At 37.9% G+C, this 57,671-nt stretch carries 43 protein-coding genes (1 of these 43 running past the window's edge); 5 read left to right on the top strand and 38 right to left on the bottom strand.

Annotated elements, in window-relative coordinates; all coding sequences use genetic code 11:
• A protein-coding gene (locus tag VEIT17_RS00215; RefSeq protein WP_178884072.1) for an ESPR-type extended signal peptide-containing protein crosses the window boundary here: on the bottom strand, positions 1 to 1,412 show its beginning. The gene continues 7,495 nt to the left of window position 1, outside the view; the window shows 1,412 of its 8,907 coding nt (coding positions 1–1,412); its start codon is at positions 1,410 to 1,412; its stop codon lies off the left edge, out of view.
• Positions 1,413 to 2,041: 629 nt separating this feature from the next.
• Between VEIT17_RS00215 and VEIT17_RS00210 the strand changes: the two genes are divergently transcribed.
• Positions 2,042 to 3,607, top strand: a complete 1,566-nt coding sequence (locus VEIT17_RS00210; RefSeq protein WP_178884070.1) for a methyltransferase regulatory domain-containing protein — start codon at positions 2,042 to 2,044, stop codon at positions 3,605 to 3,607.
• Between the two features lie 181 nt (positions 3,608 to 3,788).
• Here VEIT17_RS00210 and VEIT17_RS00205 read toward each other — a convergent pair whose 3' ends face one another.
• From VEIT17_RS00205 to VEIT17_RS00080, 26 genes are all read right to left on the bottom strand, one after another.
• Positions 3,789 to 6,497 carry an S-layer homology domain-containing protein gene (locus tag VEIT17_RS00205; protein WP_178885968.1) on the bottom strand — a complete coding sequence of 903 codons (2,709 nt, stop codon included), beginning with the start codon at positions 6,495 to 6,497 and terminating at the stop codon, positions 3,789 to 3,791.
• A 589-nt stretch (positions 6,498 to 7,086) separates the two neighbouring features.
• Positions 7,087 to 8,127 (bottom strand): inverse autotransporter beta domain-containing protein, encoded by a 1,041-nt coding sequence (locus tag VEIT17_RS00200; RefSeq protein WP_178884068.1) that lies wholly within the window; start codon positions 8,125 to 8,127, stop codon positions 7,087 to 7,089.
• 171 nt (positions 8,128 to 8,298) lie between these two features.
• Positions 8,299 to 9,678 carry a YadA-like family protein gene (locus tag VEIT17_RS00195; RefSeq protein ID WP_178884066.1) on the bottom strand — a complete coding sequence of 460 codons (1,380 nt, stop codon included), beginning with the start codon at positions 9,676 to 9,678 and terminating at the stop codon, positions 8,299 to 8,301.
• Positions 9,679 to 9,943: 265 nt separating this feature from the next.
• Positions 9,944 to 10,513 (bottom strand): hypothetical protein, encoded by a 570-nt coding sequence (locus VEIT17_RS00190; protein ID WP_178884065.1) that lies wholly within the window; start codon positions 10,511 to 10,513, stop codon positions 9,944 to 9,946.
• Positions 10,514 to 10,872: 359 nt separating this feature from the next.
• Complete coding sequence (locus VEIT17_RS00185; protein WP_178884064.1) at positions 10,873 to 13,281, bottom strand: autotransporter outer membrane beta-barrel domain-containing protein; 2,409 nt, start codon at positions 13,279 to 13,281, stop codon at positions 10,873 to 10,875.
• An 814-nt stretch (positions 13,282 to 14,095) separates the two neighbouring features.
• Complete coding sequence (locus tag VEIT17_RS00180; protein ID WP_178884063.1) at positions 14,096 to 16,321, bottom strand: autotransporter domain-containing protein; 2,226 nt, start codon at positions 16,319 to 16,321, stop codon at positions 14,096 to 14,098.
• A 595-nt stretch (positions 16,322 to 16,916) separates the two neighbouring features.
• Positions 16,917 to 17,243, bottom strand: coding sequence for a Tat pathway signal protein (locus tag VEIT17_RS00175; RefSeq protein ID WP_178884061.1), 327 nt, complete (start codon positions 17,241 to 17,243; stop codon positions 16,917 to 16,919).
• Positions 17,244 to 17,570: 327 nt separating this feature from the next.
• A complete protein-coding gene (locus VEIT17_RS00170) occupies positions 17,571 to 17,981 on the bottom strand; it encodes a hypothetical protein (protein ID WP_178884060.1) in 411 nt (136 codons plus the stop codon).
• A 311-nt stretch (positions 17,982 to 18,292) separates the two neighbouring features.
• Complete coding sequence (locus VEIT17_RS00165; RefSeq protein ID WP_242013300.1) at positions 18,293 to 19,543, bottom strand: O-antigen polymerase; 1,251 nt, start codon at positions 19,541 to 19,543, stop codon at positions 18,293 to 18,295.
• 49 nt (positions 19,544 to 19,592) lie between these two features.
• Positions 19,593 to 20,255, bottom strand: coding sequence for a hypothetical protein (locus VEIT17_RS00160; RefSeq protein WP_178884056.1), 663 nt, complete (start codon positions 20,253 to 20,255; stop codon positions 19,593 to 19,595).
• Positions 20,256 to 20,277: 22 nt separating this feature from the next.
• Positions 20,278 to 21,522: a flippase gene (locus VEIT17_RS00155; protein WP_178884054.1), complete on the bottom strand. Its 1,245-nt coding sequence runs from the start codon at positions 21,520 to 21,522 to the stop codon at positions 20,278 to 20,280.
• On the bottom strand, positions 21,519 to 23,432 hold the full coding sequence (locus VEIT17_RS00150; RefSeq protein ID WP_178884051.1) for a hypothetical protein: 1,914 nt from the start codon (positions 23,430 to 23,432) through the stop codon (positions 21,519 to 21,521). Before VEIT17_RS00150 ends, VEIT17_RS00155 begins: the two co-directional genes overlap by 4 nt.
• A 15-nt stretch (positions 23,433 to 23,447) precedes the next feature.
• Positions 23,448 to 24,593, bottom strand: coding sequence for a glycosyltransferase (locus VEIT17_RS00145; RefSeq protein ID WP_178884049.1), 1,146 nt, complete (start codon positions 24,591 to 24,593; stop codon positions 23,448 to 23,450).
• Between the two features lie 14 nt (positions 24,594 to 24,607).
• Positions 24,608 to 25,672 (bottom strand): glycosyltransferase family 2 protein, encoded by a 1,065-nt coding sequence (locus tag VEIT17_RS00140; RefSeq protein ID WP_178884048.1) that lies wholly within the window; start codon positions 25,670 to 25,672, stop codon positions 24,608 to 24,610.
• Positions 25,673 to 25,680: 8 nt separating this feature from the next.
• Positions 25,681 to 26,451 (bottom strand): DUF4422 domain-containing protein, encoded by a 771-nt coding sequence (locus tag VEIT17_RS00135; protein ID WP_178884046.1) that lies wholly within the window; start codon positions 26,449 to 26,451, stop codon positions 25,681 to 25,683.
• A gap of 61 nt (positions 26,452 to 26,512) precedes the next feature.
• Positions 26,513 to 27,616, bottom strand: coding sequence for a UDP-galactopyranose mutase (gene glf, locus VEIT17_RS00130; protein ID WP_178884045.1), 1,104 nt, complete (start codon positions 27,614 to 27,616; stop codon positions 26,513 to 26,515).
• 10 nt (positions 27,617 to 27,626) lie between these two features.
• Positions 27,627 to 28,574: an acyltransferase family protein gene (locus VEIT17_RS00125; protein ID WP_242013266.1), complete on the bottom strand. Its 948-nt coding sequence runs from the start codon at positions 28,572 to 28,574 to the stop codon at positions 27,627 to 27,629.
• Between the two features lie 32 nt (positions 28,575 to 28,606).
• Positions 28,607 to 30,043, bottom strand: a complete 1,437-nt coding sequence (gene wbaP / locus VEIT17_RS00120) for an undecaprenyl-phosphate galactose phosphotransferase WbaP (RefSeq protein ID WP_178884040.1) — start codon at positions 30,041 to 30,043, stop codon at positions 28,607 to 28,609.
• Between the two features lie 231 nt (positions 30,044 to 30,274).
• Complete coding sequence (locus VEIT17_RS00115) at positions 30,275 to 31,405, bottom strand: O-antigen ligase family protein (RefSeq protein WP_242013265.1); 1,131 nt, start codon at positions 31,403 to 31,405, stop codon at positions 30,275 to 30,277.
• A gap of 149 nt (positions 31,406 to 31,554) precedes the next feature.
• Positions 31,555 to 32,499: a VirK/YbjX family protein gene (locus tag VEIT17_RS00110; RefSeq protein ID WP_178884034.1), complete on the bottom strand. Its 945-nt coding sequence runs from the start codon at positions 32,497 to 32,499 to the stop codon at positions 31,555 to 31,557.
• Between the two features lie 40 nt (positions 32,500 to 32,539).
• A complete protein-coding gene (locus tag VEIT17_RS00105; RefSeq protein ID WP_119209013.1) occupies positions 32,540 to 33,625 on the bottom strand; it encodes a glycosyltransferase family 4 protein in 1,086 nt (361 codons plus the stop codon).
• A 53-nt stretch (positions 33,626 to 33,678) separates the two neighbouring features.
• Positions 33,679 to 34,434 (bottom strand): glycosyltransferase family 2 protein, encoded by a 756-nt coding sequence (locus tag VEIT17_RS00100; protein ID WP_178885967.1) that lies wholly within the window; start codon positions 34,432 to 34,434, stop codon positions 33,679 to 33,681.
• Between the two features lie 66 nt (positions 34,435 to 34,500).
• Positions 34,501 to 35,283, bottom strand: coding sequence for a glycosyltransferase family 25 protein (locus VEIT17_RS00095; RefSeq protein WP_178884032.1), 783 nt, complete (start codon positions 35,281 to 35,283; stop codon positions 34,501 to 34,503).
• Positions 35,284 to 35,319: 36 nt separating this feature from the next.
• On the bottom strand, positions 35,320 to 37,299 hold the full coding sequence (locus VEIT17_RS00090; protein WP_178884029.1) for an LTA synthase family protein: 1,980 nt from the start codon (positions 37,297 to 37,299) through the stop codon (positions 35,320 to 35,322).
• Between the two features lie 210 nt (positions 37,300 to 37,509).
• Positions 37,510 to 38,700, bottom strand: coding sequence for a transcriptional regulator (locus VEIT17_RS00085; protein ID WP_178884027.1), 1,191 nt, complete (start codon positions 38,698 to 38,700; stop codon positions 37,510 to 37,512).
• A 151-nt stretch (positions 38,701 to 38,851) separates the two neighbouring features.
• Entirely contained in the window at positions 38,852 to 39,451 is a 600-nt protein-coding gene (locus tag VEIT17_RS00080; RefSeq protein ID WP_178884025.1) for a class I SAM-dependent methyltransferase, read from the bottom strand.
• Between the two features lie 287 nt (positions 39,452 to 39,738).
• On the opposite strand from VEIT17_RS00080, the gene VEIT17_RS00075 reads away from it, so the two are divergent.
• The 3 genes from VEIT17_RS00075 (at position 39,739) to VEIT17_RS00065 (ending at position 45,512) form a co-directional block, all read left to right on the top strand.
• Positions 39,739 to 41,103, top strand: coding sequence for a hemolysin family protein (locus VEIT17_RS00075; RefSeq protein WP_119209019.1), 1,365 nt, complete (start codon positions 39,739 to 39,741; stop codon positions 41,101 to 41,103).
• 285 nt (positions 41,104 to 41,388) lie between these two features.
• Entirely contained in the window at positions 41,389 to 42,453 is a 1,065-nt protein-coding gene (locus VEIT17_RS00070) for an efflux RND transporter periplasmic adaptor subunit (RefSeq protein ID WP_119209020.1), read from the top strand.
• A complete protein-coding gene (locus tag VEIT17_RS00065) occupies positions 42,450 to 45,512 on the top strand; it encodes an efflux RND transporter permease subunit (RefSeq protein ID WP_178884023.1) in 3,063 nt (1,020 codons plus the stop codon). The genes VEIT17_RS00070 and VEIT17_RS00065 overlap by 4 nt, the downstream gene beginning before the upstream one ends.
• Positions 45,513 to 45,955: 443 nt before the next feature.
• Here VEIT17_RS00065 and VEIT17_RS00060 read toward each other — a convergent pair whose 3' ends face one another.
• Together VEIT17_RS00060 and VEIT17_RS00055 are read right to left on the bottom strand one after the other, a co-directional pair.
• Positions 45,956 to 46,267 (bottom strand): transposase, encoded by a 312-nt coding sequence (locus VEIT17_RS00060; protein WP_242013299.1) that lies wholly within the window; start codon positions 46,265 to 46,267, stop codon positions 45,956 to 45,958.
• A gap of 169 nt (positions 46,268 to 46,436) precedes the next feature.
• A complete protein-coding gene (locus tag VEIT17_RS00055; RefSeq protein WP_178884021.1) occupies positions 46,437 to 47,246 on the bottom strand; it encodes an amidohydrolase family protein in 810 nt (269 codons plus the stop codon).
• Positions 47,247 to 47,383: 137 nt separating this feature from the next.
• Between VEIT17_RS00055 and VEIT17_RS00050 the strand changes: the two genes are divergently transcribed.
• Positions 47,384 to 47,716, top strand: coding sequence for a winged helix-turn-helix transcriptional regulator (locus tag VEIT17_RS00050; RefSeq protein ID WP_242013264.1), 333 nt, complete (start codon positions 47,384 to 47,386; stop codon positions 47,714 to 47,716).
• A gap of 377 nt (positions 47,717 to 48,093) precedes the next feature.
• On the opposite strand, the gene VEIT17_RS00045 is transcribed toward VEIT17_RS00050, so the two are convergent.
• The 9 genes from VEIT17_RS00045 to dnaA form a co-directional block, all read right to left on the bottom strand.
• On the bottom strand, positions 48,094 to 48,411 hold the full coding sequence (locus VEIT17_RS00045) for a YbjQ family protein (protein WP_178884019.1): 318 nt from the start codon (positions 48,409 to 48,411) through the stop codon (positions 48,094 to 48,096).
• 125 nt (positions 48,412 to 48,536) lie between these two features.
• Positions 48,537 to 50,018: an amino acid permease gene (locus tag VEIT17_RS00040; protein WP_178884017.1), complete on the bottom strand. Its 1,482-nt coding sequence runs from the start codon at positions 50,016 to 50,018 to the stop codon at positions 48,537 to 48,539.
• 10 nt (positions 50,019 to 50,028) lie between these two features.
• Entirely contained in the window at positions 50,029 to 51,930 is a 1,902-nt protein-coding gene (gyrB, locus tag VEIT17_RS00035) for a DNA topoisomerase (ATP-hydrolyzing) subunit B (protein WP_178884015.1), read from the bottom strand.
• Between the two features lie 75 nt (positions 51,931 to 52,005).
• Complete coding sequence (locus VEIT17_RS00030; RefSeq protein ID WP_178884013.1) at positions 52,006 to 52,254, bottom strand: DUF370 domain-containing protein; 249 nt, start codon at positions 52,252 to 52,254, stop codon at positions 52,006 to 52,008.
• Between the two features lie 13 nt (positions 52,255 to 52,267).
• Positions 52,268 to 53,170 carry a DciA family protein gene (locus VEIT17_RS00025; protein ID WP_178884011.1) on the bottom strand — a complete coding sequence of 301 codons (903 nt, stop codon included), beginning with the start codon at positions 53,168 to 53,170 and terminating at the stop codon, positions 52,268 to 52,270.
• On the bottom strand, positions 53,157 to 54,257 hold the full coding sequence (gene recF / locus VEIT17_RS00020) for a DNA replication/repair protein RecF (RefSeq protein WP_119209023.1): 1,101 nt from the start codon (positions 54,255 to 54,257) through the stop codon (positions 53,157 to 53,159). The genes VEIT17_RS00025 and recF overlap by 14 nt, the downstream gene beginning before the upstream one ends.
• A 3-nt stretch (positions 54,258 to 54,260) precedes the next feature.
• Positions 54,261 to 54,494, bottom strand: coding sequence for an RNA-binding S4 domain-containing protein (locus tag VEIT17_RS00015; RefSeq protein WP_119206598.1), 234 nt, complete (start codon positions 54,492 to 54,494; stop codon positions 54,261 to 54,263).
• A gap of 160 nt (positions 54,495 to 54,654) precedes the next feature.
• Entirely contained in the window at positions 54,655 to 55,767 is a 1,113-nt protein-coding gene (dnaN, locus tag VEIT17_RS00010) for a DNA polymerase III subunit beta (RefSeq protein ID WP_004698016.1), read from the bottom strand.
• A 326-nt stretch (positions 55,768 to 56,093) separates the two neighbouring features.
• Positions 56,094 to 57,671, bottom strand: coding sequence for a chromosomal replication initiator protein DnaA (gene dnaA / locus VEIT17_RS00005; protein WP_178884009.1), 1,578 nt, complete (start codon positions 57,669 to 57,671; stop codon positions 56,094 to 56,096).

Here is a 57,671-nt window from a genome sequence, read left to right as displayed (position 1 = left end):
TGAGCTACGTTAACAGCATCGCTGTCAGCAGTACCTGCTGCAAGACCTGTAATTTGACGAGTTGCATTAGCACCGTCACCTACGGAAACAGCTGCCAATGTAGAAGTTTGTGCCGTACCAGCAAGACCAGCATATTTATTTGTACGAGTTTCTGCAGGGTTAAAGCCTTTAACACCTTTATCTACAGTTGCTTTAGACTGAGAACCAAGAGCAACGCCATCAGCAACAGATGCCTTTGCCTCTTTACCTAATGCTGTAGCAGATGCAGCAGATGCTTCAGAAGCTTGACCTAATGCACTTGCACCATTAGCTGTAGCAGAAGATTTGCCACCTACTGCAGTAGAAGCAGTGCCAGAGGAGTTAGCTTGCATACCAATTGCAACAGCTGCAAATCCACTGGCTGTTGTTTTATATGTATTACCACCACTTGGAGCACCATTAGTACCGATAGCAATAGCAGCATTAGCAGTAGCTTCTGTACGATTACCAATAGCTACTGATAAATCATTTTCAGCTTTTGCTTCACGACCAATAGCGATTGTATCTTCACGAGCTGCTCTGTTATCACGACCAATAGCAATTTGAGTAGAACCTGCATTACGGCCACCATTTGCAGTAGCGTCAGCAAGGTTATTTTGACCAATAGCAATACCACCACCAGTATTGGCATTATTAGAAGTACCAATTGTGATAGTGTCTTCTACCTTAGAGGTATTGCCATAACCAATAGCTGTAGCATTTTGACCAGATGCAGTGTTACGAGCACCAAAAGCTTGAGAGTTTTTAGCAGTTGCTTTAGAGCCTGCACCAACCGCTGTAGATTCAGTACCGGTTGCATTAGCAAGTGCACCAACACCAACTGCCATATGAGCATTAGCTTTTGAATAAGAACCCACTGCAAGAGCATATGCATCTTGACCACTAGTTAATGCTTCAGAATATGTACCAATAGCGATATTATCTGTATTACTAGCTTTTGCTACATTACCTACAGCAATAGTATTTCTACCAGTTGCCTGAGATCCTACGCCAATTGCAGATGCAGCAGGACCAGTTGCTATGTTTTGGTTACCAAGAGCCATAGATGAATCTTGATTCGCCACATTGTTAGCACCATAAATAATATGACCGTTACCGCTACCACCAGTTGTATTATTTTGGTAACCAACAACAACAGAGTTTGGAGATGTTCTATTAGAACCATTATAAGCATTAGGAGTGATATTAACAGCACTACCACCATAATTACCATCTGCTTGTACAGGTGTACCTGCTGTAGCAGCCACCATAGCTAAACCAGCTAATACGCTAGCAAGAGCTTTTTTCTTACCACCATTGTTTTTTGCAACTTCGGAAACTACTACGTAGCACTCTTTAGTTTTGCTCCAAACAACTTTAAAGATTTTATTCATATTACTATGAACCCCTTTCTTAACTAGACACAATTACAATCCTTATAATTAAATCAATAAAATACAAAAGAACAAAAAGCCTAAATTTCCCATACCTTTACGCCTTTCTGAGTATCTTTCATATTTCTTTCATTTTGTGTCATGAACAGAATATCATATATCGAAAATGTTGTAAATAGTTTTCTTCATGTTTTTATCATAAACAGCAAGGTTTGTTGTCAGAACCTTTATTTTGTTAAACAAAATTTAATATATGAGTGTTTTTTTACTCATTTTTTCGGTGTTTTATACGTATTTTATAAAATATAATCTATTTTTCTCTATACAGTACTAGTTTTTTCGATAACAATATTAATGCAAGTTATAAATAAACGTTTAATTGATTTAATCTCATTGATTTTTCTCGATTTTGGCATCTATTTATATATTATCTATAAAATATGGATCATAGAAAAATATGAATATAATAATCCAACAATCTTTTAAAGGCACTTTCACATTTTTTTCATATACGAACTTATAAATGAAATAACTATGAATTTTTTGACCGATTTTGATAAAAATTATGATATACTAAATCATTATGAGGAGCATTTTCCGAAGATTAGTTATAGAGGGGATATATTCTAATGAGTAAACAACACATTACTAGTGTAGATCAATCTAAAATTAACGACCTAAAGGAATCTTACGACGATTTTCTATACGTATCAAAACCATTTTCCAATACATGTATTACATCTTTAATGGCAAAAGCTCTTATTTATGGCTTAGACCCAGTACCAGTTGAAGACGCGCGCGTATTAGAGTTGGGCTCTTCTTGCGGTGGAAATATCATACCCCAAGCCCTATATAATCCAACAGCAACTTTCACTGGCATCGACCTATCCCCTACTCAGGTAAAGCATGGGAATGAATTAATTGAATCCATGGGGCTTAAAAATATTACCTTATTAGAAAAAAATATTATGGATATTGATGAGACATTCGGTACCTTCGATTACATTATCGTTCATGGTATTTGGTCTTGGGTGCCTGATGTGGTAAAAGATAAAATCCTTAATATTTGCAGTCACAACCTATCTGATCGTGGTATTGCCTATGTTTCATATAATACGTATCCAGGTTGGAAACGGTTAGAGCAATTGCGGGATATTATGTTATATTCTGAAAAACATGCACCTAACGACTCATTACAAGAGCGTACGGTCTACACAAAAAATGTATTAAAACTCATTGCAGAAACAATGAAGCTAGATGAACGTTCCCAACAAATTTCTGATTATAAGATCAAAAACATAAATCGTGTAATCCAATCTAACGATTACTACGTTGGTCATGAATACTTAGAAGCTATTAATGATCCTGTATATGTGTCTGAATTTATTGAGCGTGCTCAACAACAAGGTTGCGCTTATATCGGCGACGAAACTTTAAATCGTTCTTTTATCACTTGGCTCAATAGTGATGTAGAAAAAAATATTAGAACATTAGCTAGAGATAGCTACATTGATAAGGAGCAGTACTACGATTATGTGTATGATACTCAGTTCCGCATGGCCCTATTAACAAAGTGTAGCAACGAAGATAAAATTTCCCATGACGAAAGGGTTGAGAAGAAAGTACTAGATACACTATACTTCAACAATGCATTAGATGAAGAGCCTGGTGTTCCTCCAGAGTGGACCAACGTTATGCACATTAGCATTCAAGAATTAATGGATACAAAACGACCATTCAATGTAGCAGATATAATGAAACATATTGAAGAACACCATCCTGATTCTGAAATCGATACTGATGCTATGTATAGACGTTTATTCCATCTTGCTATCGTTGGTCATGTCAACACGTATGCTAAAAAGTATGATCAATTACCGTTTGTGGAAAATGAAACCTATATTCCAGAGCATTTCATAAACTATGTATCCACCCTGGTTGAAAAAGGTGGCTATCAATACATGTGCCTTGGCAATATGTATAATCAAATAGACTATTCTGTTGATGAAGGTTTATCGTACGTCATGAAATTGATGGCAAAACCAATTTCTCGTCAAGAATTGATTGATACTATGAACGAAAACATGACCGTTGAAAGAACAAAAGATGATGGCACTAAACACATTGTGTCCTCTGAGCAATATTTAAACGAGTCCATCGCGCACATCCAATCGCTAGGTTATTTTGCCAAATAAATCGCAAATTATATAATCACAAACAATATCGAAAATTACATAATATGGAACTACAAAAGGAGTAACTGATCATATCAGTTACTCCTTTTTATATTCACTACTATGCAACCTCGGGGTGGAGTTGAGGTATGCATAGTAGCTACTTATTAAGTTGTGTGAACACTATAAACTAATAGTATCCTTATTTTTTATTAACACGAACGCGTTCGATTGTTGCTTCACCTTTAGCATTTTTAGCTACAGTATCAACACGGAACAAAGCCATTTCAGGGCTAAATTCTGTTACTAGGCGATCATTAACTGTTACGCCGTCTTGAATGGCACGGTATACGATTTGAGCAAATTCATAACGTGTTAACATACGGTCACCACCGAATGTGCCATCTGGATAGCCTTCTACAAGACCACGGCGGGATAAATCGCTTACAGCTTCATATGCCCAGTGATTTGTAGGGATATCTGGGAACAATGTTGTGTGATCGGCTTTCATCTTAGTACCAGCAACGCCGTTCAACAATGCAGTCAATTTTTGAATTTGAGCATTTTGTTCAGCTACAGTTTTCTTAAGGGCTAATACTTCTTTGCCAATCGCTACACGAGATCGAGATACACCGCTATGAGCCCCTACTTTCACAGATAAACCAGCATTGAATACTGTTTCATCACTGCCTACAGTAGAACCTACGCTAAGTTGTACGTCTTCGTTAGGACGGTAGAAAGCGCCGATAGCTGCCGCATCACCACTGCGGTAATGACCATAACCTGCAGCGAAGTCCCATTTAGCATCTGGGTCGAAATCAAGTGGATGCAATGCTGCTAACGCTGCTGCACCTGCTACAGATTTATTGACGCGTTTATCCATCTTGGATAAGTCACCTTTGATATTTTTGATATCATTTGTATTTTTAGTGATATTTGTTGTGTTATTTGTAATTTGGTCTGCAATATCGTCTGCAAGAGATACCTTGTAGTCGTGAGTATTACCATTTACAGTTGGTGTTACCTTAATATGGTCACCAGCTGTTACAGTTGTAACACTAGTAGATGCTGCAATTTGATCTTGTACGCGTTTAAGTTGAGATACATTAACCGCATCAGTATCTGCTACACCGGCTTTTACATTGTTAATGATTTGATCGCCAGCGCTGATACCAGTTGTAGTGTAGTAAACTGTTTTGTCCCCTTCACTTGCGTACATACCGTATTTATCGAATTTTGCTTGTTCTAAGGTATCTGTATTTTCGATTTGAACACCCTTAGGTGTAATACCGATATTTTCGCTACCGTTAAAGAAGCGAGCACTGTCTTTATCGATACGAGCACGAACGTCGTCAGTTGCTTTGCCGAAGTTAGCAGAGTTCATTTCTACTAAGTCTTTGTTTACAGATACTTTGTATTCTGCACCGCCATTAGCATTTGTACCAGATGTTACAGTCGTATTAGCACCAGCTACTACAGTAGTATGTTTTTTAGCATCTGCTTCAACAGTAGAGATTTTAGTTTCTACCTTTTTAAGTTGCGCTACATTTACTGCATCAGTATCATTTGTACCAGCTGCAACAGATGTAATTTGACGTGTTACATCATTAGCTACATCACCAACGGATACAGCTGCTGCAGTCGCTTTCCATGTGGAACTTGTATCAGTAGATGCTGCTTTGGTACTAATATCATAACCAGCTGCACCTTTATCTACTGTCGCATTAGATTTATAACCAAGAGCTACACCGCCTTCAACAGAAGCTTTTGCATCATAACCAATAGTTGTTGTATTGGCAACAGAGCGTGTTTCGCCAGAAGAAAGTCCGCCTATAGCAATTGTATTATCAGCAGTAATGGTATGATCGTTACCCATTACAATATTATTAGATGCATTAGTAATTGTATTATTGTACCCAGTTACGTAATTCAATTTTGCAACATTACCAGCAGTGCCTGTAACAGTATTATTAACACCTGTCATTGATGTCAATTGTGTGTAATCAGCTTTATTGCCGCCACCAATAGCTAAGGTAGATCCACCAGATTTATTATCTTTTACTAAATTACGCACATCTTCTGATAATTTAGTTACAGAGGATGGACCTCCAAAAAGACCTGGTGTTATTGCACCCGCATCTATATCAGTAATAGAGTTAGTAATTTCGTTACCTGCACCGAAAATTAAAGAACCATTAGAATTATTGGTTCTATTAGCAGTACCAACAACAGTGTTGCTTAATCCAGAATAGTTATTAGCAGCTGTAGCGGACTCAATAGAGTTTAAAGAGCCATTAATAGTAGCTCCAAAATTTCTAGTTGCATTAGCAATATTATTGCCATCATAATTGCTGGAAATAACATTTAAAGCACCTGTAGTAGTTGCAACAGTACCATTGGTAAAGCTATTTGAGCCTAATGTTGTTGAATATAAGCCTAGTCCAGCTTTACGCTTTTCTGCGTAAGTGTCAGTATTGACAGTAATATCACCGATTTTCCCACGATAGTTATGAGACCCAATCATGGTACCACCAGTACGAACATACGTATTATCACCTATTGCTACACCAGTAACAACTTTATCTGGCTGTTGTGGAAGACTTCCCATACCAAAAGTATTAAAAGTTGTTTGATTAAACGCAAATAACTTTTCTTGTCGACCAATCGTATTTTCTACATATGCATTCTTACCAATAGCTACTGAGCCAGATTGATCATAATAACTATGGGTTGTTGCATTTTCACCGATAACTACATCACCATTAACTTTAGCATAGCCAGACCCGCCAGCATAATTGGTGTGTGCACCTTTACCGATAGCAACTACTCCATCTCTTTGAGCATTAGAGCCTGTGCCAATAGCTACGCCACTACCTGCCCCAGCTACATTATCTGCAGCGCTAGCTACCATACACAAGCTAGACAATAGCACACCGTTAATCAACACGGTTAATAAACGTTTCCGTTTGTTCATAGTTTAGAACCTCCATTTACAAACTACAAAACCAATTATTCTCTCTTTGCATTAAAATTCACTTTTTATTCATGAGTTTTATATGAATATTGTAGCACGTATACGAATTTTGTAAACAGTAATTTATATATCTATTAAGAGAATATAAAAAAGGATAGTTAATCGAGGAGGATTAACTACCCTTTTTTGGTAAGAGGAAGGCGAACCTCTTACCGGTGCCGTATGATATAGGTTTGTTATTAAAAGAGAGAGATTTTGAAGTAAACACAACACAAAGATTATTAAATAGTTGGAGAGTAACTAAGATGAACGGGCGATCACACGGCATCAATAATAAGATAATGGCTTTTATAAAAAGCCATTATCTTAAAGAACAATTGATATGAACACTAACGTTTCCCTTACCTAGAGTATATCACTTATATAGGAACAATAGTAGATTATTTTTCATTTAATTTTCATTAAAATAAAATGAATGCAGGAAATGGCATGACCATTCAATTTGTCTATTCAGTTATCAAAATTATTATTCAACAAAAACCGTATTAGTTCGTCTTACGAGGTTGAGCATTTTATCGCGAACCGTTGCAGATTGTTCTAAACGATGCTTGCCACCATACCAAGCCATCGGAGCTCCCGCTAAACGGAACGTAATTTTACCATATGCACCGCCAGAGCTATGTTCCGGTTTATTATACCCCATATCTATAGATACACGCGGCGTCAGTTGCATCTCAGAGCCTATGCGCAAACCATTCTTATCAGCTTGTCGATCCTGGTTCCAGTGATAGCCTTCAACATAGACTCTAGCCCAGCGCGCATTTTTAAAGGTTTTACCATATTCTAAGGTATAACCATTAGATACTCGCTCTAAGGTATGCAGGTTCGCATCCAAAACACGCTCATCAGAAGCAGAACCATACCAGTTAAAACGAAACTCGCTTTCACCAGACATATATTCAAGACCAGCACTGAGTCGATCGTGACGATTTAAGAAGCGATGGTCATAGAATAGATGAGCTCCATAGAGACGACGGTCGTCCTTGGAAATACGACGGTACCCAATGCCTACGTTAAGGGTAGTACCCGTATCAGAGGCGCGAGAAATGCGCTGCTGCGTAAACCACACATCACGAGAGGTATTATCGTAATGACCTAGAGGCTGAATAGTCTCCGCAGAATACAACGGCTTCCACCCTTCTTGGAACTGAAAACTCAGTGTAGTGCGTCGCATCCACGGCTTACCTTTCGCACCATACATAGCATTAGATACATTGGACATAGCCACCGCATTAATGGCGCGGTTCACTGCATCCACATTGCTATACTGCACGGTCTTAGTATCTTGCCGATCCATGATGAGCGGCCCACCTTGGCCAATCACATGGTCCGGTGTGGCAGCAGGCGTAATGTGAAAGCCCTCTGATGCGGCCTTCATGCGCTCTGTTTGAGCATCAGTTTCTGCAGACACTACGCCCTTATCATTATGTAATTGTTGTTTTTCTGCCTCAGCTGTACCCACGCAACACAATAGGGCGCTCAAGGCGATACACACAATACGTTTCATTACTCTCTACATTTAAAATTCATGAACAATAAATGAAATATATATTAGTGTATCGAATAATGTATATGTATGTCAAGATAAGTACTCACTAGAAACGTATTATTTTACTATTATATGTATATAAAAAAGAGGTAATAACCATGTTATTACCTCTTTCATATCTTTTAAACCCTATTTTTCATTAAGTTTTTGCACAAGCATATCTACTGTTTCTTGTAGTTTTTTGTTTTGTGCTTCTAATGTATCTACCCGTTGTTCCAATGCGTTATAGGATGCAGGGGAAATCTTAGGCAATGTTTTATTTTCACCAAATTTATAGGATACGCCTACATTAGTCATCAAATCACCACTTACAGTTGTACCTGCTGTAAGAAGTAGGTTTTCTTTCGGATAGTAACCTACGCCAAGAGCCAATGCATTTTCGCCCTTGTAGTGACCATAGCCACCCATAACTTGAACCTTGTGGTCAGGATCAAATTGTAGTGGATGTAATGCAGCTAGTGCTGCGGCGCGAGCATCACCGCGGTTGGATTCTTTTTCCACGTGGCGTACATCGCGATGCAATACATCAATTTGTTGGTTTGTACCATATAACTGGGAGCCGTTAACCGCATCTGTAGAATCCGCCGTAATACGACCTGCTGCAACATGAGTGATAGTGCGTTCTTGACCTGTCGCACCAACAGATACAGTAGACACAGGAGCAGTACCAGCGAATCTTTCAGTAACACCATTATTGTAGGTATAACTAGGAGTGCTCACTACATCACTACTTTCAGCAGTAGAATTATTACCTAATACAACGGCATTATCTAGCGATGTTTTCACATTATTACCCACTACGAATGTATTATTCGCACTGACTTGGTTATTATTACCCACACTGTATGAGTTATCCCCCTTAACAGTATCTACATTATATGTACCTACACCAAAGGCGCCAGATTGGTTGCCTTCAATCTTGTTATATGCACCAATAGCGGAGTTCTTATCGCCTTTAAAGATAACACCATGACCCATGCCATAGTTAAAATTACCATTTACTGTAGAGTTAGAACCGATTAATACAGTGTTATTCCCCTTACTACCGCCAGCTTGAGAAGCGCCGAGCCATACGTTTTTATTACCTTCAGAGCCAGCTCCTGCAAAATAACCTACCGCAATTGTATCCGAAATAGTTGATTTAAAGCCTGCCGCAAAGTTACCTAAGAAGTTATAGTCACCTTTACCTTCTAAGAAGGTTTTAGCACCTAATGCTACATTGCCACCGCCTTGAGAACCATTCAAAGCAATACGACCGATGGCAATATTATTACCCTTTGCATTTGGATCCCCTGCATGGGAATAGGGATCGCTATTAGCCGCCCCAGTTTGACCACCAAGATGTACATTATCTGAGTTAGTGAAAGATGACCAACCTTGTAAACCAATGTTATAAGTGGCACCCCCAGTGGAAACAACAGGAATATCTGCAGCTTGAACCAAGCTTGCCGAAGATATAGTCAAAACTCCGAGTACTGCTAATAATTGTAGTTTCTTTGCGTGATTCATAATCATACGCCTCCCTTGTTACACTACAAAACACTTCTCCTTCATACTTTCCTCATAATTCTACAAGTAGATTATACTGCTATCGAAAAAATATGTAAATAATATAAATAATAATTCATAAAGAATAGATCAGATCAGATAATATAATTAATTAATAAACAAACCCCCGTAGAATTTGTTCCTACGAGGGCATTTGTTTTGAAAACAAAAGAGGCAACGGCCTATGCCGTTACCTCTTTCATAGATATATAGTTATATATACCGATTAGCGGATGCGTTTAACGCGGTTGTTACCATCGCGCATAGCTTGTTTCAAGCTGTAGATTACCATTTCGTTCATGTAGAAACGCAATTCATCATTATTCATATTTTCAGTATTCTTTTCAAGAATAGCTAAGATTTGGCGTTCATATTCAGCTTGGTTCATTTCAGATACTGTAGTGTTATTCGTGAAGAATTCTTTGTAATCTAAGTACAAGCGATCTAATGCTACACGAGCATAGCTATCTTTTTTATAGCGATGGCTTGTAATGTACCAGCTACGACGAACGTTCATGTAGTACAACACGTTATTAGTATAGCGTTGTTGACCAGACATTACACGGTTGTCGTCTTTGATTAACGCATTATTCATACCCAATTGGAATGCTGCAAATTCAGATACTACAGCTTTTACCTCTTCACTAGGAACAGCAAGAGAGATGTCTTGTTGTTCTGCAGTCAAAGGAGCCGCAGGTTGTTCAGGCATCATCAAAGGATCTTGTGCCGCATGTACTTGGCCAGCAACACATACAGAAGCAATTGCCATAACTGGTAATAATTTAATTAGTTTCATAAGTCTCCTCTCTCGAAGTGCCCTCCCCAGAGCTACTTCATTTATCATGTAATAGATATTATCTCTTGAGGAACTTTTATCCCCATAGAGACCCCCATACTAAGCATGGTAAATTTATTAATACAGTGTGCTTCAATCAATAATGATTCTAGTAGCTTACATTTTCATTAGTATACACGATATATCGTATTTCGTCTATATAGTTTTTCATTAAGGTTAGAAGAAAAATGCATAGGTGGCTATATAGTTAGTTCTATACTCCATACAATAAAAGCCTCCTAATAATAAAGTCATGACTCTATTATTAGGAGGCTATATATGTTAGCTATTGTACAAAAGATTATTTAATAAATCTACACTTAGAACTTATGTGTGAAACCTGCGTTTACGCCCCAGTCTGCTTGGTAGTCACCAGACAAACCTGTGGCAACGTCAGCAAATACGCTATTGTTGCTATTAAAGCCATAACGGCCGCCGAAAGCAAGTTCAGTCCAAGTACCTTTAAGGTCTTGCTCTGTTAATTTCATAACACTACCGCTAGCGAATGCAGTTTTTACATTGCCTGTGAAAGCATGACCTGCTGCAAAACGTGTATAAAGGTTACCATTGCCAAATTGTTTACCCAATTCAAGGCCGATTTTACCAGAAGTGCTGTTTACACTAGATTGGTTAACAGATACATTACCTACATTGAAGTTACGGCCACCGAAGTGTGTAAAGTTCAATTGTGCTTGTGGTTCTACATAGAAACCATTAGCATATTTCAATGTTTTACCATAACGAACACCGATGCTATACGCATTGGATTTTGTATCGCCAGACATAGCTTCACCGATTTCATTTCGAGCTGTGAAGTCATTAGATACGCGACCAACTTGAGTTTCTACATGTACATATTGATCTTTGCCAAGGTCTTTCAAACCATACGCACCTACGGAGAAGGATTTCACCTTGCCGGAACCATCGAATACATAGTCTTCAGAACCGCGAAGGTAAGATACTTGACCACCTACAGTCCAACCACGGCTGATTTTAGCATCATAACCGCCTTGAATGCGTGTATAATCTATAGCTGTGTCGATACCACTGCCAGAGTAGCTGTATTTACCGCCACCGATGCGAGCCCAAATACCAGTTGGTTCACCTTGTTGCAATACACGAGGACGATACATATCGTCAGCTAATGTACGCCATGCGTTGATATTACCTACTACAGCAGAACGAATACCACGCATATGAGGTGTATCATAAGCACCACGAATAACAGGATTAGGATTTACTGGTTTAGGCGCTGGTGTTACAGGTGTAACTGGTTTTGGATTCGGAGTTACAGGTGTAACTGGTTTTGGATCCGGAGTTACTGGCGTAACTGGTTTTGGATCTGGAGTCACTGGTGTAACTGGTTTAGGATCTGGAGTCACAGGCGTAACTGGTTTAGGGTCTGGAGTTACAGGCGTAACTGGTTTAGGGTCCGGAGTTACTGGTGTAACTGGTTTTGGATCCGGAGTTACAGGCGTAACTGGTTTTGGATCTGGAGTTACTGGTGTAACTGGTTTTGGATCTGGAGTTACTGGCGTAACTGGTTTAGGATCTGGAGTCGGTGTAGGTTTTGGTTCTGGCACTACATAGGAGCCTTGACCATTACCATCTTTCCATGTAATATCCCCTTCTTTTTGGTCTGTAGTCAACGCTTTTTTGTAACTAGACACGATACCTTTAGAAGCGATGGATACAGTACCAGAAAGGTTTCTTTCACCTTTTACATAGTTTTCATAATAGAACTTGTGGGCTAAGTTATCTAAAATCTTGTTTACATTGCTTTCAGAAGAAGTATCGAAATGATCACCTGTTACATAGCCATGTACGCCAGAGCCAGTCGCAGCGGATTTCACGATGAAGTTACCACCCTCGATATCAGCCGGATCAAGACCATTTTTCTTGGAGCCTTGTTTAGCGAAGTTCAAGCCCGTGCTATCACTCATGTCATAAATAACATTGATATGGCCGTCCAATTTATTTACATGAATGTCGCTGCGAGAATCTTGCGCAATACGGCTGAAACCTTCACGCGTACGAGTGCCTGTGAGGTTATTAATACTACTGCGTTCCGTTTTACCATCAATTTTGAAAGATTCCAAGCCACCCATGTAATCATGGCTCCACATGCCACCATCAAAGGTCATGTTGATTTCGCCGCCCTTATCCTCTAAGGTATTCACAGCTTTGCCAGAAAATTGGTTAGGGCTATTATGCGCACGGCCTAGGCCGATATTGATCACAGATGGTTGCTGTTCTTGATACGGAGGCATCATTTTATCAGATACCAGCACATCACCTTGCATATTAAACACTTTGTGTTTTACAGTACCCGCATCATCAATGCCGAGATTAATTTTACTATTATATGCAAACGCTACTGGATATGGAGACTTCCATGGTGCAGTAGTCACGTCCATAATCCCGCCATCTACTTGGATGGAACTGTTATTTAGCATGCCTGTAATGAAAGCTGGTTGACGATAGCGTTTAGGCAATTGAGATGCATCAGGAGTGTCCAAAGAGCCAATTGTAACTTGACCACCATCAGATGCGACTACACCATTCGCAGTCGTATCACCTGTACTTTCAAATTTACTATCAGCAGTAGTTGCAAAAATACGTCCATCAGAATTAATACCTGCTGCAGCCCATGTAACAGGCATAGCCATCGTAGATGACAATAAGGTCATCATAACAGCAGACAATAAAATCTTATTACTACCTTTCATCCTCTTATACCTCAATCAATATTTCACTTACAATACAATCACATTTGTGAAAGCTCCTTCATACTTGAATATATATCTATGAGTTGATTTATTAGCCTTTATATACGGTAAAAGACAGATATACACTCTCATAATAAAGAAACTTTTTTCTAACACTTTTAAAATATATTTAAAATATTACATCATTTTTAGTGAATTGTAAATGAATTTCTCTATTTTTATTTAAAGTTATTTAAGATATTAATATTTGAGTTATAAAACTAGAATATAAAAAGGCAGTGATCTAGTCACTGCCTATACTAATTCAAATTTATTGAAATCAATAGTATTGTTCATCGTAATTTGACGATATATATGATTATATCTATAATATAAACAGATAGCCAAACGAGTAGAACCGTCGGGCTCATCTCAAAAGGATTAAAAACATGATGAAATGGCCTTTCAGTTATCGAGTTATTGGTAACGAAGGGCTATTTGTCTTTTCCAAGACAAATAAGCGCCACAAGTGCACCAAAGGCAATGACAACCGTCATTACCTCTAGAATTATCATGATTAACTCATAATCACTCATAGACAACCCTCCCTTCATTAAACGAAGAGAGGCCCAACCTCGCCTGACTATCTTAAGTCCATTATATGGCGAACATATAAGCGAATCAATAAGAATCTATGTATAGAAATATACGAAATATATTATAAATGCCCCACGTATTAGATTGTTAAATCCAATACATGGGGCATTTTATTTAGTGAGTGCTATATTTTTATATAGTACTTATCACCATATACATTTATATAGTAACTATTATATTAGAATTTATGTGTAAATCCTGCATTTACAGACCAACCAGCTTTATAGTCGCCAGATAGACCTGTACTAATATCACCAAAGATACTGTTGTTTGCATTGAAGCCATAGCGGCCACCAAATGCGAGATCTGTCCAAGTACCTTTAATGTCTTCGGATGTGTATTTAGTCGTAACACCACTTGTGTAACTAGTTTTTACTGTGCCAGAGAAGGCATGGTTTACACCAACGCGAGTATAGATATTACCTGCACCGAAGTTTTTACCGATTTCAAGGCCAATACCACCTGCAGTACTGCTCACACCAGATTGATCTACATGCATGCTGCCAGCATTGAAGCTGTCACCACCGAAGTGAGTGTAGCTCAATTGTGCTTGCGGTTCAATGTATGTACCATTTGAAAGCTTCACAGTTTTACCATAGCGTGCACCGATAGAGTATGCATTAGCTTTAGTCTCGCCAGAAAGGCTTTCACCAATTTCATTGCGAACAGTGAAGTCGTTAGAAGCACGGCCTACTTGAGACTCAATGTGGATGTATTGGTTGTTACCAAGATCTTTCAAGCCATACGCACCAACCGCAAAGGCTTTTTCTTTGCCAGTACCGTTGAATACGTAATCATCGTTACCACGAAGGTAAGAAACTTGGCCACCAACAGTCCAACCGCTGCTAGTTTTAGCATCGTAACCACCTTGAATGCGTGTATATGTAGTATCTGTGTCGATACCTGTTGCATTGAAGCTGTATTTACCGCCCCCAACGCGAGCCCAGATACCTGTTGGTTCGCCTTGTTGCAATACGCGTGGACGATACATATTATCTGTCAATGTTCTCCAACCGTTGATATTACTCATGATGGCAGAACGAGCGCCGCGCATATGAGGTGTATCAAAATCACCCATGATAACATGAATGTGAGAATTACGGTCTGGTACTGGAGCTGGTTTCACTTCTGGTTTAGGAGTCGGTTTTACCTCTGGTTTAGGAATCGGTTTAACTTCCGGCTTAGGCGCTGGAGCCGGTTCTGGTTTTACTTCTGGTTTTGGTGCCGGAGCTGGCTCTGGTTTTACCTCTGGTTTCGGAGCCGGTTTATTTTCACCATATACGTATTTACCTTGACCATCTTTATCTGCTTGCCAAGTAATGTCACCTTCTTTAGCATGACCAGAAGTGATGACTGTAAAACGACCAGATTCAGAACCATCAGATGCAATAGCTACTGTGCCTTGAAGGTTTCTTTCACCATTTACATAGTTATGATAATACATCTTATGTGCCAAATTATCTAAGATCTTATTTACATTCTCTTCGGAAGACATGTCTAGACCTTTTTGAGTCGTATATACATGAGCAGCCGCACCAGGAGCCGCACTTGTAATGTGAATATCCCCACCCCAGAAAGAATCTGGAGTCACACCATTATAGGTTTTAGTTGGTGGTTGATAGCTTGGATCCTCAGTATCGCCACCTTCATCATTAGGGTCATAAATAAAGTTTACATGACCTTCCAGCTTATCTACATAGAGTTTATTATGCTCACTTTGGGTTACCATGTTCGCATAGTTACGGTTATTAGAACCTACAAGTCGATGTACATGGCTAGGTTGCGTACCACCATCTAATTTACCTTCATGCAAGCCACCTTGATAGAAAAGCTCCCAAGAACCATAGTCACCAAGGAATACATTGATATGACTTGGATGCTTTGCATCTTTATCTGCTAAATTAAAGGCTAAACCGTCCCAAAGAGATTCTTTACCAATGATTCCAATATTAATCTCGGACGCATGATTTGGGTCGCTTTTAACGATAACATCACCAACTAAAGATAAGTCGTTACCGATAAAATTACCTTTGTTACCGTCTACGCCAATATTAACAGTACCACCTTGAGCTACTGCAATAGGGGTGCTCACATTATGAACATCATAAACGCCTTCCTTAAGAGTAACAGTACTGCCACCTTTACTGCTAATAAAAGGCTTATCATTATAGCCAACATTAGCCACTGCTTTATCAATGCTGACTGTACTACCAGTATCTGCCTCAATCGTAGATACGTAGTTTGTCATTTCACCAGCCGTAAACTTCCCACCATTATTTGCAGTAATATATGCACCAGTAGGTGAAGTAACTAATGTACTCCCTGCCATTGCATACTGACCTACAGAGCTAGCAATCGTCAGAGCAATTGCTAAGGATAATTTCGCTTTACACATGCGTTTCATAAAAACCCTCTCTCATTTATACACTATAAACTATTATTAAATAATTTAATTATATTTAATATTTGTATTATTGTAAATATGAGGGAATTTTGCCACATAAAACGGCGCATCAATATAAAAAAGCAGTAACTATAGTTACTGCTAAGGTATACGTATATATATTTTTGTATATTTCTATTTATAGATTCTTATTGATTCGCTTATATGTTCGCAATATAATTATCTTAAGATAGTCAAGCGAGGTTGGGCCTCTCTTCGTTAATGAAGGGAGGGTTGTCTATGAGTGATTATGAGTTAATCATGCTAATCCTAGAGGTAATGACTGTAGTCATTGCTTTTGGTGCACTCGTGGCGCTTATTTGTCTTGGAAAAGACAAATAGCCCTTCGTTATCCCCTGAATAATTAGGTAACTGAAAGGCCATTTCATCAATTAATCATAGTTTTGAGATGAGCCCGACGGATCTACTCGCTTGGCTATCTGTTTATATTATAGGGTTTATATCATATATCGTCAAATACAGATAAACAATACTAATATGTTGTATTATAAACCAAGAGGCAGAGACTGAGTCACTGCCTCTTATCTTATTATCTTTATCTACGTGCTACGCGCATAGCCGCCATCATGCCTGGGGATTTCCAAACGGATTGGCCGTTGTCTGAAACGAGTTTATTGTTATAGTAGAATACATCTGCATTGTAATAGTTATTATCGCTAGATGTTACCTTATAGCTAAGGCCAGATGTCGTATATACCGTGAAATTAAGTACATCCCCTACTCTCTTCACAGAGTCTTGGTCTACATACCAGCTATTACCGTTATAAGTGGTAGCATACACATCTGTACGAGCTTCTACATCATGTGTATTAATGCCGATCAACACGAGCAGAGCTGCTAACATATATAAGAATTTACGCATTAGAATTACCTCCGTTTTATCGTTGGAATACTTGTTTATTATACCAAAAAAACGGTGAAATTCACATTAAAATGGCACCTTCTGCGCCACCCATGATTGACTACTTTCAATGTACGACGTAATACGTTTCATAACGGATTTTTCTATGAAAGCTAATCGCACAGTTTAATAGAGTACCCATATAGCTTGATGTACGACCCCATTAAATAAAATACAAGATATATATTAGAATGTTGTAACATAATTTACGCATAAAAAATAAAACTCACCATATAGAACTAAGTCCATAGCTCTATATGATGAGTTAAATAATATAAATATCAAATTTTAATGTTCTAACCAACCATGAAATTTATGTATAGTTCCATCATTAGAACTCAAGTCTTCAAGATATACATAAGAATTTTCCATATCCACCTTAATGGCTAATGATTTCTTTTTAGACTTAGCCATATTAATAGTAAGGCCTAATATATTTACAACTTGGAAAAAGTGCTCTGTAGAAGTAAGTTCTTCTAAATTCTTTTTAGCATCTGCAACAATACGTAATTTATAGAACTTAGAACTGCTATACAATTTAAAAGTAAAGATAGCTTGTTGAGATGCTGCATCAAAATCAACTTTATACTTTTCAATAGCACCTTCTAATATCATTTGATCTGTATTAACTGTAGTATCTACCACTAGATTCATAATTAAATCCATTGGATTATTCATCAACATAAATGTAGTACCCATATTTTCTCCCTCAATATTTATCGAATGCCAATAATATTAACCCCAAACGTTAATATTAAACATTTAATATATTTAATATTTTCAATATAAGTAGTATACATGATATTTATAAAATATCTATGGGAATTTATTAAAACTTCCATTAATTCTTCATCTTTATTTATACGATGAATTGTAAAATATATTGCGATAAATAAAAGATTTCTTATGTATATAAACGACTACTTTTCAAAAAAAAAGATTCCACCTATAAAAAAGGCTAATACTTCAAACGATAACATTTGAAGTATTAGTCTTTTTAATTGATTAGTTTATGCTTTATATTTATATAATAATTTAATGAGAATAAACTGTAACACAACAATATAAATGATTTGTGTACCAAAAAAATCCATGAAAATTCGGTCATCTACATAAAATAGATATAAAGGATATACAAAGGTAGCATATGCTAATATCATTGGAATGCTGTTGCGTTGTCTACAGGCGTAATACAGAATTGTATATACCATAAGGATGAGCAACGCGAAAAGATACATCCCCACTAAAGAGAAATCATGGTAATACCGCATCAGCGATGTATATACGTTCGTATCAATATTATAGAAATAGGTAAAGAATAAGAAAATACTTGGCTTAGGTAGATTAAAACCGAGTGTATTCAAATTACTGTAAGGACCTATAAATATAGTTTGACCAATCAAGGTAGAGTCCGCCAATTGATACTGTAAAAATACATCAAAGGCAGATAAAGAAATCCCTGCATAATGTGCTAGAATCTCAAGAGCTGATGAACTAGAACTAATACCTTTCCCAAATAAAGTACCTACAATTATAAATAGTAAGAAAAAAGATAAAAAGGATACCCCAGCTGTTGTGAGCAATTTCTTTGCATACTCAAAACCTTTATATTTGCGGTACAAGGCATGACCGATGATCGTAAAGATGAATATAACTAAGGTAATGATTAGAATGCGCCCCGTTGTTAAATACACAAAGGGGAAGAAAAATAGTAGAGGTATTAAATAACATAGATTACTCCAGCGCCACGCCTTAAAGACTGAGCGCTGAATAAAGGCAAATATTGATAAATATGTTATTTGTTGCACTAAGATTTGATAATACGCCATCCAGCGAGATAGCTTTATAGTTGAGCTTTCAGCCATAATATAAGGACGGATAGAACTAGCAATACCTAAAATGCCATTCTTGTTCCCTGCCTTTTCCGCTAAGGTATACATCTCATGACCTGCTAAGCCTACAATAACAGCTAGTAATATCCATAAAATACCTTGGCGATACATCGGAATATACACATCACTCATATTCTTAGTAGATATGCTAGCTTTTACTATAGTCCTATCATTCAAACAATGGGCCACGTAAAGTGAACCCAAGGTCATCACGATTTGTGCACTGATGAGGATTAACACGGTGCTGCCATGCATGGGCAGTTGCCACTGTTTTACCATAATGGTGCACAGAATGCTAGCAATCGTTAAGGACGACTGTGTTGCGATAACTGGCGATAGTAAATCAAAATCTAGTGCATATAGTGTCACTAACAACAGCAAGACTGATGAGAGGGACAGCGATATGAACCAAAATTGGCTATCTACCATGACGATACTTCCTTACAGCTGTTACAGAAACAAACAAAATCATAACCATACTACCCAAAACAAAGCCTATAATACCGTACTTCACAGGCAAGAAGCCTTCATTTTGGAACTGTGCATCACCTTCTGTAATTTGCATATCCACAAGGCGTACAGAGTAGTTAGGATCGATGGCTTGTACTTTGCCATTGGCATAGGTAATGTATTGATTAATAAACACATCTAAATGAGCTTTTGTATAGTCTGGATCTTGTACATCATTAGGATTAAACATGATATACAATTCATAGATTTTAGGATCCTCTGTATTTACAAAAATATGTTGTTGATACCATTTAAATTGGTTCACTCCATCCATCGTATTCCAATTGGCGTTCAACTTAGACCAATCTAAAACATGAGATGACTGTTTTACAAAGCCCATGATAAAACCTTGTGATTGAAGCATTCCTCTTAAATGAAGATCATCCTTCACAATAGTATCTGGGGTCTTATTATCTACTGTAAAGATAACAGATGCATTGATGGGACCATGCACCATGATTGGTTTTACTAGTACCGTACGAGACACGATGATAACGATAGCACAAAGGATACCTACGAGGACTATTTGCCACCATTTTCGTTTAAGGTCGTTTAAAATATATGTATTCATATGCTTTCACTTCTTTATTTAATTATAAAAATCTAAAATCGCTAGCATTTACGAATTTAATACATCTGTAGAGTACATAGATTTCTGTTAAAAGCATAGTCAATGCTGCGCCATCGGCCCCCATATAATAGAGTAAAGGGAACACGATACATAAATCTAAAATAGCAGAGTGAACTAAAATCGTAACAAATTCCTTTTGATGACCAAAGGATATCATACCGAATAGGCCATAAATATTACTAGTAATAACCACTAACGGTAAGAATGCTAATATTTGTAGCACCGATACGGACTCTTCATAGCTTGGTCCAAGAATGTAGTAAACCAACCATTTAGCAGTTATAAAGATACCAATGCAGAGCAAGGATGTACCAGAACAAAGAATGACGGTCGCTTTACGCAACACTGATTGAGCCCTTTCCTTGGATTCCTTGGCAATTTTATTAACAAATGGATATAAGGCGTCAACTACAGGGCTTAGACCACCTCTGAAAGCATCGATGATACGATTTGCCGCTGTATAGATGCCCACGACGTAGTCGGACGTTACTAAACCGAGGAATACGATGGTAGAGCTAGTATAAAGATTAATAGCCACCATAGAGCCAAAGTATGGAACACTATCCTTAATGGCATCCTTAATATGACACCATTTAATGCGCATCAAAATATCTGGGTATTCCTTATAAATGATGATCCACGAGAATACTGCTGCAATTACATTTGTAATAGACTGAAAAAATGCAGCCCACACGATATCATCTAAGGTATTTACAAAGATAAAAATCCCCGCTACCGATACGATACGACCTAAGATACTAACAAAGGTGATGTAGCGCATCTTCTGTATTCCTTGGAAGAACCAAATTGGAAACAGAGCCGTACCAATAACATTTAAATACACCGCCCCATAAAGGAGTGCATTATAATTGAACCAGTTAGACAAGATAAACATCAATATCCCAAATACAGCGGTTATAACGGCGAGAATAAAGAGCTTAGCCCCCATGATGGAAGTGAAATAAAAGCCCCTCTTTGGCCCACAATCATGGCGCGCAATACTTTTAGGTCCACTGAGGTCAAAGCCAAAGTTAGAAAATAATAAAAAGTACTGTACTACGCCTGTTGCAAAGGCGAGCTGACCAAAACCATCAACGTGAAGAACCCGTACTAAATAAGGGAAGGTAATAAAGCTCAGAATATATTGGAGACCTTTTACAGTTAGCAAAGAACCAATATTTTCCAATAATGACCAGTTTACTTTCATCGCTTCACCAACTTATCTTTCAAAGATAATCGCAGTTGATTACTATGATTTAACATACCTAATAATAGATGAGAATTACCTAGAGCATGTAAGAAACCTGCAGGCCAGATGCTATCCTTAAAGTCCGTAACCAATTGTTTTGGATTACTTAAATAAGCAGCCAAGGATTTATTCTTAACCATCGGCTCAAAGGAATCTATATACACTGGATACGGTCCCCAGTACGCTACATCTTCATCATCTGGATGCAAGACAAATTGAATGAAGTTCGTCATCACTAGACCCGCATCAATAGAGCCATATTGCTTCATATCTAGCGGATAAGAATGATAGAAGTCCATAGCCCCTTGATGTAGCTCAGCCAAGCGATTCTTATATTCTTCAGGTATGGAGCTATATTCGTAGTCCTCTAGTAGAGGTATTGCTTCACATTTCTCATTGTACTCATAGCCTAAGGTCGTACCATGAGGAGCCGTAAAGAATACCTCTAAGAACATATATCCTAAGCGCAACGCTGTTTGCAATTCGTAGTTTTGAGAAACATTAATGTACGAATCCGTTGGCTCAAGACTATTTTGTAGGTAGAGCGGAATCCAATCAATATTATAGTTCTTGATTGTACTATATTGCTGAAGCGCCGATACAATGGTACCAGCACCAAGATCTACAATACCAATTCTGCCGTAATCCTTATACTGTTTGAGATAATCCGACAATAACTGTCCTTGTTCTTGTGAATTATAATATACCTTCGCTCGCACTTGACTATAGAGGGCTTGAATTCGCTCATCTTGAGGCAATTCATCGCGCGTAAAAGTAGAGCTTTCACTTAAACCAACGGAACGAACAACCTCCGCATCATAAGGAATGCCCAATCGATTAAATAAAGTATTCAGCTTTATATTTGATTGCCAAGATTTATATAACCGCAAAATGTCCTCTAAGGACTGACGATACTGAATCATAGGAATAACTACAGATCGACGAGACAAATAAGAGTAGAAACTAGTAAGTTCCCCCTCTTGGTCACTAATCTCTTGCAATACATAGCCGTCACGGGCTAAGAATAAAATAGCATCAAGATTATAGTTATCCTTATGTACCTTAATCCATTCCATAAAGCCCTTAACAATAGGACCAAACACATCGAATCCCAAGCGATACGCCAAGGAATCAGGCGTTTGAGGGGAGTTATGTTTCTTGATAAAACCATATAACAAAGAATAATCTAAATCGCTCTTCGCCTTGCTTTCATTGACGTACGATTTACGACTAGGAGGCTTGATTAAGTACGCATCTAAGCCAACAGCTTTAGATTGTTGAATATCTGCCTTAGCATCATTTCCGATGTGCAGCACATTCTTAGCTTCTGCTCGGATTTCCTCTAACACAGCACTAAACAAAGCTCCCCCTTCATGTTTAGTTTTGCGGTATACGCAGGACACAAATAGTTTGTCATAACCTGTAATCTTATTATGTTCTAATACTTGACCAATGATGGTATCCGTCAAATACATATCGGAAATGATATATACCTTTTTGTTTTGCTTCAACGCGTATTGATAGGCCTCTATAACCTCATCATTAGGAAAGGTTAAATTGATTTCTAATTCAATTTCTAAAGCCTTACATGCATCGGCTAATTCCTGACCGTATAAATCAGCAAAGACTTCGTAAATCTCGTCCAGTGTTACCTCTCGGTACGGATACGTTTTACGCGCCTTATGGTCAGCCGTCTCCCGTTTCTTGTAAAAACCAATGGGCTTTGCATGATTTCGCTTTTGGTATTCCCGATCCACTAATTGCCATAGATCTCTATCTTTATAGATAACGCGACATACTAGCGTATCATAGACATCAAATGTAATGACCGGATGTACATCGATGGCCTGTTGTAATGCTAACTCCATTCCTTCTCCCAACTATTATGCTAGCTCATGATAAGCGTCTATTAATAACTTCTCTACACGCTCTGTTTCGTTCCCAATATCATAGCCAGCTGCTTTTAATTCTTCATAACGACTCTGTCTATTATGTTGTTTACTATTTACTATTGCCTCAGCCCATGCTGTAGGACCTGCTTCTAATGAAATGAATTGAGTAGATGGTAAAAGTCCCAATTCTTTAGTTACTGTATCAGATAAAAGCAGTGGTAAATCCGATGCTTGTGCCTCAATACCAACAACGGTAAGGCCTTCAAAAAAGGACGGCATCACAAGTACATCTGCAGCCTGCATAATCTTATTAACATCATCTCGTCTGCCTAGCAAACGAACGACATTCTCTAACCCGTATGCTTTGATTTTTCGTTTGACTTCCGTTAAGAATTCACTTTCTTCAGTAGTATCCCCTACTAGCAACAACACAGAATCAGGCTGAATCGCATGAACTTCCTTAAAAATATCGAGTAAGAAACTATGATTCTTTTGATACGAAAAACGACCTACATGTAATAAGGTCAATTCTGTGTGTAATCCCAAAGCATTCCGAGTTTCTTCCCGAACTATCAAATCTGCATCGTATTTATGAATATCGATGGCATTATAAATAACATGGTATGGATTGTCTTTAAACATCCATTGTCCTGCAAATTGACTGCATGCAAAGCGCAAGTTAGCACTCCAAGCCAATAATTTCTTGTTCATTCCCACCAAGAGACGACGAGCCAATCCTTGCTTATTTTCAAAGCCTGAATTATGGCTATGAATAACACGAACAGGTATGCCAAAGATTTTTCCCAATACTAGAGGAAACACGTATTCCAAACTATTCGTATTCAAGACAATTACATCATAAACGCCTTTATTTTGTAACAATATATTAAACCACTGCCAATAGTGGAGCAATGGGTTTTTATGCCTAGAAACGACCTTAAAAATCTTGCTGCCAGAGGCTAAGATTTCATCTTCATAACAAATAGAGTATTCCCCTGTGATGTTCACAAAATCATAATCAATTTTACTTTTATCAAGATGTCTAAATTGTTCTATCAAATATGTTTCTATGCCACCTAGATTACGTGTCATACCAACTTGTAATACACGCAATCTACGGGATTCTCGGTTTATCATAATCGTGCTTCTTTCTAATTAGATTTGATCTTTGCAAATAGACCTTTTAAGCGATGGCGCACAAAGGAAATGCACTCTGTACATGCGATAATACCTAAATTCCATTTATATTTAAGCAATCCAGATAATACGCCGATGAGAGAGGCACCACCCTTCATATGAGGTTGCATAGCCTTATATATATCGTCTTGCCATAACTGCTGTAACCATGTATATTTACCAGCCATCGAAGAAACTGCGCCCATCCGTTCTAGTGCAGAATACATATATTTAACGTATAACACACTCAACAATTGGTAGCACTGCGCATCATCAATACCTACATTAACCATATATTGATGAATGGTTTGAACCTTCAAGCGATACATTTCGTAGTACTTTGGCTCCCATTTCTTAGAAAGACTAGTCTTATCTAGGTCGAGCGTATAGTGATAATACACATGAGGAATCGTCCCCATGGACTGTGCGTGAGTTAAGTATTCGAAGGAGAACATAAAGTCCTCCATAATATATTCTGATGAGAATTGAATATGATGCTCTTCGATGATAGATCGTTTATAAAATCCGTTCCACACATAACCAAAGAGAGGAATATATTCCATTTCAAGAGCCATTCGTAAAATATCTGTAGCATCACTAGATAGAAAATCCGCCACGTCGTTTACCTTGTCACGAAGGCTTTCACCATGCTCAATGTAATGTTCAACAGCACCGTATTTCCAAAAATCTATCTGTGGATGCTGGTTATATTTCTCGAAAAAGGAGGAAAGGATACTTTCACCATAGTAATCATCGGAGTCCATAAATGTTACGTATTCGCCGCGTGCAATGGACATGCCATAGTTGCGAGCATTACATACACCACCGTTTGGAATATGATGAATCACAAGACACATATCAGGATAGGCGCTAGCCAATGTATCAAGCAGTTCACCTGTTTTATCCTGAGAACCGTCATTTATAATAATCAACTCATATAGGGATGTGTCTACATTTTGTGAATATACACTGTCTATAACTTGTTTAATTGTAGTTTCCGCATTATATGCTGCAACAATGATAGATAGTACTGGATTCACAATGGTACCTAGCCTTTACTTTGTAAACCAAATTTACGCAACACAAAGGAACTACCTTTTTTCAACCAATTTTGAGGCTCCATAAAGGATACATTTTGTTCTTTATAGTCGATGTTATTTGCTTCAATCCATACGTCGAGCAAGATTTCGCTTACAAAACCATAAATACGAGCTTCGTATGTATCGTAATTGGAAATATCGACGCGATGTTCAATTTCCTCCAAGATAGAGAACATCCACTCGCAGTATTGATCAAATAGGTCGCGGCGCATGACAAACATGTTAAACATGTGCGCCCATGTGCGATTACAAACCTTTGTGAAAGCAGCGCTATATTCTGGATATTTTTCAGCGATGATTTGCTCTGCCGCATCAAGGCCGTCACTATGATGAGCATGATTATAGTGAGAACGGTTAGATTCAATATAATATTTACGCTTATCTGCTACCACAACAGGATACTCTGAAAGTAGTTTTTTCCATTCTGGACCTGTAAGAATTTGATTCTTTTTGTCCTCTACGGAACGCACCTCTTTGCGCGTAAAGTATCGTCTGTAATGAACAAGACCAATATAGTCCGCATCAAGGTTTTTCCAAGCCCAATAAAGGCCTGTTAATTCGCAATAATTCGCATTTTTTGAGGAGATATTATCTCCTGTATGATCGCCGGTATAACCAATATCAGCTTTGCCTTCTCGACCTACATGGATTGGCATGTATACGGAGTCTTCTGGCATCCAATATTGCTTATGTGTAGCTATTAAAATCTTAATATTCACTAGTACTCTCCTACATGATTGTTGTCTCTCAAGTCTATCTACTTACCATATGAAAACTTGGTTAGGCTAACTCCTTTTCTACTAATGCCAAGGCACTAGCAATAACCTTATCCATATCGTAATATTTATATTCCCCTAAACGACCACCAAAGATAACATTAGAAATCGTTTCCGCTTTTTTAACATATTTTGCGTAAAGATCTAAGTTCTTTACATCATTCACTGGATAATAGGCCTCTTCGCCAATTTTCCAGTCTTTTGGATATTCTTTTGTTACATATGTAACAGGTTGTGTGCCAAATTCAAAATGCTTATGCTCAATAATACGAGTATACGGAATTTCCCCTTCCGTATAGTTCACAACGGCAACACCTTGATGGTTTTCCTCTTCAAGACGTTCAGTTTCAAAGTGAAGACCACGATATTCCAATACACCTTCAGAGTAATCAAAATACTCATCAATAGGACCTGTATAGATGATTGTATCTGCCAAGGCTTCATATTCATCGCGATGTTTGAGGAAGTCTACACCTAGGCGGACTTCAATACCCTCTAACATGCGTTCAATCATCTTCGTATAACCGCCCATAGGAATGCCTTGGAAACGGTCATTAAAGTAATTGTTATCGTATGTATAACGGACAGGTAAACGTTTAATAATGAAAGCTGGCAATTCTGAACATTTACGGCCCCATTGTTTTTCCGTATAGCCTTTGATGAGCTTTTCGTAGATATCTGTACCTACAAGGCTAATAGCTTGCTCTTCTAGGTTCTTAGGTTCACTTGTAATAGCAGATCGTTGCTTGGTAATGATGTCCTGTGCCTCTTTAGGAGTTCGAATATTCCACATTTTGGAGAAGGTATTCATATTAAAAGGCAAATTGTACATTTCACCTTTATAGTTTGCTACAGGGCTATTTACATAGTGATTGAACTCAGCAAATTGATTCACATAATCCCACACATGCTTTAAGGATGTATGGAAAATATGCGCACCATAGACGTGAATGTTAATATCGTCTTTGCTTTCACAGTACAGATTACCTGCTATATGATTACGGCGATCGATAACAAGTACAGATTTACCACGCTTGTGCGCCTCATGGGCAAATACAGCACCAAATGGACCAGCCCCAACTACTAAATAATCAAATTGTTTTTTCATATGTATATCCTTATTTTTTCATTCCAAGACATAGCAATCGTGAATAATAATTTTTTCTTAAAATATGACCTATCAAGATAGATAGAATTGTAGATGCTAAGAAGCATACAATAAAAGCTTCATAATACAATCCTAATTTAGACCAAAGTACAATTCTGAATGGAATCTTAACGATATCACTAAAGATATAAACATCCATTGAGACAGTGCCTAAAAAGATTAGTAGTGTTTTATATAATCCGATTCTAGATGAGATTTGGTTAGCTATATAGTATGTAATAGTAATGCCCGAAACTGCTGTTACAAGAGTAAGTATTTTAAACACATTAATATCATGTAGTAATGCATAATTACCTACACCAAAAATCACCATAGATATAAGGGCTATTCCTGCGGACTTCATATAATCCAATAGCGCATATTTCTTTATATATAATCCCAAGATAAAGAAGAATTGGAAGTACAATATCTCCGATATCATAGCTATAGAAAAGATATTTAATACATCAGATAGCATTCCAATAAGGAAAGATCCAATTAGTAAACCTAAATTTACACGTTTAACCAATAAGGCAATCAAGATTGAAATGAAGAACAAACAATATAAAAACCATAGTTCTCCATCAGGATTGATACCTATTAATATTTTCCATATATCTTGTGGATTAATTTGCTGATTTGCAAATTTTGATAAAGCTAATTTGAAAGGGAAATACAATAAACCAATAGTAAAATAAGGAACCATTAACCGTATACTTTTATCTTTTACGAATTTCTGGAAGCCCTCTTTCAAAGGTATATGCATAAAATAGCCAGCTACAAAGAAAAATACAGGCATATGGAAGCTATAAATTATAGTTCGTATCAAATATAGAGGATAACTAGCAATACCACTAGCACTTGCTTGGTCTGGAACAGAATGCCCTAAAACAACAAGCAAAATTGCAATCCCCTTCATAATATCAAAACTACTATCCCTCATAATACCGACTAATAGGCCCCTTTCGACTTAACAACAGCCAACACAGTTTTCAAAAGATATACAATATCGATCCACACGGACCAGTTATGAACATACCAAGAGTCCATTAATACACGCTCTTCATAGGTAGTATCGCTACGACCGCTAACTTGCCATACACCGGTAATTCCTGGTGGTACAAGGTAAAAGTCGTTGATATAGTCGCCGTATTTTACGATTTCATCGCGCACGATAGGACGTGGACCTACGAGGCTCATATCACCAACGAGAACATTCCACAATTGTGGCAATTCATCAAGGCTTGTTTTGCGAAGGAATTTACCAATACGAGTAACACGAGGATCATCTTTCAATTTGAAATCTCGTTCCCATTCTTCACGAGCTGCAGGATTTTCTTTCAAATATACCTCCAATGCCTCTTGTGCATTCGGCACCATGGAGCGGAATTTATAGCATGGGAACTCTTTACCACCTTGGCCAACGCGCTTATGACCAAATACGATAGGCCCTGGAGAATCTAGATAGATTAACAAAGCTATTATAGCAAGTATTGGCAAAATCAATATGCCCCCACATACAGTAGCTACAATATCAAAGATGCGCTTCATAATGCGGTTAGACTTGCGAGCCAAGTTATTTTGTACGCGCAATACAACGGCTTGCTCTTCCATCATGCCCCGAGCCGTAATATTACTTGCTGGCAAACCAAATAACTCAGGCACAAAGGCTACGCGTTTTACCAATAATTGCAATTGATTGACCAATGATACTAACTTTTTAGGTTCTAGCCCTGGTGCACAAATAAGAACTGTTTGTACACCTGTATCTTTGATAACATGTTCAACATCAGAAAAAGCACCTAAACATGGATATTCTTTAGCAATAGTAGAGGATTTAGGATTATCATCTACATAACCAATAATCTTGTACGTAGCAATCGGCATGCGATCTAAGGATTTCTTTACGAGCTCTGCTGTTTTACCTGCACCAACTAATAAAACTGGTATATTTAAATATCCTGCCTTTGAGAGAATCTTGCCTACAATAAAACGACTACTAAAGATAAAGAGTAGCATAAATAAATAGGCAAAGATAACAAAGAGTCGAGATACATCGTTGATTACATGACCTGTGTACATGAGTACAATGGATACAACGACGCCAATAGTGATACTGCGGAATAGGTTCTTCATCGTATCCCAATAAGGAGATACTACTGAGTATGCATTATTAAGAAGTAATATGGCTAGAAACACAAGAGGTATAATGCCATATACATAGATTTCATCTACCTTAAAATGTGGACTCACCGGTAAAAATGGCAAATTTAACCGCAAATGATAAGCTGCTAATGTGCCTAGCACAATAGAAATATAATCAGCTATAAGTACTATAAATTTACTAACAAGCAACTTGTTGTGATTATTATATCCATAACTATTCATACTAATACCCCAAACTATAAAAAAAGGTTGTTTTCTCAATACAATTTTCAAGAAAACAACCTCTAAAACATACGAATACAATGTACCAATATTTACTTATATTGTATCATATTCAAAAGTTTAAAACTATGAAAAACCATAGATTTTAGCTATCTTTTATGTAGTTTTTTGGAGATTCTCAGTCTATTTAAATCAGACATAAAAATCAATTAAATAATGCGTAAATAGTTTCTAAATAGCCTTGTGATTCTCATTTATTTTCAATTGAATCATGATGCCCATAACAATCCAAAATATGCGAATGCCCGATGAATTTCCCCACGTATAATCTATAGATCCAAACAAGAACAAAAAGCTAATAAAGCCTACCATTATTGATAAATCATAAGGGTTTCTTGATTTAACATAATGTATCAAAGATTTACAGAATATAAAGAATGAAAATCCTAAGAATCCAACGAGGCCTAATAGACCAGATTCAGAGGCTATTTGCAATAGATTATTATGAGAATGGCCTAGATCTTGAGTTTCTTGTTTTAATTTATAGTGTTCTCGATATGCTTTTTGCCATAATCCAGGACCAACACCTGTTACAGGATGATCCATAATCATATGCTTATCTGCTTCCCATACATAAATACGGCCCAAATTTGAACCATCTGTACTTATATTAAAAGTGCTTTCAAAACGAGCTACATAGTCTTGATGACTACTAAATGCATATCCTATACCTACAACAGCTACAAGTAGTACCAACATATAGCGAATATTAACAAAGCAATAGCGCAATGTTATGAGTATACCGTTAAGACCATTAAATAACCAAGAACCACGGCTTTGATTGCCCCACATCCCCAATAACATACCAAATAAAGAGAATACAGCTGATTTTCTCAGATATGAAGGAAATGCTTTATCATAAGCAGCAATTAAAGCCAATGGAAAGGCCAATGTTAACAACATGGCGAGCCCCATCATAGAGCCATGAATAACACCACCTGCACGACCTCCTGGACCTAAATTATAGCCCAGTACATATTGTGCAAAGGCCGATACAGCATCGATGCCCATATACACAAAAAATACTGATAATATGGCGTATAATTTGCGAGAACTCTTAATACATAACAGAATTGGGACGATGACTAATACCTTCCAAACCCAAATATTGAAGAAATATTTAGTAGTCACCGCTATATCAGTGCTAATTAATGCGGACGGCAATACACATAGTAACATGCCTAAATAAGCCCATCCATATTGACGTATCGATTGTGGTACAGATATTTCATATCGCCTATACCAGCAAGTTATTAAGGTCATCAATATAATGAGGCCATATAGTAAATTCCCTAATGCCATAGATGACCTTGTCGTACATATCATCAGTGAAATGAGTACGGTCAGCACCATTTCAGAATTCTTAATTATCCAAGATTGCATACTAACCCCTTTTCACCTACATAGCTACAATCTAATTTTCATCATATTAACATCTATTTTATAGATATCTATTTTACACGTAACAATGGTTTCAGATGTTCTTGAATCTCTTGCTCATATTGATCGAGTAATTCATAGCGTTTTCTGTATTGGCTACGTTTTTGTGATTTAATTTCTTCTATAGGTTTACGATATTCCTCTAATGGAATGTTGAAGAACCGTTCATCACTACATACAACACCACCAGATTCCTCCCACAATGGATCTAGCTCAGCTACCTTAGCGCGATGACCGCGAACTAAATGAGTATTTGCATAGAAGCCTTCATCAGATACGGCATAAATAGATTCGACCTTACAAAGAACCGCAATATGGCGTAATAGGAACATAATAAAGTTTTTTGGTCGATACCCAAACATCTTTTTAGTAACTGTTTTAGCATTATCAAGGCCATCTTTATAGCCTTGAATCGTGCCAATCCACATAGCAGGCTCCCCATTAAAACCTTTACCAAAGCGGAAGTTAGCATGGTATACGCCTTGTTTACCCAAGGTTAACAACAAGGTTAAAAAACCTTCTTTTCGTTGACCCGGCCCATAATATAAACGAGCCACCATATCAAGGTCTTCTGATTCCCATACGATAAAGCCACGATTCATACGACTTACATCGTCATAAATATTATCTGGATCTACAGAGTACATTTCGCGAATGGCTTCATCTGTAAACACATCTTTCAAATAATCAAAATGATTAATAATAGCCTCTAATCGTTCCTGTGGTGTTGAGCTTTTAAACAAGAAATATCGCGTCATTAACTCAAATAGACCAACTTGACGGTCTAATAATGTTGGATCAGGTGTATAACTTGCAAAATAGCTCTCTAGAGCCTCTATTTCTCGTTTATTGCGGATAGAGCGCATTGTATGAAGGAAAGTGCGTCGCGTTTCCCTCCAACTACGTTTGCCGTAAATCTTACGACCTCGCTGCCATTGTGTTTCTAAATATCCCATCTCAAACTCCTATCCACTAAAAAACTACCAAACCTTATCATTACTTATCAGTGGAGTGTAAATTATCTATAATCGTAACTAATTCATCTGCCACACGATTAACAATGAATCGCTGTTCCACAACTTGTCGTGCCTTTGTGATGATATTTGGCAAGTCTACAGCATCACTCATCACATGTTCCATAGCTTGTTGTAAGCTGTGTTCGTTCAAAGGATCTACAATAAATCCAGATTCACCATCGTCTATGATTTCTCGCTGAGCCCCAGAGCCACTTGTAATGACTGGTACACCGCAATACATAGCCTCACAAATAACGAGACCAAAGGCTTCACGCGTTATCGTTGGCAATAGTAAGCAATCTATGGATCTATATAAACCTTCAATATCTCGTGTAAAGCCTATAAATTCAACGTAAGAATGCATTTGATGTGCATGTATATAATCTTTTAATTTCTTAATTTGATCCTCTGTACCAGCCCCCGATATAATCAATCGAACATCGGGATTGTTTTGATGAATCTGTTCAAGAGCACTTAAAATCAGATACAAACCTTTCCGTTCTGTTATACGCGCACTATAGCCAAAGGTTCTAACCTTATATTTCATGGGAACAGCATCTGAAAAGGACTGGAATCGGTTCGGATCAATACCATTATATACAACATGGTATTTGCTAGTATCCTTAATAGCAGGCGTCATAAGATCGTCATAAACAAGTTTAGACACACAAACAAAGGCATCTACTTGTGCATTGATCCATCTATGATATATATCTGTTTTACCAGGTACAAGATTATGCTTTATAAATACCAATTTAGCACCTGTTAACTGCTTAAGAGCAATACAGAATAAGATATATTTACCGGAGTGGCATACAATCGTATTAATCCCCTGTTCTTTCATCTGTTTAGCCACGGCATTAACAGATAGAAAACCCTTTAAGGTATAGAGATTGGCAGTCATCACATGGCCCACTTGGGCATACCGAGATTGCATATCTTCATTCGATTGGTCCACTAAGATATAGGCAGTCCTATGTCTCTGTTGTAATTGTTTACAAATATCATATACATATTGTTCGCCGCCACCCCAAATTTTGGCGCCTACAACATTGATTATAGACATAGGTTCCTCCTATTAATCAAAATAATTATTAGCAATTTATACTATATAAAATTTTATAATTGCCCATTCGATTTGTTTAAATAATATAATTTTACATATTTCGTCATAGTGTACATCATATGGTAAATAGATAATAGAAAACCTATTTTCCCATCTAATATGCCGCCTTGCAAAATATATATCTTAAAGAATGCCCATGTAGGACGCAATATAATATCCCCTAAAAAACTACAAGACTTCCCTTGTGCCTTGTATTTGTTAGCTGCTGCCGTCGTATACTTATTGAACTTCTCAAAGAATTGATGCCAATTATCATACGTATAGTGATACAACTTTCCTTCTAATGTATCTTGTGGGTACGGGCTGATAAAGGCTTCATGAACAGCACCTTCTACAGTTGCACCCTCTCGAGGCATCAATCGTAGCACCTTATCAGGTCTCACCACACCATGAGTTGCCTGATTATGATGGAACAAGTTATATCGACGTAGCCAATAAGCCTTCAGTTCTCCTTGAATAGCTCGTTGAATAGACTTTGCTAACTCTGGTGATACACGTTCGTCAGAATCGACAAATAGAATCCATTCACTCTGAGCTTGTGAAATACCAAAGCGTCGTTGTTGTGACCAATCTCCATTTAAAGGATGTGGTATGACCTTTGCACCCAGCCCAATAGCGAGTGATACGGTTTGATCTGTACTACCATCATCGATAACTAAGATTTCATCAGCAAATTGAATACTCTTAATACAATCTGTAATATGTTCTTCTTCATTTCTGGCTAAAATGATTACAGATAAAGATGACATCATTTTACCTTTCTCTTTTTAAAATATTATTTATATACGTAAAATATATACTTTACGCTTATACTATTAATAATCTAAAGATTCAAATGGTTTATTAATGGCTTTATTTAATCTTCTGAATTGGCTAATAAATTTACCTTTTAAAGATAGCTGATTATATAGCTCTTTATAAGCAGCATCTTTTTTTGCTTTACGATTATCTTTCCAATTTTTTTCTACGGTAGATGGAATTATGTCCTCAGCAAGTTGTACTATAAAATCTTTATCTAAACAATATAACTTACATGCATTTAACCAATAATAAAATTTAAATGCATCAATTTCAAATCTTATAGGGGTCTGAAACATTTTAATATTTCTAGCTGCTGCTCTATTAATCATATATCCATGAGTACAGAATGCATTACGTGTTGAATATAAATTTACATTATTTCTCAAACTTCGTATGCATTTATGATGATATATACTTTTCTGTAAGACCACTAAACGAGGTTCATCTGTTTCTTCTAAAAATTCTTTTATTTTTAGTAATGAATCATAATTAAAATACTCAGTAAAATAAATATCATCTTCACATATCATAATACTTTTTTCATCAGACTTAAGAAATTCATCGTATACACCACAATGACTCAAAGCACATCCAATTTCACTAGGAGATAAAAAAGTATCCTTTATAGATTTTGTAGCTAATTCTTCCTTAGACATCTTATTAGCCATAATAGCATCAAAGAATTTAAAATCTAAATCATTATTACTAAATTCTTTAATAATATTTTGTCTACGTACTTCATTATTTTTATCTGATATAACAACTATGTTCATATTTCTCCCCAATACTGAACCCATATCTAATTTAAATTTACTAAATTAATATATTTTCCCTTATTGAATACTATCCCCATGTTTGATACGCCATGCTGCAAGTTCACGCATGTTTTTAATCACTTCACCATAGGCTTGAGGCATGTTTGTACCTTGTTCCATAAGTTTTCCATTGTTATCTAGATAGAGTCTATGGTTAAAGACAAATTCCTCTTGTGTAAACAAGCTTGGTACCATGGCTTCATAAGTTTGACCCGGGCGACCTACAAGTTCTGCCAAGGTTGGAATGATTTGAATGCTCATGCCAAATGCATTAGGAGCGAGCCAATCTTTATGAATACCTCGTCCATAGAAGATAATCGGAATGGTAGATGCCACATTAGGACTTACTTCACGAGCAAAGGTAAAGCGTTCGCTATGGTCCCCAGTGATAACAAAGAGCGCCGATGGATCTGCTTTTTCTTCGCTAGCGATGAACTCGCCCATCACATGGTCTGCATACCAAATATGACCCATTTCATTCAATTGCTTATCTGTTTCGGCGATTGTATCAGGCAAATGGCCTTTTACCTTGTTCACATCATAGCCCTCTTTAGCGACGTTAACGCTATATGGAGGATGATTAGATGTAGTCATAATTACATTGAGGATTTTTTCCCCTCTATGTTGATCCATGTACGTGGAGATGGCTTTAAACATATCCTTATCCGCTACGCCCCACGCATTGCTTTCATCGCTTGGCATTTCAGACGCATCATGGAATTCGTCAAAGCCTTGAGACAAGGCAAAGTTCTTAACATTTTGCCATGTACTAAAACCACCGTACCAGAATACTGTTTTGTAGCCTAGTTTTTTCATAACAGAACCAATGCCTAAGCCGTACGGTTGTTTGAAGCTTTCACCTTCATAGTTAGGATATAGACCTGTATCAGGCATGCCAGTCAATAAACCGTTGATAGCAGGCATCGTACCTGTACCTTGGGCAAGTGCTAGCTGTGTGCTCATCGCTTGAGGGCTGGCAGCATATTTACGGCCTTGTTCAACGAGATAGGCACCAGGTTCATTGTATTCAGCAAGGAATGGCCATAAACCATAGGATTCACCGAGAACGATATTAATAGATTGCGGTTGCTCTGCTAAACGTTGAGTTGTAATCGTTCTTGTGAAAGAACCATCAAAATCCTTACCGTTAAACTTACCACCGATGGCACTAATTTTTTCACTCAATTCTTGAGGTGTTAAATTGATGACCTCAAGCTCATCTGCACGCTTTGCAATGCTTTTAACGCGATAGAGAGCCTGCACATCATCAAGGATGGTTTCATTTAATAGATTAGAACTGAGGCGTGCCGCACTTTCCCAGTTGATGGAATTTGTATAGTTAAAGGCACCACCAAATCTAAAGAATAGTCCTAATACGCCAATAACCACAGTCAATCCAATGCCTGTGATCCATTGCGTTTTCTTCGTCTTAGGGTACCACGTAGTACAAACTAGTTGAGTATTAGCGTAATCGCTATATTTCTTTGTACCCCACGCCAAGAAACGAACGAGGAACCAGCAAAGGGCTGCACTCAACACAACAGCGCCTACGATGTACATCAATGCATTATATTCATTGATGGCTGTATTGATAATGGCACCGATATCATCGTTCTTACCATTAATGAGCATTGCATTATAAGAGGAGTTAAAGATCTTGTAGAACGGAATGCGCCCCAAGAATAAGAAGGTTAATAGTACCGTTGCAATAGAATAGATAACCTGTTTAATGCGCAAGGATGGCCATTTTGGTACAAAAGTATGCACCAATGTGCCCCCTAAAAATCCCAATAAACACAAAGAACCGACGGTCTTGAGGCTCAATCTAAAGCCTAGCCATAAGGACGTAAGGATATTCTCCATCGTCACAGATGCTAGCTGTGATTGGAATACTGCAAGAAACACGATTCTAAATGCAGTCAACAAGGCAGAGAAAAAGATAAATACCTTAATCTCTGTTCGTATGCCTTCAAATAATCGTTGCCATCGGTTCATCATTAACCCCTAACTGTTCGTTCATATAACTTAACTACTACTCTATACTACCTAACTGTAATTATGTTGGATATTTCTTACATTTAGGTCCCTTACATCGTTTGCATTTACCGCATCCGCGGTCGATAGTCCCAGCACCTGCTGATTTCTTAGCACTAGTACTCTCCTGAGCCTTCTTAGAAACCTTACTATTCCATACGGAAACTATCGTTTCTACTTTTTTTCGGATCCATCCTTTTTGGATTTTTTATCCTTTTTCTTGTCTTTTTTCTTATCTTTTTTCTTGAAAGTATCGCCTAAAAAGACTGTTTTTAACTTGTCATTTAAGACTTTAAGCTTCTTTTCAGCCTTGTCTTTCTTTTTCTTTAACTTATCTTCGGATTTAGAATGTTTGTCTTCCTTAGACTTTTTATGTTTTTTGTCCTTTTTATCCTCTTTAGACTTTTTACCATCTTTGGACTTTTTATCCTCTTTGGATTTCTTGTCACCCTTAGATTTCTTATCGTCTTTTAATTTTTTTAAATCCTTAGATTTTTTAGACATATCGTCAGTCCCATTAATACGCGCCCATTCATCATCTACGCGTTTTAATTGCTTTTTAAGAAGCTTTTCCAGCTTCTTATTGGCTTTATCAGAGTCTAGACCAGACTTACCGAATAACAAAGCATTTACCGCTGTATAGGGATCAATAGAGGACTTATCATTTTCATTTATATCATCTTTTTTACTAGATGTATCATTATTGTTATGGAATGTTTCTGTATCTTTTGTTTCTGAAAGCAACACAGAATTTTCTTCATCGAATGGATTTTCTTCATCTAAATGATGGACTTCTAAACTTTCAACGCCATCTAGTGGATTTACATCCATATGCTCTACAATGTCTTCATCAAGGTCCGATATCTCATGTTGGGAGCTTTCACCAGATCCTGTAAAAAGACCGCCCATAGAATGCAATTCGTTCAATTTAATATGGTTCATGCCCACTGTAGAATCATGCTGCACAGGAATATCCGATAATTGGACCTGTTCCATAGCGTATACATCATTATTATGACTAGCACCCTTGCCAATATAAGATTTATCAGCAATGATGATATCCTCTTTATCGTCGCCTAACACATTGCCAAACAAATCCTCTTCAAGAGAATCATAGGTATGCAACATGGACATCCGTTTTTGAACCTCTTCAATTTGATTCCACAAATCAACGAGAGAGGATGTATAGTATATGCGTTCCTTAACCTCTAAATAAGCTTGGTAAACGATAGCCAATTCAGTTTCATTGAGTCCCTCTTCGGCACCAATTTCTTCAATCATTTGTTGGATTTGTTGATCTCGATCATATCGTTTAATTAAGGCCTTGCGAATACGTTCAATCAATGCTGTATCGATGATTTCCACGGGTACCTCCAGTCTTCAATACACTCAGCCCTATCCACTACATTAGCGCATACGAATCAATGTATAGAACCATAAAAAATAATTTGATTTTATAATCTCTAATATATTATTATATCAGAATTTATCTGCTTTTTCCTTAATAATCAATGCACTAAAATAAATTAACTGAATACACTAAAATTCGTTCCTTTTCATCGCTTTCTTCAAATAGATCGCTGCAATCGATAGGTTCTTCTTGTTCGAGTCGCACATGGTTATTTAAGAAGTTTTCTACCTCTTCGTTGACGTAGTAGAAAAATAATTTGATTTCACGCGGATGATGATATAGGGAATCAAAGATATTTCCTAGAACGCGCTTAATCGTATGGAGTGCAAAGGGATTAAAGAAAAAGCATCGATCTGCTTGAGCTGGTAATTCATAGAGCGCCGCATCACCGTGCACAAAACTTACCCGATTGCGCGCTGCTGGGCTTTCATCATTGATAAGAGCCTTTTCATACAATCGTTCATCATATTCGATACCGATGGAGTGACAGCCCGTTTGGTAAGCCATAAAAATGCTAACACGGCCCTTGCCACTGCCATAGTCGATAAGGGTATGTTTCTTGCGAATATGACCGCTGTTCGCCAACCGCTCAAGGACACAATAATCGGTCGGCTCATACGGATGATGCTCCGTATCTGACCGACTATCATCGCGGCCTGCTGTTTTTATTTGTAAAACCTGTTCCCATTCCTGTTCACTTGTCATATATCTAATACCATCATGAGTTCCCAATTGTATGACCTATTTTTAATACTAAATTGATATTTATATATACTATACCCTTATTAGAGCAATATTTACAAATTAAAGGTAATCATGTATCATAATATATGACAAAGGAAGTTAATGCGTTCAATATGTTGCACGCAAAAATGAAAAAGCAGGGTTGCCGCCCTGCTTTTTCTGTGCTAGTTATATGGTATACTAAAGAGTAATATTTTAATATTCTCATGTGCAGAATGATATGTCATAAAAAAGGAGTGTCTACTTACATGGACAGTGATCTGACCTTAGATTTTATAATTATCGTCGTATTAATCATCGCCAACGGCTTGTTCTCTATGACAGAGTTAGCCATCGTCAATGCAAAAAAACGTAAACTCGAAGAAATGGCCGAAGCAGGCAACGAGCGTGCAAAAAAAGCCTTTGAATTAGCAGAGAATCCAAATAATATGTTTTCTACTATTCAAATTGGTATTACCCTCGTTGGTATTTTAACTGGTTTGTATTCTGGTGCAACCTTCTCTGGTCCATTAGAAGAGTTTTTAGTAGCTAATATTCCAAGTATTGAGCCCTATGCAGCATCCATTAGCTCCTTACTCATCGTTGCTATTATCACCTATTTATCCCTCGTTATTGGCGAGCTCGTACCAAAACGTTTAGCCTTAAATAGTCCTGAAAGCATCGCCGTAGTAGTAGCAAAACCGATTTATTGGTTATCTGTAGCATTAAAACCTATCGTTAGCTTCCTCGGCGTTTCCACAGAATTCCTCTTAAAATTACTAGGCGTGACTGTGAAAGAAGAGGCTCCTGTTACAGAGTCTGAAATCAACAAGATGCTCACCGAAGGCGTTGCTATGGGTGCTTACGAAGAAGAGGAACCTATCCTCGTAGAAAATATCTTCCACCTAGCAGATATGAATGCTGGCGACATCATGACACCTCGTACACAGCTCAAATGGATTGATCTTAATAGCACAGAAGATGAAATTATGGAAGTCCTCAAAAATGCTAACCATTACCGCATTCCTGTAGGTACCGATTCCTTGGACGAACTAAAGGGTCTCGTAACTGTATCTGACGTATTGGTACAGATCATGCAACGTCCTAGCGAACGCTCTATTCATGATATTATTGAATCTTGTTTGAAAGAACCATTACTCATTCCAGAATCCATTACTCTCATGAAATTGTTGAATGTACTCCGTACAGAAGGCGTTCACGAAACAATCGTTCTCGACGAGTACGGTGGTTTCAGTGGTCTTGTAACCTTACATGATATCATGGAAGAAATCGTAGGTCTCATGCCTTCCGGTGAAGAAGAAATCATGGAAGAAGAGAATAAAATTGTCGAACGTGAAGACGGCTCCTGGCTTGTAGATGGCCTTCTCGACGTAGACGAATTTAAAGAATTCTTCCACATCGATGAAGAATTACCAGGCGAAGAAAAAGACTTGTACAAAACAATGGGCGGTCTATTAAACGTTCTCTTTGGCCGCATTCCAAAAGAATTAGACAAAGCAAAATGGAATGGCTATACCTTTGAAGTAGTAGATATGGATAACACCCGTATCGACAAAATTCTTGTAACCTATGAAGAACCTATCGTAGTACAAGAAACAGAAGAAAAAGAATAATACCTACTAGCTTGTAGATTTATGAGCATTGTAGATATATAAAGAGTGAGTTCTCCTATGGAGGACTCACTTTTTTGTATACCCCCTAGCCGTTTACATATAAATATAGTATTATTAAATTGTATAAAATATATAATAAAATCTAATAGATTTAATAGAACTATTATCTACTATATATCTAATAGCTAAATTAGATATATTCTCATAAAATATATAGTCCTATGAATGCTACCTATATGTAGTTGTGTATCATAGGGCTTATGTGTGGTATAAAGGAGAGATTCTATGAATCAAAAAGTCATAGCAACCATAGGAGCCCTCTTAATAGGGACCGCTATAATCAGTGGTTGTGGATCTGAAAAGCAATCTGAGGATACTAGCCTCAAGGTGCGCACCATCACCATCGGTGAAGAATCTGGTACTACTAGTGCTGGCTATGCAGGCACTATCCATAATAAAACAGAAACAAACTTAGCCTTTCAAATTGGGGGTCGCGTCATAAACAAATTTGTCAATGTCGGTGATACTGTACAAGCAGGCCAAGTAATTGCTCAAATTAATGGTTCAGATACATCAGCTCAAGTACAAAATGCTGAGGGTGCTGTGAAAGCTGCTCAATCTGCCTATGAATTAGCAGAAACCAATGCGAAACGATATCGCGAGCTCTATGCTCAACAAGCGATTAGTAAGTTGCAATTAGATCAAGCAGAAAACCAATTGAATGCCACATCTGCTCAATTACAACAAGCACAGGCCAGCCTCAACTTGAGTAGCAATCAAAATAGCTATACCAATTTAACGGCTCCTGATACAGGTATTATTACTGCTTTCAATATTGAAGCAGGCCAAGTCGTAGCAGCCGGTCAAAGCGTTGGCACCTTAGCGGCCGGTCACGACCCAGAAGCAGTCATTGCCCTTCCCGAACAAGAAATGACCAAGGTTCATGTGGGCAGCCCTGCCAATATTACATTCTGGGCTCTACCAGATGTAACTGTACAAGGTGTGGTGCGAGAAATTTCACCAGTTCCTGACCCTGTAGCGAGAACGTATACCGTAAAAATTACCTTACAAAATCCTCCAAAAGAGGTACAACTAGGCATGACGGTCAATGCTAATCTATCTACCACAGATAGCACCAATATTTCTATTCCATTGACGGCTCTTGTGAAAGATTCTAATGGCAATAATGCAGTGTATATTATCCGAGATAAGAAGGCTCATCTCGTTCCTATTAAGACTGGTGAGTTCGGTAAAAACTCCGTCATCGTTACATCTGGTTTGGCTAAGGGCGACATTGTCATCACCGCAGGTACTCAACAATTACAAGAAGGGACGGCGGTTAGTCAATGAAACAATTTAACTTAGCCGAATGGGCCCTCAAACACAAGTCCATTATCTACTACTTCATGGCTGTGCTACTCACCTTTGGCATCTTCTCATATAACCACATGGGCCGTATGGAAGACCCAGACTTTACGATGCGCACCATGGTGGTCGGCGTTGCTTGGCCGGGGGCTTCCCCACAAGAAATGTCGGATCAAGTAACGGACAAATTAGAAGAAAAACTGCGCGATCTTCCGGGCGTGGATTATACAAAATCTTTCACAGATGGCAGCAAATCAGTTATTTATATTAATCTGAAAGAAAACCTACCATCTGATAAAATCCGTCCCGCTTGGGAAGAAGCGCGGAACATGATTAACGACGAATGGAAATCACTGCCGCAAGGCGTTCAAGGCCCTACCATCAACGATAGATTCGATGATGTATACGGCATTATCTACGCCATTAGCGGCGATGAATTCTCGTACGAAGAAAAGCGTCAACAAGCAGAAGACTTAAAACGTCAGTTGTTATCTGTTCCAAATGTAAAAAAAATCAGCCTCATTGGGGTGCAACAACAAACCCTTAATGTAACGATTAATAAGGATAAACTAGCATCCTATAAAATCAGTACTCAACAGCTTTTAACGGCTATTAAACAGCAAAGTATGATGGTTCCAGCTGGTATGATTACGACGGATACGAATAATGTGTATCTCCGCGTGAACGGCCTATTCGATAGTCCACAAGCCGTACAAGATATGCCAATTCGCATCAATAATCAAACCTTGCGCCTTGGCGACATGGCTGATGTGACCATGACATACCAAGATCCTAGTGATCCTCAATTCTACTATGAAGGCAAGCCAGCTATAGGTATTGCCATCTCCATGGATGCAGGTGGCAATAATGTGGAATTTGGTGAAGCTATCGATAAAAAGCTAGCAGAATTGAAGAAAACTATTCCTGCAGGCCTTGAACTCGATCAAGTATCAAATCAGCCACATATTGTTAAGGAATCCATTGGCGATTTCTCTCAATCTCTATTTGAAGCCATCGCCATCGTATTACTCGTAAGCTTTGCATCTCTTGGCTTACGTACAGGCGTTGTTGTAGCACTCACGATTCCAGTTGTTGTGTCTACGACCTTCATTTTGATGTATGAAAGCGGAATCTATTTGCACAAGGTTAGCCTTGGTGCTCTTATCTTGTCACTAGGCCTTCTCGTAGATGATGCCATCATCGTAGTAGAAATGATGAGCGTTAAGCTCGAAGAAGGTTGGGGTCACTTTAGATCTGCTACCTTCGCTTACCAATCAACAGCATTCCCTATGCTATCTGGTACGCTTATTACTTGCGCTGGATTCTTGCCATTAGCATTAGCGCAAGGTATGGTAGCAGAGTTTACAAAATCTCTATCCATCGTTGTATTTATGGCTCTCATCCTATCTTGGTTCGCCTCTGTTCTCGTCAGCCCTGTTCTCGGCTATAAAATCATAGAAAACAAGGCTCCAAAACCTGAATCCGAATGGACCAAACGAGACCATATCATGCACAATCTCAATGTTACATTCTATGATAAATTTGAAAGACTGTTACATTGGGCTTTAGGACATCATAAGGTAGTATTACTCATCACCTTAGGTGCCTTTGTATTATCCCTACTTTCACTACCATTGATTAAGCAGGAATTTTTCCCATCATCAACGCGTAATGAAATCATCGTATCCATGCAATTTCCTCAAAGTTCATCTATTGAATACACTGCAAATCAGGCAAAAATCATCGATGAACATTTACAAGGTAACGAACACATTTCGACCTTTACATCCTATATAGGACAAGGTTCTCCGCGTTTCGTTCTCACCTTGGAACCTGAGTTGCAACGAAATAACTTCTTGCAGTACGTTATCGTTACAAAATCCTTAGAGGATCGAGATAAACTCTATGGTGAATTAACTTCTTATTTAAATGAAGAATTTCCTTCAGCCCTCGTAAATGCTCAATTTGTACAAATTGGGCCACCATCTAAATATCCAGTGATGCTCCGCGTATCTGGACCTGATCAAAAGGTGGTAAAAGACATTGCCAACCAAGTGAAAGGCAAGATGCAAGGCGATAAGGATTTGCATAACATAGCCTTTGACTGGCCAGATACGGAACCAGTAGCTAATGTTCATATCGATCCTAACAAGGCTCGCCTACTCGGTATCGATAGCTATGCCGTATCCTTACACTTACAAAGTCTATTGTCGGGTACAAAATCTGGTGAATACTACGAAGGTAACCAAACAATTCCTGTGACATTCCGTTTAGGAGATAACGAACAACACAACTTAAGTGCTCTGTCCTCCTTACCTATTCAAACAGGCAATGGTTCCTATGTACCGCTTAGCCAAATTGCAACCATCACCATGACCCAAGAGGATGGTATTATTTGGCACCGAAATATGATGCCAACGATCAGCATTCACGCCAATGTAAAAGCCGGTGTTTTAGGCAATGCGAAAACAAAAGAGGTTTATAAATCCTTACAAGACATTCGCGATTCCTTGCCTACAGGCTATACCATTGAACTTGATGGGGCTGCTGAAAAGAGCGTAACAGCCGTACAAAATCTAGTAAAACCAATGCCAATTATGCTCTTTGTGATCATGACAATCCTCATGTTCCAATTAAAGCGTATTCCTCTCATGATTATGGCTTTGCTCACAGCGCCTCTCGGATTAATCGGTGTCGTATTAGCCCTTAATATTACGAGAACACCATTAGGTTTTATGGCTATTCTAGGTATCATCGCCCTTTCGGGTATGATTATCCGTAACTCCATTATCTTGTTAGACCAAATTGAAATCCACAAAGCAGAAGGACAAAAACCACTTGAAGCGATTATCAACTCCGCTACACTTCGTTTCCGTCCTATCATGCTCACCGCTATCGCAGCGATTTTAGGCATGATTCCTCTTATGGGATCTGTATTCTGGAGCCCACTTGCCATCGCCTTTAGCGGCGGCTTACTAGTGGCAACAGTTCTAACACTTATCGTATTACCAGTCATGTATGCAACATGGTATAAGGTTAAATAAATAATATAAATAGATATCTATTATAATCTAATAATTGATTGACTACTAATTCTGATAATGTTAATATAACTTTGACAAGGGAATTAAATAAGTTGCAATGTATTCACGCAACAAATAAAAAACAGCAGGGTGGCAGCCCTGCTGTTTTTTATTACCTTACATACATATCCCTATTTTAAAATAGAACAGGCCTATTCTATTTTTTATGAGTACTATACATACCTTTTTTAAATTAGTACACGCCTATTCTATTTTTTAAGAGCCCATTTATTACATACCAAAGGAGCTGTAACAGAATGCGGTGAAACCGCATTTTAGTTGCAGTCTTTTTAAAATATAGAAAATACCAAGGCTTTTAAAGTAATACGTTCTTTAAAGCTCTTGGTATTTTTCATTTTTAAGTGCACTTAAATAAGTCCTAATCAGATTAAAATTTTTTGGATTTAAGCTACTTCTTTTATCTCGAATAAGATCTTGTTAATTCGGCCAGATTGTATTCTGTTATGTAATTTTGCAAGATTAAATCCCATTGCTAGAATATAGAGTATTTTATGAACATTATCTTTACGGTGATGGTTAAATCGTTTAAATTGAAAGTCCCCTTTAAGTACACCGAAGGTACCTTCCATTTGTATGGAACGATTAGTCCGTAATTGTATGCCTTCGGCACTTATTAATCGCTTTTGGTTAGCTGCCAATAATGCATCATATGCTGGATTCGTTTCAATTTGTTTAGGATTAGATGCATTCCATATTTTGGCATATGGCTGGCATTCTTTACGAAGACCACAGCGAGGATTGATAGGACCGTACTGGACTGCACAGTATTCTACAAATATCGATATAGCAAATGCACGAGTAAAACGATATTCACTGGGAAACCATAAAAAATAACATAGGAATTAATTTAATCAAACAGACATATTACAGTAGATTTAATTTGGTAAGCAATTCCATAATATTTTCTCCTAATACTAGATTTGTGATTGTCTTTGATGGACTTAGATATTCTATCATTTGTCGATAGAGAAAGGGGTCACCATATGGTGCATCAGAACTAAATAAGCATCTTTCAGGCAGTTCTAATAATGCCATTTTTGTTGCTATAGATGTAAATTGTGCTGATAAATCTAAATATATATTAGGTACTGTTTTTGCTAATTCAATTAATTCCATCCAATTAGTACCACCTAAATGACCAAAAATGATTGGCACTGTAGGGAATTTTTTACATAAATCTACAAGTGAAAATATCATTTCTTTTGTTACTGGTAGAAATGTATGTATCCAGAGGGGATATATTCTATTGGAGCATACTATTTTCATAATGTCCCCTATTTGTTGTATTTGAGCAATAGTACTAGGTGTAAATTCTCCAAGCCCCATTAAGTGATTTCTACATATTTGTTTGTCAATCCATAATTCTATATCGAATGGTGTCATACCTAATGGTATATTTCCAAAACCTAGAAATCTATCAGGGTAATATTTCATTGCTGTGGTTAAATCTTTTATATTATTTTCATATAGTCTTTTCTTTTCTTTCGCATTTATATCTCCATTTAACACGGAACTTAGCATAGAAATTTGTTGTTTTAATTCCTGTAAAGAATGAGACTGTTCGGGATGAGGAGTTGTAGTAAATAGAATAGCTTTATCAATTTTTGATTGATCCATCAACTCTATTTGATTTTCGGTTGGCAATATTACGTGTTCGTGACTATCTATAACCATTGTTATTCATCTCCTATTATTTTACTGCTAAATATATTATAGTAATAACTGTACGCTTTATTATGATATATAACAAGAAGGCACTTTTTCTATACCACGTATCCTTTAGTATAGTAGGTGTGAAAGAAGGTAGTATTTTGTCGAAAGTAGATTCTATTAATCAAGAATGTCCTATGGAGATTGCTTTAAATCTATTAAGCGGTAAGTGGAGGTTAAAAATACTGTATTATTTACTAAAGGGAGAGTCAATTCACTTTAATCAATTACAACGATTATTAGGAGATATAACGACAAAAGTGTTGACGGCTCAATTACGTACACTAGAAGAAGCAGGTATTGTATCTAGAATTGTATATGATGAATCGCCAATTAGAGTTAAATATTCTATGACAGATACAGGTAAAACACTGATTCCACTTATGACCGAATTATGTAATTGGGGGAAGACATACAAAAAAAGCCGACTTTAATAGGCGGCTTTTTTCATAATTATTAATTCTTGATATTATTTAGCATCTCAACTTTTATGCTTTGTAAAGTTTAAATAAATAGTTTTATATGATAACCAAGAATGATATATAGAAAGATACATAAAAAGGGGCTGTTGTATTTAATAAGAAAAGCTGAGCATGACTTCTATGCGACTTTACCTTTACTTTGGATTTCATTTCATGAAATCTTACGTTCAGGACTAAGTGATATATGGGCCTTTTCTCCTTAGTCCGATTGTATTTTATAGAAAATAGATGGGGCCACTTGTTTCATGACTTTGGCTCTGCGGAGCCCAAAGGGCGTAGTCAGACCCGGCCGGTGGAATGAAACAAGTGGTCCCATCTATCAATTCTTATTACACTACAACAGCTGTACCATTGCATGTGACCATGAGCATGCCATTTTCTGCACCTACTGTACTGTATTGGAAGGATACACCGATAACAGCATTAGCACCCATTTTAGAAGCCCGTTGAGACATTTCATCAAGGGCTGCTTGGCGCGCACTCATCAAAGAATTTTCATAGCTGCCACTACGGCCACCAACGATGTCGCGAATGCCAGACATAAAGTCTTTCACAAAGTTACGGCCTTCTACGACCTCACCAAATACGATACCTTTATACTCTTGAACTGGTTTATTTTCAATATGCATAGTTGTAGTAATAATCATAATTGTATCCTTTCTAATTGACTACAATATATTTTGATTTATTATAGCAAGGCTTTCACAGAAATACAATCAAAAAAAAAGACCTATTCACTACATTCATAATGAACAGGTCTAATTATATGTTTTTATCGATCAAAATCGCGGTCTAGGTTAACCTCTTTCAATGGAACAAGTTTTGTTTTCTTGATGTATTTGTAACCTAAGTATACTGCGAAGAAGATTGGCAATCCGATGTACGCAACGGATACGCCATACCAGTCGATTGTATCGCCTGTGAAAGCGGAATAGTTTTGACCAGCAATGATGATGATGCAAAGAATGAACGCCAAGATTGGGCCAATTGGGAACAACCACGCTTTGTAAGGTAATTCTTTAAGATCTCTACCTTGTGCAATGAAGGCACGACGGAAGCGATAGTGAGAAACAGCGATACCAACCCATGCTATAAAACCGCAAAGACCAGAAATATTAACAATCCAAGTATATGCAGTACCTTCGCCGATAAAGCTTGTAAGGAATGCAAATAAACCGATTGCTGTAGTTAAAATTAACGCTGGCACTGGAACACCATGTTTATTAAGCTTAGCAAAGATTTTTGGTGCTTGCCCTTCTTTAGCAAGTGCATATAGCATACGAGTAGAAGAATAAAGACCTGAGTTACCAGCACTAAGTACTGCCGTTAAAATGATAGCATTGATAAAGCTAGCAGCAAAAGCAAAACCAAATCGGTCAAATACGAGTGTAAATGGAGAAATAGATACATTCTCTACACTAGAATTCAATAAATTTGGATCAGTATAAGGAATTAAGAAACCGATAACTATGAAAGCACCAATATAGAACAATAATATACGCCAGAAAATAGAATTAATCGCCTTTGGCACATTCTTTTCTGGATTTTCTGCTTCACCAGCGGCTACACCGATAAGCTCAGTACCTTGGAATGAGAAACCAGCCACCATGAAGATAGCAAGAATAGATTCCCAACCACCTACGAATGGTGCTTCCCCTACTGTCCAGTTCGTAAAGCCTGGAGATGTACCACCAAGACCAAAGATAAGCATAAAGCCACAGAACAGGAATACGAATACGGTAATAACCTTGATGCTAGAGAATACATATTCACTTTCACCAAAGGAACGAGTCGATAAATAGTTCAAGCCGAATAAAACGAGCAAGAACAAAGCAGACCATACAATAGCAGGCACATCTGGGAACCAATATTTCATGATGAGTGCCCCTGCTAATACTTCAGCAGCCAAGGTAATAGCCCAGTTAAACCAATAGTTCCAACCTAAGGCAAAACCAAAGGCAGGATCTACATAGCGTTTTGCATAGGTCCCGAAGGAACCTGGAATCGGCAAGTACGTAGCCATTTCCCCAAGAGATGTCATGAGGAAGTACACCATGATACCAATGAGGCCGTAAGCTACAAGCGCACCACCAGGGCCCGCTGTACTTACCACTTCACCACCAGCTACGAATAAGCCGGTACCGATAGCGCCACCTAAAGCGATCATATTCATATGACGCGCCTTTAGGGAACGTTTTAAATGTTGATCTTTATTAGAGGTAAACTCTACGTTATTATTTTGATTTTCAGCCATGGGTCACCTCTTACAAATCTAGATTACGCACGTATTTTGCGTTATCTTCAATAAATTTACGACGAGGTTCTACTTTATCGCCCATGAGAACAGTAAAGATTTTATCAGCTTCGATAGAATCCTCTAAGCTAACTTGTAAAATCGTACGATTTTCAGGGTTCATTGTAGTTTCCCATAATTGTTCAGGATTCATTTCACCTAAACCTTTGTAACGTTGGATTGTAATACCATCGCGGCCTACTTCATCAAGTTTAGCTGTAAGCTCTGCATCAGAGTATACATACCAGTGGGACTTGCCCTTCTTGATTTGGTACAAAGGTGGTTGAGCAATGTAGATATGACCTTCCTCTACCAATGGTTTCATATAACGGTAGAAGAATGTTAATAACAAGGTACGGATATGAGCACCATCAACGTCCGCATCTGTCATGATAATAATCTTGTTATAACGAGATTTAGTAATATCGAATTCTTCACCAATGCCAGTACCGAAAGCAGTAATCATGGAACGAATTTCGTTATTCGCTAAAATCTTATCAAGGCGCGCTTTTTCTACGTTAAGGATTTTACCACGCAATGGCAAAATCGCTTGGTAACGACGGTCACGACCTTGTTTTGCAGAACCGCCCGCAGAGTCACCTTCGACTAGATAAATTTCAGTCATAGATGTATCTTTTTCAGAGCAATCTGCCAATTTACCAGGAAGGCTAGATACTTCCAACGCATTTTTACGGCGAGTTAAGTCGCGGGCTTTACGAGCGGCCTCACGAGCACGGCTTGCCATTGTTGCTTTTTCGATGATTTTCTTCGCATCTTGAGGATGTTCTTCGAAGAATGTTCTAAGACCTTCAGATACGATAACATCTGTAATACCTTTAACTTCGCTATTGCCAAGTTTAGTTTTTGTTTGGCCTTCAAATTGAGGTTCCAATACTTTTACAGATACAACAGCTGTCAAACCTTCACGTACGTCTTCACCGGAAAGGTTGGACTCATTTTCCTTGATCAAGCCAGATTTACGGCCATAATCATTGAGGGTACGAGTCAAGGCAGCACGGAAACCAGAAAGGTGAGTACCACCGTCAATGGTATTGATGTTATTTACGAAGGACAATAAGTTTTCGCTGTAGCTATCGTTATATTGCAACGCTACGTCTACTACTACGTCGTCTTTTGTATTTTCGATATCGATAACAGTAGGATTTACTACTTCTTTATTTTCGTTTAAGAAGGCAATGAAAGAACTTAAACCACCTTCGTAGTGGAAGCTTTCAACACGAGGTTCCTCTTGGCGCAAATCGCTCAATGTAATGCGAAGACCTTTATTAAGGAATGCCAATTCTTGTAAACGAATTTTCAATGTATCAAAGTTGAATACTGTAGTTTCAAAGATTTCAGCATCTGGCTTGAAGATAACTGTAGTACCAGTACCTTCTGCTTTGCCGATTTCATGTAACTCGGAAGTCTTATGACCACGAGCGAATGTAATCTCTTGAATAATACCATTTTGAGCTACTTGAACCTTAGTCCATTCACTCAACGCATTTACTACAGAAATACCTACGCCGTGAAGACCACCAGAAACCTTGTAGCCGCCACCGCCGAATTTACCGCCAGCATGCAATTTCGTTAATACTAACTCTACCGCAGACATACCGGATTCATGCATCCCTGTAGGAATACCACGACCATCATCGACAACAGTGATGCTGTTATCTTCATTAATGGATACTTCGATATGTGTAGCGTAACCTGCGAGCGCTTCGTCTACAGAGTTATCTACTACTTCATAAACGAGGTGATGTAAACCGCGAATGGACGTACTACCAATGTACATACCAGGACGTTTACGTACCGCGTCAAGACCCTCAAGAACCTGTATATTCTGAGCGCCATAATTTTCTTCAGGCATGAAACAAACTCCTCCTAACAATCTATCACACTGTACTGGATTGAAATTTGGTACAACACATGTACAGAATAAATCTTATCTCTTTATTATACTATAAAACTCATCAATTCGTCTCATTAAAGTCTTAATACTAATACCAGATCCATAAACGCAATCATCTGTGACCACATAGGTCTTGATCTGCTCCTCTGGTACCATGGCGATATACTCTAGCGTTTTATAGTGATGAATAGGACTTTTATGGGACTTTCCGCCCTTGGCATGCACCATAGTAATGATAGATTCAATAGGCACGGAAACGGTATCCCCAATATGAACGTACATAGGAATCCCTCCTCTACTTTTCTAATGTCCCATTTAATGAATCAATTTTGCGCTGTTCCTCTTCTGCAAGGAACTTTGATCGATATTTGTTGCACAAATTAATAACGTGCTGGTCCGTTAGCTCATCAGGCTTCTTATGAGTGATGAGCATAGCCACCATAAACATGTGACGGCGATTAATGGACCCTTTATAAATTTTATCTAAGTAAAAGTATATGGATTCCCGCATGGCTTCTGCAAAATCTGGGAAGGTACACTGTATAAATTGCTGACAGTCTCTGTATTTAAAGTACGGATACTTTCTAATAACAGACTTAATGTCTTTAATATGAGCGCGATGCAATTCATATTCACAGGTCGGACAGATTTCTTTTTTAGATTCCATATGCATGCCACATCGCTTACAACGATGATACCCATGCTGTTCTAAATAAATTTCCCGCTTTCTAGACGTAATTTGTACTTTTCTGAAAGCGGCTCGTAATTCTTCGTTATCTGTTTTTTCTAAGGATTTATCGATGGCTTCTACATCTTCTTTTGAAAGTACGATGTCTGCAAAATTAATACGTTTTGTAATAATCTGTTCATCAGGCAGTGAAATCGATGTATCAGTATTAGCTTTCACATAGCTCTGACGTTTCATAATAAAGCGAATATCTGTGATGACCTCTTGATGGTAATATTTGTTTATCGCCTCGATGATACGCCGTTTTTGCATCTGTAATTCCTGCATCCACATGGAATTATCTGCACTAATCACCATATCTGGAGGCTTGATAGACACAATTTTTGTATGATCTGCAATGACATCGCCCACTACATCACGCCACTTGTGAACGAGGGTATTTAATTTATATTGTTCCAGTAAATTCAGTTTTGATAAGGCCTTTGGTAAACAAAGATCAAGGCTGTCCATACTGAACCTTTCCCCCTTCACAAGAAATAAATTGAACCGATTTCAAATCTTTAAAATCATGAATATCTGTTGTGGTAATAAATGTTTGAATACGTTTATGAATAAACTGCAATAAATTCGCTCGTCTCGACTCATCAAGTTCGCTCAATACATCGTCTAGTAGCAGAACTGGATATTCCCCAACCTCGGACTTAATAAACTCAAGCTCGCTCAACTTTAAGGACAATACAGCAGTTCGTTGCTGCCCTTGGGATCCAAATTTCTTTAAATCCATCGCATCGGAAAAGAATCGTAAATCATCGCGGTGAGGACCTACGCTGGTGGTCATCCGATGACGATCCTGCGGCAACGCTGCTTTAATGCGCTCGTAAAAGCCTTCCTTTGTAAATTCTAAGGATCCATTGTCCATATATGGCTGTTCATAACCAATGGTCAAATTCTCGAGGCCACCCGTCAATTTACGGTTCATCAAATCGATGAGAAGATTGATTTTCTTCAAGCTTTCTAACCGTTTCTTTACAATAAAACTCGCCATATCGGCTAATTGCAAATCCCATTCTTCAAGAGGTATGTTTTGCTTCCCTCTATATTCTTTAAGGATCGCATTGCGCTGCTGTAATAACCGATTATACTGCATTAACTGATGATAATAGGTAGCACTCGTCTGAGAGATTTCCATATCGAGAAAACGTCTACGTCCTGACGGCGTTCCTTTAATGAGCTGTAAATCTTCTGGACAGAAGATAACTGTGTTTAATGTACCAATCAGTTCCTTTTGCGATATTTTTGTATCGTTTAACCGAATATCCTTAGGACCTTGGCGGAATAACTTAATATTTACCTTTTGAGGTGTATCCTTTTTCTCGAACTTAACGACAATACCTGCTTCCTCAGCATTGAACATGAGCATATCTGACGTATCGTTGGTCCGATGGCTTTTACCAATGGTACCCACATAAATCGATTCGAGGATATTCGTCTTACCAGCCCCATTGGTGCCGTGCAAAACGATAATCTCCGGATTGAATTGAATCGTTACATCCTTGTAATTACGAAACTGGAATAATTGCAGTGAGTCAATTCTCACCGATTAAGCCTCCTCTTGAGTAATTACGAGATCTACATCGAGACCTTCGCAAGAAATCACATCGCCAACGCGGCATTTCTTGCGTTTCTCTGTGACAACTTGACCATTCAAAGTAAGGATACCTTCTTCGATAAAGGATTTAATTTGACCACCTGTTTCGATGATGCCTTCTAACTTCAACAACTGATCAATTTGAATGTACTCCGTATGAATGGGTACCTGCTGTTGCTCTTTCATAACGTCCTCCTATAGTGGACAATTCATAACTATATGGGAATTAGGTAACGATGACTTTTAATCATCATTACCTAATATAGAGTTGTATATTAATTCATTGAAATATACGATATAGTGATATTTTTATCAATAAACAAATAATAGACTAATGTATTAAAAGTTATGCATTCGTACGAACTGGTGTTACTACGTATGTATAGTTCGGATTATTGTCTTGGCGAATGACTACTGGACCATTTTGTTTTAAGAATAAGTGGATGTTGTCGCCTGTGCTGTGGCGCAAGATGTCAGAGATATAACGACCATTGAAGGAGATTGTGAATGGTGTACCTTTAAATTCAACAGCTACGTCTTCTTTGGCCATACCGATTTCAGTATTTTGAGTAGACAATGTTACATTGCTTTCAGACCAATCATAACGAATTACGTTATAGCTGATGTCTTTAGCCAATAAGGATACGCGGTCAACAGCACCAGCGAATTCGCGGCGGTCAATAACAGCGCTAGAGTCGAATTGGGAAGGAATAACCTTTTCATATTCAGGATATGTGCCTTCAATTAAACGAGAAATAATGTAAATCGATTCAAAGTTGAACACGATTTGTGTGCGATTCCAAATGATGTTGATCATGGCTGGATTATCTGTTGGTAACAAACGAGATACTTCAGCCAAAGTTTTTGTAGGAATGATAGCGCGCATTGGCGTAGTTGCTGGTTCATCAATGGTAATTTTCTTAACAGCCATTCGGTGTGTATCAGTAGCAACCATAGTGACTTCATTTTCTTTAATTTCAAGAAGAGCACCAGTAAATACAGGGCGGTCTTCATCTGTTGCAGCTGCGTAGTTTGTTAAATCGATGAGTTCTTTCATAGCAAAGCTATCGATGTTTACATGATCTTGGTCGTGAATTTGTTCTACCAAGGAGAAATCATCTGGATGTAATGTTACGAGGTTGAATTCGGAAGAACCAGATGTGATTGTTAAAGAATTACCATCTTCTGGTTTGTAAAGTTCGATAGTATCGCCAGGTAATTTGCGGATTAACTCTTGGAAATAACGAGAACCTACTACTAATGTGCCAGGTTCTTTGATATCACCATCGATGGTTAAACGAATACCGAGCTCAAAGTCGTTACCTTGCAATTCTACTTGACCATTTTTTGTTGTCATGTAGATAGCACCTGGTAAGTTGGAACTTGTTTTATTTTGAGATACCTTTTGCAATACGTTGATTGCTTTTTGGAGATTTGCTTTTGGGAATGTAATATGCATATGTTACTCCTTTATGATTTCCATATAGTGTAGAAGCACTGATAACTACTTCTCTTGTTTGTAATATTCTATGTTTGCTATCGTAGATGCTCTATAGATATTCTACGATAGATCTGTTTCTACTGGTTTTTTGATTGTTTGTTAGTTTTAGTAGTAGTAATAGTAGGGGCCTGTTCATATGTGTAAAAGTGAATTGGCGCTACTAACTGTGCGATTTCTCGGTTGTGTATAACTATGTTGATAGTTTGTAACCACTTATCCACATACTCACAGCAGAGTACGGTTTTTAGGATATCCACAAAGTTACGCACAATATATCCACAGAGTTATCCACAGGTTGTTAATTTCTGTTTAATTTCAGAAATCATGTTCTTAGTTTCTTCGTTTCGTTCAATTTCCTTGGTGATTTTATCGTACGCATGGAGAATTGTCGTATGGTCACGAGAGAAGGCTGTTGCGATTTGCGGATAACTTTCATTGATCATATCACGGCATAGGTACATGGCAATTTGCCGTGGGAATGCGAACTGTGCTTTACGCTTCTTACCGAGCAAGTCTTGCTTTTTAATATTGAAATAAGAACTTACAAAATTCTGGATGCTTTCAATAGTGACCATGTTCACCTCTTCGGTGTGAACGAGGCCAGCCAAGGCTTGTTTAGTGTATTCTAGGTCGATAGATTCGAGACGTTGATCGATGGATGCGGTACCGATTAATTTTGTGAAAGCCCCTTGCAACACCCGGACATTTTCGCTAAATTGTAATGCCACATAGTTGATGGAGTCGTTATCGATGCGGATAACGCGATTTTTCTTATATTCTCGTTCCAGCAAAGATCTAAAGATGGCAATGCGTGTTTCTAAATCTGGATTTTCCATGGTAGCAATATAGCCAGCTTGGAAACGAGAACGAAGACGGTCTTCGAACTGCTCCATATCGTTTGGCATCGTATCAGAGGTGAGGACGATTTGCTTGTTGTTATTTAATAACTCATTGAACGTATTAAATAGCTCAGTTTTCGTACTTTCACGACTTTCAAGGAACTGAATATCGTCAATCATGAGCACGTCGATGTTGCGGAATGTGTTGCGGAATAATTTACCTTGGTTACGCTGCAATGTTTCGACGAAAATGTTCATAAAGTTTTCGCTCGTAATGGACATAACCTTCATGTGTGGATGATTTTCCTTGATGGCATTGCCGATGGCGTGCATCAAATGCGTTTTACCTAGACCTGATGGACCATAGATAAAGAGCGGATTATAGTCGCCGCCTGGGAACTCAGCTACATTTTGAGCCGCCCCAAATGGAATGCGGTTGGCGTTGCCTGTAACGTAGTTGTCAAAACGGTACGCTGGATTAAGGTTAGATAAGGATAAATCCACAGGTACATTATCAGACTGTAATGTAGGTGTTGTAGTTTCAACTGTTTTACTAGGCGCTACCATTGGCTCATCTGGAATATTAACAGGAGCTGGTGCGCGGTCGATATAGACAGGCTCTTGATAGATTGGTTTATAGAACTCATCTTGTTGAGCTTTTTCCTCTACCACAGGCGGTAATGGCATCGGTGGAGCCACTACAGGTGCATCATCGATGAGACTTTCATCAACAAAGGTAGTATCTACACTCTCTTGATTGAAATCGAATAACACCATATCCCGATGGGAACCGATAACTGTAGTAATAGCATCCTGCAAAGCCTTGCTGATCTGTGGCTGCTGATCGATTAAGTTTTTAACAAATGTTTGCATAACCCCAATATGGATCGAATGACTGTCGAGAGACATGGGAATCAACGATGACGTGACGCGCAAGTACAACGCGTCAGGCAAATGTTGCATGTTCTTTTTCGCCTCTTGCAATATATGTTCCCATATATTATTCAAATCAAATGATTGCAT

The sequence above is a fragment of the Veillonella nakazawae genome (assembly GCF_013393365.1).
GTDB classification, from domain to species: domain Bacteria; phylum Bacillota; class Negativicutes; order Veillonellales; family Veillonellaceae; genus Veillonella; species Veillonella nakazawae.
Note: the sequence above shows the minus strand (reverse complement) of the source record. Positions and strands in the feature narration are given on the sequence as shown.

Coding starts and splice junctions, on each gene's coding strand:
- VEIT17_RS00210 (WP_178884070.1), top strand. CDS start 2,042: ATGAGTAAACAACACATTACTAGTGTAGATCAATCTAAAATTAACGAC.
- VEIT17_RS00205 (WP_178885968.1), bottom strand. CDS start 6,497: ATGGTAGCTAGCGCTGCAGATAATGTAGCTGGGGCAGGTAGTGGCGTA.
- VEIT17_RS00200 (WP_178884068.1), bottom strand. CDS start 8,127: ATGAAACGTATTGTGTGTATCGCCTTGAGCGCCCTATTGTGTTGCGTG.
- VEIT17_RS00195 (WP_178884066.1), bottom strand. CDS start 9,678: ATGAATCACGCAAAGAAACTACAATTATTAGCAGTACTCGGAGTTTTG.
- VEIT17_RS00190 (WP_178884065.1), bottom strand. CDS start 10,513: ATGAAACTAATTAAATTATTACCAGTTATGGCAATTGCTTCTGTATGT.
- VEIT17_RS00185 (WP_178884064.1), bottom strand. CDS start 13,281: ATGAAAGGTAGTAATAAGATTTTATTGTCTGCTGTTATGATGACCTTA.
- VEIT17_RS00180 (WP_178884063.1), bottom strand. CDS start 16,321: ATGAAACGCATGTGTAAAGCGAAATTATCCTTAGCAATTGCTCTGACG.
- VEIT17_RS00175 (WP_178884061.1), bottom strand. CDS start 17,243: ATGCGTAAATTCTTATATATGTTAGCAGCTCTGCTCGTGTTGATCGGC.
- VEIT17_RS00170 (WP_178884060.1), bottom strand. CDS start 17,981: ATGGGTACTACATTTATGTTGATGAATAATCCAATGGATTTAATTATG.
- VEIT17_RS00160 (WP_178884056.1), bottom strand. CDS start 20,255: ATGAATACATATATTTTAAACGACCTTAAACGAAAATGGTGGCAAATA.
- VEIT17_RS00155 (WP_178884054.1), bottom strand. CDS start 21,522: ATGAAAGTAAACTGGTCATTATTGGAAAATATTGGTTCTTTGCTAACT.
- VEIT17_RS00150 (WP_178884051.1), bottom strand. CDS start 23,432: ATGGAGTTAGCATTACAACAGGCCATCGATGTACATCCGGTCATTACA.
- VEIT17_RS00145 (WP_178884049.1), bottom strand. CDS start 24,593: ATGATAAACCGAGAATCCCGTAGATTGCGTGTATTACAAGTTGGTATG.
- glf (WP_178884045.1), bottom strand. CDS start 27,616: ATGAAAAAACAATTTGATTATTTAGTAGTTGGGGCTGGTCCATTTGGT.
- VEIT17_RS00125 (WP_242013266.1), bottom strand. CDS start 28,574: ATGAAGGGGATTGCAATTTTGCTTGTTGTTTTAGGGCATTCTGTTCCA.
- wbaP (WP_178884040.1), bottom strand. CDS start 30,043: ATGAATAGTTATGGATATAATAATCACAACAAGTTGCTTGTTAGTAAA.
- VEIT17_RS00115 (WP_242013265.1), bottom strand. CDS start 31,405: ATGGCATTAGGGAATTTACTATATGGCCTCATTATATTGATGACCTTA.
- VEIT17_RS00110 (WP_178884034.1), bottom strand. CDS start 32,499: ATGGGATATTTAGAAACACAATGGCAGCGAGGTCGTAAGATTTACGGC.
- VEIT17_RS00105 (WP_119209013.1), bottom strand. CDS start 33,625: ATGTCTATAATCAATGTTGTAGGCGCCAAAATTTGGGGTGGCGGCGAA.
- VEIT17_RS00100 (WP_178885967.1), bottom strand. CDS start 34,434: ATGTCATCTTTATCTGTAATCATTTTAGCCAGAAATGAAGAAGAACAT.
- VEIT17_RS00095 (WP_178884032.1), bottom strand. CDS start 35,283: ATGGGTTCAGTATTGGGGAGAAATATGAACATAGTTGTTATATCAGAT.
- VEIT17_RS00090 (WP_178884029.1), bottom strand. CDS start 37,299: ATGATGAACCGATGGCAACGATTATTTGAAGGCATACGAACAGAGATT.
- VEIT17_RS00080 (WP_178884025.1), bottom strand. CDS start 39,451: ATGACAAGTGAACAGGAATGGGAACAGGTTTTACAAATAAAAACAGCA.
- VEIT17_RS00075 (WP_119209019.1), top strand. CDS start 39,739: ATGGACAGTGATCTGACCTTAGATTTTATAATTATCGTCGTATTAATC.
- VEIT17_RS00070 (WP_119209020.1), top strand. CDS start 41,389: ATGAATCAAAAAGTCATAGCAACCATAGGAGCCCTCTTAATAGGGACC.
- VEIT17_RS00065 (WP_178884023.1), top strand. CDS start 42,450: ATGAAACAATTTAACTTAGCCGAATGGGCCCTCAAACACAAGTCCATT.
- VEIT17_RS00055 (WP_178884021.1), bottom strand. CDS start 47,246: ATGGTTATAGATAGTCACGAACACGTAATATTGCCAACCGAAAATCAA.
- VEIT17_RS00045 (WP_178884019.1), bottom strand. CDS start 48,411: ATGATTATTACTACAACTATGCATATTGAAAATAAACCAGTTCAAGAG.
- VEIT17_RS00040 (WP_178884017.1), bottom strand. CDS start 50,018: ATGGCTGAAAATCAAAATAATAACGTAGAGTTTACCTCTAATAAAGAT.
- gyrB (WP_178884015.1), bottom strand. CDS start 51,930: ATGCCTGAAGAAAATTATGGCGCTCAGAATATACAGGTTCTTGAGGGT.
- VEIT17_RS00030 (WP_178884013.1), bottom strand. CDS start 52,254: ATGTACGTTCATATTGGGGATACCGTTTCCGTGCCTATTGAATCTATC.
- VEIT17_RS00025 (WP_178884011.1), bottom strand. CDS start 53,170: ATGGACAGCCTTGATCTTTGTTTACCAAAGGCCTTATCAAAACTGAAT.
- VEIT17_RS00015 (WP_119206598.1), bottom strand. CDS start 54,494: ATGAAAGAGCAACAGCAGGTACCCATTCATACGGAGTACATTCAAATT.
- dnaN (WP_004698016.1), bottom strand. CDS start 55,767: ATGCATATTACATTCCCAAAAGCAAATCTCCAAAAAGCAATCAACGTA.
- dnaA (WP_178884009.1), bottom strand. CDS start 57,671: ATGCAATCATTTGATTTGAATAATATATGGGAACATATATTGCAAGAG.